General features: G+C 30.0%; 45 protein-coding genes, 3 tRNA genes and 2 pseudogenes (1 of these 50 running past the window's edge). 19 read left to right on the forward strand and 31 right to left on the reverse strand.

Going from position 1 to position 57,671, the window contains the following annotated elements:
- Positions 1–479 precede the first annotated feature (479 nt).
- The 3 genes from E4J94_RS00010 (at position 480) to E4J94_RS00020 (ending at position 4,411) form a co-directional block, all read left to right on the forward strand.
- Positions 480–1,706, forward strand: coding sequence for a serine hydrolase domain-containing protein (locus tag E4J94_RS00010; RefSeq protein WP_135833872.1), 1,227 nt, complete (start codon positions 480–482; stop codon positions 1,704–1,706).
- Positions 1,707–1,990: 284 nt separating this feature from the next.
- Positions 1,991–2,392 (forward strand): hypothetical protein, encoded by a 402-nt coding sequence (locus E4J94_RS00015; protein ID WP_135833873.1) that lies wholly within the window; start codon positions 1,991–1,993, stop codon positions 2,390–2,392.
- A gap of 258 nt (positions 2,393–2,650) precedes the next feature.
- Positions 2,651–4,411 (forward strand): hypothetical protein, encoded by a 1,761-nt coding sequence (locus E4J94_RS00020; protein WP_135833874.1) that lies wholly within the window; start codon positions 2,651–2,653, stop codon positions 4,409–4,411.
- Positions 4,412–4,857: 446 nt separating this feature from the next.
- On the opposite strand, the gene E4J94_RS00025 is transcribed toward E4J94_RS00020, so the two are convergent.
- The 9 genes and pseudogenes from E4J94_RS00025 to E4J94_RS00065 all read right to left on the reverse strand — a co-directional run bounded on the left by E4J94_RS00025 (position 4,858) and on the right by E4J94_RS00065 (position 18,957).
- Entirely contained in the window at positions 4,858–5,301 is a 444-nt protein-coding gene (locus E4J94_RS00025) for a hypothetical protein (RefSeq protein ID WP_135833875.1), read from the reverse strand.
- A complete protein-coding gene (locus E4J94_RS17945) occupies positions 5,298–6,209 on the reverse strand; it encodes an RHS repeat domain-containing protein (RefSeq protein ID WP_135833876.1) in 912 nt (303 codons plus the stop codon). Before E4J94_RS17945 ends, E4J94_RS00025 begins: the two co-directional genes overlap by 4 nt.
- A 753-nt stretch (positions 6,210–6,962) precedes the next feature.
- Complete coding sequence (locus E4J94_RS17765) at positions 6,963–7,958, reverse strand: RHS repeat-associated core domain-containing protein (protein WP_246034214.1); 996 nt, start codon at positions 7,956–7,958, stop codon at positions 6,963–6,965.
- A 169-nt stretch (positions 7,959–8,127) separates the two neighbouring features.
- A complete protein-coding gene (locus E4J94_RS00040) occupies positions 8,128–8,649 on the reverse strand; it encodes an STM3941 family protein (protein ID WP_135833877.1) in 522 nt (173 codons plus the stop codon).
- Positions 8,646–9,524, reverse strand: a pseudogene (locus E4J94_RS17705) (RHS repeat-associated core domain-containing protein); the annotation flags it as partial. The gene E4J94_RS00040 and the pseudogene E4J94_RS17705, both read right to left, overlap by 4 nt.
- Before the next feature lie 548 nt (positions 9,525–10,072).
- Positions 10,073–10,435: an immunity protein Imm33 domain-containing protein gene (locus E4J94_RS00050; protein WP_135833878.1), complete on the reverse strand. Its 363-nt coding sequence runs from the start codon at positions 10,433–10,435 to the stop codon at positions 10,073–10,075.
- A complete protein-coding gene (locus E4J94_RS00055; protein WP_135833879.1) occupies positions 10,425–13,904 on the reverse strand; it encodes a DUF6443 domain-containing protein in 3,480 nt (1,159 codons plus the stop codon). Before E4J94_RS00055 ends, E4J94_RS00050 begins: the two co-directional genes overlap by 11 nt.
- A gap of 10 nt (positions 13,905–13,914) precedes the next feature.
- Positions 13,915–17,439 carry a hypothetical protein gene (locus tag E4J94_RS00060; protein ID WP_135833880.1) on the reverse strand — a complete coding sequence of 1,175 codons (3,525 nt, stop codon included), beginning with the start codon at positions 17,437–17,439 and terminating at the stop codon, positions 13,915–13,917.
- A 3-nt stretch (positions 17,440–17,442) separates the two neighbouring features.
- The gene (locus tag E4J94_RS00065) at positions 17,443–18,957 is read right to left on the reverse strand and encodes a T9SS type A sorting domain-containing protein (RefSeq protein WP_246034215.1); all 1,515 of its coding nucleotides are present in this window, start codon (positions 18,955–18,957) and stop codon (positions 17,443–17,445) included.
- Positions 18,958–19,334: 377 nt separating this feature from the next.
- On the opposite strand from E4J94_RS00065, the pseudogene E4J94_RS00070 reads away from it, so the two are divergent.
- The 5 genes and pseudogenes from E4J94_RS00070 to E4J94_RS00090 all read left to right on the forward strand — a co-directional run.
- Positions 19,335–19,466, forward strand: a pseudogene (locus E4J94_RS00070) (ATP-dependent Clp protease proteolytic subunit); the annotation flags it as partial.
- Positions 19,467–19,697: 231 nt separating this feature from the next.
- Positions 19,698–20,846, forward strand: coding sequence for an ATP-dependent Clp protease ATP-binding subunit ClpX (gene clpX, locus E4J94_RS00075; RefSeq protein WP_135833881.1), 1,149 nt, complete (start codon positions 19,698–19,700; stop codon positions 20,844–20,846).
- Positions 20,847–20,935: 89 nt separating this feature from the next.
- Positions 20,936–23,116 carry a T9SS type A sorting domain-containing protein gene (locus E4J94_RS00080; RefSeq protein ID WP_135833882.1) on the forward strand — a complete coding sequence of 727 codons (2,181 nt, stop codon included), beginning with the start codon at positions 20,936–20,938 and terminating at the stop codon, positions 23,114–23,116.
- Positions 23,117–23,139: 23 nt separating this feature from the next.
- Positions 23,140–23,394: a hypothetical protein gene (locus tag E4J94_RS00085; RefSeq protein WP_135833883.1), complete on the forward strand. Its 255-nt coding sequence runs from the start codon at positions 23,140–23,142 to the stop codon at positions 23,392–23,394.
- 67 nt (positions 23,395–23,461) lie between these two features.
- Positions 23,462–24,757 carry a TlpA family protein disulfide reductase gene (locus tag E4J94_RS00090; RefSeq protein ID WP_135833884.1) on the forward strand — a complete coding sequence of 432 codons (1,296 nt, stop codon included), beginning with the start codon at positions 23,462–23,464 and terminating at the stop codon, positions 24,755–24,757.
- 49 nt (positions 24,758–24,806) lie between these two features.
- Here E4J94_RS00090 and rodA read toward each other — a convergent pair whose 3' ends face one another.
- The 6 genes from rodA to sppA form a co-directional block, all read right to left on the reverse strand.
- Positions 24,807–26,351 (reverse strand): rod shape-determining protein RodA, encoded by a 1,545-nt coding sequence (gene rodA / locus E4J94_RS00095; protein ID WP_135833885.1) that lies wholly within the window; start codon positions 26,349–26,351, stop codon positions 24,807–24,809.
- Positions 26,320–28,305 carry a penicillin-binding protein 2 gene (gene mrdA, locus E4J94_RS00100; protein WP_135833886.1) on the reverse strand — a complete coding sequence of 662 codons (1,986 nt, stop codon included), beginning with the start codon at positions 28,303–28,305 and terminating at the stop codon, positions 26,320–26,322. Before mrdA ends, rodA begins: the two co-directional genes overlap by 32 nt.
- Positions 28,302–28,817 (reverse strand): rod shape-determining protein MreD, encoded by a 516-nt coding sequence (gene mreD, locus E4J94_RS00105; RefSeq protein WP_135833887.1) that lies wholly within the window; start codon positions 28,815–28,817, stop codon positions 28,302–28,304. Before mreD ends, mrdA begins: the two co-directional genes overlap by 4 nt.
- Complete coding sequence (mreC, locus tag E4J94_RS00110) at positions 28,807–29,658, reverse strand: rod shape-determining protein MreC (protein WP_135833888.1); 852 nt, start codon at positions 29,656–29,658, stop codon at positions 28,807–28,809. The genes mreD and mreC overlap by 11 nt, the downstream gene beginning before the upstream one ends.
- A 14-nt stretch (positions 29,659–29,672) precedes the next feature.
- On the reverse strand, positions 29,673–30,698 hold the full coding sequence (locus E4J94_RS00115) for a rod shape-determining protein (RefSeq protein WP_038331974.1): 1,026 nt from the start codon (positions 30,696–30,698) through the stop codon (positions 29,673–29,675).
- 168 nt (positions 30,699–30,866) lie between these two features.
- Positions 30,867–32,636 (reverse strand): signal peptide peptidase SppA, encoded by a 1,770-nt coding sequence (gene sppA, locus E4J94_RS00120; RefSeq protein ID WP_135833889.1) that lies wholly within the window; start codon positions 32,634–32,636, stop codon positions 30,867–30,869.
- Between the two features lie 28 nt (positions 32,637–32,664).
- On the opposite strand from sppA, the gene folK reads away from it, so the two are divergent.
- The gene (gene folK, locus E4J94_RS00125) at positions 32,665–33,075 is read left to right on the forward strand and encodes a 2-amino-4-hydroxy-6-hydroxymethyldihydropteridine diphosphokinase (protein ID WP_168801802.1); all 411 of its coding nucleotides are present in this window, start codon (positions 32,665–32,667) and stop codon (positions 33,073–33,075) included.
- Between the two features lie 79 nt (positions 33,076–33,154).
- Positions 33,155–34,561 carry an OmpA family protein gene (locus tag E4J94_RS00130; RefSeq protein ID WP_135833891.1) on the forward strand — a complete coding sequence of 469 codons (1,407 nt, stop codon included), beginning with the start codon at positions 33,155–33,157 and terminating at the stop codon, positions 34,559–34,561.
- 85 nt (positions 34,562–34,646) lie between these two features.
- Here the strand turns inward: E4J94_RS00130 and E4J94_RS00135 are convergent, their stop codons facing one another.
- The 8 genes from E4J94_RS00135 to putP all read right to left on the reverse strand — a co-directional run bounded on the left by E4J94_RS00135 (position 34,647) and on the right by putP (position 44,358).
- Positions 34,647–36,014 (reverse strand): exonuclease domain-containing protein, encoded by a 1,368-nt coding sequence (locus tag E4J94_RS00135; protein ID WP_135833892.1) that lies wholly within the window; start codon positions 36,012–36,014, stop codon positions 34,647–34,649.
- A 4-nt stretch (positions 36,015–36,018) separates the two neighbouring features.
- The gene (locus E4J94_RS00140) at positions 36,019–37,548 is read right to left on the reverse strand and encodes a helicase HerA-like domain-containing protein (protein ID WP_135833893.1); all 1,530 of its coding nucleotides are present in this window, start codon (positions 37,546–37,548) and stop codon (positions 36,019–36,021) included.
- A 33-nt stretch (positions 37,549–37,581) separates the two neighbouring features.
- On the reverse strand, positions 37,582–38,622 hold the full coding sequence (locus E4J94_RS00145) for an endonuclease/exonuclease/phosphatase family protein (RefSeq protein WP_246034216.1): 1,041 nt from the start codon (positions 38,620–38,622) through the stop codon (positions 37,582–37,584).
- A gap of 1 nt (position 38,623) precedes the next feature.
- Positions 38,624–39,511 (reverse strand): rhomboid family protein, encoded by an 888-nt coding sequence (locus E4J94_RS00150; protein WP_135833894.1) that lies wholly within the window; start codon positions 39,509–39,511, stop codon positions 38,624–38,626.
- A 3-nt stretch (positions 39,512–39,514) separates the two neighbouring features.
- Positions 39,515–40,180 (reverse strand): rhomboid family intramembrane serine protease, encoded by a 666-nt coding sequence (locus tag E4J94_RS00155; RefSeq protein WP_246034217.1) that lies wholly within the window; start codon positions 40,178–40,180, stop codon positions 39,515–39,517.
- A gap of 81 nt (positions 40,181–40,261) precedes the next feature.
- Positions 40,262–42,046, reverse strand: a complete 1,785-nt coding sequence (gene mutL / locus E4J94_RS00160; RefSeq protein ID WP_135833896.1) for a DNA mismatch repair endonuclease MutL — start codon at positions 42,044–42,046, stop codon at positions 40,262–40,264.
- A gap of 430 nt (positions 42,047–42,476) precedes the next feature.
- Positions 42,477–42,857 (reverse strand): DUF2750 domain-containing protein, encoded by a 381-nt coding sequence (locus tag E4J94_RS00165; protein WP_135833897.1) that lies wholly within the window; start codon positions 42,855–42,857, stop codon positions 42,477–42,479.
- 1 nt (position 42,858) lies between these two features.
- Positions 42,859–44,358 carry a sodium/proline symporter PutP gene (gene putP, locus E4J94_RS00170; RefSeq protein WP_135833898.1) on the reverse strand — a complete coding sequence of 500 codons (1,500 nt, stop codon included), beginning with the start codon at positions 44,356–44,358 and terminating at the stop codon, positions 42,859–42,861.
- A 76-nt stretch (positions 44,359–44,434) separates the two neighbouring features.
- Here putP and E4J94_RS00175 point away from each other — a divergent pair, with 76 nt between their 5' ends.
- Genes E4J94_RS00175 through E4J94_RS00190 form a run of 4 tightly spaced genes read left to right on the forward strand, consistent with a single transcriptional unit; the run spans position 44,435 to position 48,752 of the window.
- Positions 44,435–46,438, forward strand: a complete 2,004-nt coding sequence (locus E4J94_RS00175) for a thioredoxin domain-containing protein (protein ID WP_135833899.1) — start codon at positions 44,435–44,437, stop codon at positions 46,436–46,438.
- Positions 46,439–46,440: 2 nt separating this feature from the next.
- The gene (locus tag E4J94_RS00180) at positions 46,441–47,253 is read left to right on the forward strand and encodes a DUF5724 domain-containing protein (protein ID WP_135833900.1); all 813 of its coding nucleotides are present in this window, start codon (positions 46,441–46,443) and stop codon (positions 47,251–47,253) included.
- A gap of 6 nt (positions 47,254–47,259) precedes the next feature.
- The gene (locus E4J94_RS00185; protein ID WP_135833901.1) at positions 47,260–47,814 is read left to right on the forward strand and encodes a DNA-3-methyladenine glycosylase I; all 555 of its coding nucleotides are present in this window, start codon (positions 47,260–47,262) and stop codon (positions 47,812–47,814) included.
- 50 nt (positions 47,815–47,864) lie between these two features.
- Positions 47,865–48,752: a DMT family transporter gene (locus tag E4J94_RS00190; RefSeq protein ID WP_135833902.1), complete on the forward strand. Its 888-nt coding sequence runs from the start codon at positions 47,865–47,867 to the stop codon at positions 48,750–48,752.
- A gap of 56 nt (positions 48,753–48,808) precedes the next feature.
- On the opposite strand, the gene E4J94_RS00195 is transcribed toward E4J94_RS00190, so the two are convergent.
- From E4J94_RS00195 to E4J94_RS00210, 4 genes are all read right to left on the reverse strand, one after another.
- Positions 48,809–49,384, reverse strand: a complete 576-nt coding sequence (locus E4J94_RS00195) for a hypothetical protein (protein WP_135833903.1) — start codon at positions 49,382–49,384, stop codon at positions 48,809–48,811.
- 72 nt (positions 49,385–49,456) lie between these two features.
- Positions 49,457–50,404, reverse strand: coding sequence for a hypothetical protein (locus tag E4J94_RS00200; RefSeq protein ID WP_135833904.1), 948 nt, complete (start codon positions 50,402–50,404; stop codon positions 49,457–49,459).
- The gene (locus E4J94_RS00205) at positions 50,401–50,853 is read right to left on the reverse strand and encodes a GNAT family N-acetyltransferase (protein WP_135833905.1); all 453 of its coding nucleotides are present in this window, start codon (positions 50,851–50,853) and stop codon (positions 50,401–50,403) included. The genes E4J94_RS00200 and E4J94_RS00205 overlap by 4 nt, the downstream gene beginning before the upstream one ends.
- Before the next feature lie 3 nt (positions 50,854–50,856).
- Positions 50,857–51,657 (reverse strand): SDR family NAD(P)-dependent oxidoreductase, encoded by an 801-nt coding sequence (locus tag E4J94_RS00210; RefSeq protein ID WP_135833906.1) that lies wholly within the window; start codon positions 51,655–51,657, stop codon positions 50,857–50,859.
- Between the two features lie 121 nt (positions 51,658–51,778).
- On the opposite strand from E4J94_RS00210, the gene E4J94_RS00215 reads away from it, so the two are divergent.
- The 5 genes from E4J94_RS00215 to E4J94_RS00235 all read left to right on the forward strand — a co-directional run bounded on the left by E4J94_RS00215 (position 51,779) and on the right by E4J94_RS00235 (position 53,720).
- Positions 51,779–52,672, forward strand: a complete 894-nt coding sequence (locus tag E4J94_RS00215; protein ID WP_135833907.1) for a lysylphosphatidylglycerol synthase transmembrane domain-containing protein — start codon at positions 51,779–51,781, stop codon at positions 52,670–52,672.
- A 126-nt stretch (positions 52,673–52,798) separates the two neighbouring features.
- Positions 52,799–52,873 (forward strand) — tRNA-Val (locus E4J94_RS00220).
- 42 nt (positions 52,874–52,915) lie between these two features.
- Positions 52,916–52,990, forward strand: a tRNA-Val gene (locus E4J94_RS00225).
- 42 nt (positions 52,991–53,032) lie between these two features.
- Positions 53,033–53,107: transfer RNA gene (locus E4J94_RS00230), tRNA-Val, on the forward strand.
- A 79-nt stretch (positions 53,108–53,186) separates the two neighbouring features.
- Positions 53,187–53,720 (forward strand): hypothetical protein, encoded by a 534-nt coding sequence (locus E4J94_RS00235; protein ID WP_135833908.1) that lies wholly within the window; start codon positions 53,187–53,189, stop codon positions 53,718–53,720.
- Between the two features lie 29 nt (positions 53,721–53,749).
- On the opposite strand, the gene E4J94_RS00240 is transcribed toward E4J94_RS00235, so the two are convergent.
- From E4J94_RS00240 to ileS, 4 genes are all read right to left on the reverse strand, one after another.
- A complete protein-coding gene (locus tag E4J94_RS00240) occupies positions 53,750–54,091 on the reverse strand; it encodes a hypothetical protein (RefSeq protein WP_135833909.1) in 342 nt (113 codons plus the stop codon).
- Positions 54,092–54,161: 70 nt separating this feature from the next.
- The gene (locus tag E4J94_RS00245) at positions 54,162–54,806 is read right to left on the reverse strand and encodes a lipoprotein signal peptidase (RefSeq protein WP_135833910.1); all 645 of its coding nucleotides are present in this window, start codon (positions 54,804–54,806) and stop codon (positions 54,162–54,164) included.
- A 9-nt stretch (positions 54,807–54,815) separates the two neighbouring features.
- The gene (locus E4J94_RS00250) at positions 54,816–55,202 is read right to left on the reverse strand and encodes a TraR/DksA family transcriptional regulator (protein WP_135833911.1); all 387 of its coding nucleotides are present in this window, start codon (positions 55,200–55,202) and stop codon (positions 54,816–54,818) included.
- A gap of 4 nt (positions 55,203–55,206) precedes the next feature.
- Positions 55,207–57,671, reverse strand: partial view of an isoleucine--tRNA ligase gene (gene ileS, locus E4J94_RS00255; RefSeq protein ID WP_135833912.1) — the 3' portion only. The gene runs 943 nt beyond the window's last position; the window shows 2,465 of its 3,408 coding nt (coding positions 944–3,408); its start codon lies beyond the right edge, outside the window; the stop codon is at positions 55,207–55,209.

Consider the following 57,671-nt stretch of genomic DNA (forward strand, 5'->3'; position numbering starts at 1 on the left):
GTAATTCCGTAGGAAGAATTCCAAAATGCAACGCCATTGCCGCCACATGCCGAGAATAATTCTCGAAAGTACGCTGGCTTCTGCCTAAAATGGAAATATTTCGCTGAAAACGTTGCAGAAGTTCAGAAAAACCCGTAATTTCACTACAAGCGCGATTAATGTATTTGTTCGCTCTTAATTCCTCCGGAGATTTTTTTTAGTTACCATAGTATCAATTGTTTAATATTAATATACTAAGGTACGAAATCATCGCAGCGAAAGCTACCGGAGGTTTAGTTCAACATCAGCTTGGCAAAATGGTGGATTAAGTGTAAAATTCAACATTTCTATTTCTTATCCGCCGAATGTGTTCCACATTCAGCTTATTTTTAATAATTTAGCCGATGTGTTTCCCGTTAGCTGTAATACTAGAAAAACTGTATCCGAATTACTTGAAGTAACAAAATTAGATTGTAAATTGTCATTATAATAAAAAATATATGAAAATATTATTTCACGTTTTAGTATCTTCAATTCTACTTGTATCATGTGGTTCTTCAAAACAATTAAATGAAAATAAGAACTCACTAACAAAAGAGATTAACAAAATCTATCAAGAAAATGTTTTTAATGGATTTGCGGTTTCTATAGTGGACGAAAAAGGAACTTTGTATCAGCAAGGTTACGGTTTTGCTGATATTTCTACCAAGAAAGAATATACTAACAATACAATTCAAAACATAGCTTCAGTCTCTAAAACATTAGTAGGAGTAGCTTTGCAAAAAGCCCAAGAGCTTGGGAAAATTAATTTGGATGATCCCATTGAAAAGTACTTAGATTTTAATGTGTCAAACCCAAATTTCCCAAACGAAAAAATCACTATCCGACAGTTATCAAATCATACTTCCTCAATTGTTGATAACGAATTTTACTTGAGTAAAAATTACTATCTAAAATCCAACCAAGATTTAACTAATGTTAAACTTAATTTTGACGAAGAACAAGTGTTCAATCCCTCTGATATGAAAATTTCTTTACAGAAATTCTTGAAAAACACACTAGAAAAAAATGGAAAATGGAACAAAGATAGTTTTTCTAAAAATGCACCCGGAACTATTTATGAATATTCAAACATTGGAACAACTTTGGCAGCATATATTGTTGAAAAAGCTACCGGCGAAACTTTTCAAAATTTCACAAAAAAAAATATTTTGCAACCTTTAAAAATGGACCAATCTGGTTGGACCTTCCAAGATGTTGATTTTTCTAAATTCTCAAAATTATACGAAAGCCCAACAACTTTGCTTCCTTTTTATGAAATGGTTACTTATCCTGATGGTGGCTTCATTACTTCTGTAAATGATTTAAGTAAGTTTTTATCAGAATTAATTAAAGGATACAACGGAAATGGAAAAATTCTCTCAAAAGAATCCTACAAAGAGTATTTTCATCCGCAACTTTCTGCCACAAATTTCATTGAAAGGAATACACAAAATCCCTATAATGAATCTTATAATGTCGGAAATTTTATTGGTTATGGTTATACAGGATTTATAGGACACACAGGCGGAGATCCAGGTGTTTTAAGTATGATGTTTTTTGATCCTAAAACTAATATTGGTAGAATTATGATTTTGAATACAAATTTTTCAAATAAAAAAGGAAATGATGCATTTTACGGAATATGGAATATATTGGAAAAATATCAAGATAAACTGATAAAATGATTCGTACATTGGTAACTGTTGCGTAACTCCAATTTTAGGTGCAAAAACAAAAAATAGTATAAATAACAACCTCTTTAAAAGTGATTTTAGAGAGGTTTTTAGTTTTGCGGGAAACCGTAAGTTTATAAAAAATGTAATTAGGATATTTTAGATTAACTATACAATAGAGTATTTTTATAAAGGTTTTGTATAATAGAATAATGTTAGTAGAAAGTTTATATATTTAAAACTTTAACTGTACTTATAAAGTCCTTCCAATATCAAAAATTACTTCAGCATAGAATATGAATACATACGATTACTTAAAGACTCTTGATTTAAATGATATTTATTCTCAAGATGATAATACACAAATATTAAATGAACTGATTTCTATTTCTGAAATTTTGAAACAGTATTTACTACTTGACTTTGAAAGATTAACAATCGAACCGAAAACGATAGAAATTTTAGGCGTAGAATATGATAATCCAGATTACAGACAATCTGCTACTGGAATTATATATAAAATTTATTTTTTTAATGAAGAAAACTTTAAAATTAATATTGAGGTTCTAGTTGACTTTCATAAAATTTTAATTAATACTAAAGGAAAAGCAAAAAGCATAGAATTGCATGATTTTGATTCAAAAATATTATCTAAACACAATTGCGAATTTAAAACTGATTTAAGAGAAATACTATAAACCTTATGCTAACAAAGGTAACTGTTACACAACTCCAATTTTAGGTACAAGAACACAAAATAGTATAAATAATAACCTCTTTAAAAGCAATTTTAAGGAGGTTTTTTGTTTTTGCGGGAAACCGTAATTTATTGTGAGATAGTTATTGTATGTTTGAGTGTAATTTAACGAAATACAGATATAGGTATTTTTTTTACGAAACGTAACTATATTAGTTTCGTAAAAAAACAATGTTATCTGTAATCATTTAACAACTGTATGTATTATAAAGAATTGAGTAATTGGGATGAAAAACCTGAATTAAATAATCTACTATTTTTCGCATCACGAATAAAGGAACTTACATTTGATTATACATTAGATAGTTTTAAATATCCGATGATGAATGCTTGTACAATTTGTTATGAAGGAATTGAATTAATTGAAGAGATTGAACAAAACAATTTTAATGAAAAATCAATAATTCCAATCCTTGAAGAATTATTATTTAAATTTCAAGAAGATTTTATTTCAAAAAAAATAATTGGCGAAAATTTAGAATATTACATTAATTTCGGTGACTATTCTAACTTAAAAGAAATAAAAGTAAAACTTCAATTATTAGCTCAAAAACTTAATCCTCTTAAATATAACGAAATAGTAATTTCAGAAATAAACGATATAGTTTTAAATTCAAAAAATGAAAATTCTAAATTATACAAACTTTCATCTTTGTTCGTAACCAACTTGGTAAACATTGGTTATTCTCAAAGTTATATTTATAAAAACGTTAACACAATTTTTTTTTCGAGACATAGAATAGAAAATTTTGAACCTTTAAAAGAATTTTTTAAAAATTTAGAGTATGATATTCAAAATTATCAAGTCATTTTCAAATGCTCGAAAATTTTAGAAGAAGTTAAAAGTACATCGGGTACTTTTAAATCAGAATTAGTATTTACTATTCCTGCTGAACTTGAGAAATTTGATAAAAACTTATTCTTTTCCTCAAAAAAAGAAAACCAAATATTTTTTATAGCAAAAAATATTGAAGCTCTAGATCCAGTCTCTGCAAAGGAAATTGCAGAAAAAAGAATTAATAAAATTTCCAATTTATTTTGTTTTTATCATCATAAAGAAAATCCTATTTGGGAAGATAATACTCTTGTAATTAACACAAAATCTGAATATTCATTTCTAATAAAAGAGAAAATTTCAGCAATGTCTAAGGGTAGAGATTTAAAACCAAAAAAAGCTGCTAGTAAACTTAATAGGTTAATTAACAATATTAGATTAGAAGATAATTCATTTTCAAAATATAACAGAGCTATAGATTTACACGGATTGTCTTTACAAAGTAAAAACATTGAAAATCAATTATTGCAAAATTGGATAGCATTTGAAACATTATTAGTTGGTTATTCAAAAGAATCAAAAATAGAACAAGTGCTTAAGCATTTAATTAATTTTCTTACTTATAAATATGTTGAAAATATTATCGAGGAAATTGCTAGGGATTTAAAGAAATTTAAATTTATGCTGTTTTTACGCCAAATTGAAAATGTCCCTTTTGGAAATACTTTCGCAGAAAAGCTTACTGCATTAATAATTCTTGATGAGCTTAAGACTGAACGACACAAATTATATAGTAATTTAGAGAGACACCCATTATTAAAATACCGAATTTTTGAATATCATAAAAAATTTTCAAAAGTCAAATCAGTAGAAGATCTAATACTAAGACATAAAAAATTAGTAGAATGGCAAATTAAAAGAATGTATAGGTCAAGAAATTTGATTGTTCACGCAGGAGTTGTTCCTTCATATACTGAAATACTAGTTGAACATTCTCACAATTTTTTAGATAAATTATTAAATACAATCAACAACTTTTCTATTGAGAATTTAAGTATTATTTCCATTGAGCAAGTAATTAAGGAAGTTGAAATATTACAAAATCATCAGTATAAAATTCTTTCTGCAAACAGAGACAAAACTGTTGACAAATTAATATATGAAAAAGTATTACTATTCAAATAATAACTACAGCTAATAACTAAGCTTTCGTCTTGCCCGGAGGGCATGAGAAGTATTGCAATAATATTGCAAGACAAAAAGAATAAATATACAACTTCGCTAAATGTTTTTAGCGAGGTTTTTTGTTTTTACACAACAAGGTATACTTTTTATTTTGTCGTCTATTTTTTTGAAGGACAAAATAGTCTATTTCTTCGGGGTTTGTTCGAGTGTCCTTCGACAATGGTTCGAGAAAAAGTATGTTTTGTCGAACAACAGTCGAACAACGGTCGAAGGATTGTCGAAGAAGATAAGTAAAAACACAGTTTTATTTAGATGTTATTTTTTTGCGTTAAACGATATAATTTGATGTTATTTTATAAAATAACAAAAGGCAAACCATAGTTCGCCTTTTATGTTATTGTGAATTATACGTTGTGTAGTGACAACACATCTGGTACAGTACCCTACTAAGAATAATATTCAAATTCTATATATTTAACCTCTTGTTCTTCATAAAAATCTAATAGTATTTTCTCTTTTAAATTTTTGCTTATAATGCTTATAATACCAGAAGGTTCATCAGTAAAATTAAAATTAAAATTAAAATTAATAATTGAATCCATTTCAATAGCACCGCAATCTTCAGATAAAGGAATAAATAAATATACAGTATCTTTAGACTTAAATTGTTTAAGTATAATATTTTTTAAATCTGATTTATTATTAAATAATAATTTGATGGAAAAAGAATTATTTAATTTATTTTGATTATTATTTATTCTATCAGTTTCAACAATAGATATAATTTTCGGATTTTTAATTATTGTTATTTTATGTATAATTTTCAAGTATTCTTCTAAATATTGTCTACCAAAAAGCCTTCTTTTCTTTTGTTCTATTGTTTCTATCATTTCTTGTAGTAATCAACTTTTGATTTTTTATTTATCAGTTTAGGTCTATTATAATTATTCATTCTTATATTATCATTGACTGTTTTTACTGTTCCTGCTTCCCAATGAGGTTGCTCTTTATGACTCCTGTCCATTGTTTGTTGTTGTACTGATTTTATTTCTTTTCCTCCTCCTTTTTTTGGAACTTCATAAGTATATTCTCTTCCTGATGAATTCTTGGATTGAGATTTAGGCTGTTGACTAGTAGGAATACCTTCTCGTCTCATAGTTTCTCTTCTAGCTTCTCTTGAAGTATTTGCAGTATTACTTTTCTTATTTGAATTATTATTACTGCCACCATATTTATTCGTTACCCCTGCAACTGTAGTAACAGTAGTTGAAGCGTTTCCTCCTCTTCCTGTAGCCGCAACAAACATCATATCTCTTTGGAAATCTTTAGCTGTTTGCACTTTTTGAGCATCTCCTGAGTTACCTGTAGGAGCAATAGCTACGCCTCCTCCAAATAATAAAAAGATACCAATACAAACAGGACATTTTCCATCAGGATCGTCATAAATTACAGGATTATTGTAACCATAAGAATAGGGATTAAGATTGTTTGGATTAAAAACACCATTACCGACTTCTGATTTGTTAGCAAAAGCTTCTAACATATCTATTTCGTCATCATCTTCATCTTCTTGGTCAAAGTCAATAGATGTTCGAAGGTCATTAAAAAGAGGGTCTGGAGTTAACCATCGACCTATTGAAGCATCATAATTTCTCCAACCATAGTCATGCCAACCAAGTCCTAATTCGTCTTGCAGTTCTTTACCGTTGTATTTGTACTTATAGTTCGCATTCGCAAGATTGGTATTGTTGTATCCACTATGTTTTAACCCAAATGGATAATAGTTGTTCTCTTCCAATACTTTTAGTGTTCCGTCTGTATTCTTTTGGTAACTAAGACGTACACTCGCTTCGCTCGGGTCATTTCATGAAAAACTTTATCAAAGCTTTTCACTCATGAATCAAAATGATCGGTGTAATTGTACACATAATTAATCTTACCTCCTACGAGACAATCTGGCTCGTTCGCTAAAAATGTTTACAAAACATTTTTTTAACGCTCCGCCCTCAAAGAACTTCTGTAGGTAAATTTAAAAAAAATTATACGTTAAAAACATAGCAACTTCATAAAATAACAAAAGGCAAACAAACGTTTACCTTTTGTATTATTAGAATGAATACGTTGTGTAATAACAATACATTTGGAACACTACCACCCTCTAATTTTACTTATTACCAATAACATTAATAACAAAATGAATGGAATAGATGACTCAACATATATAGAATTATCTATAATACCTTTGAATAAGTAGTAATTTTTACCCCATACTATTATCATTATACAAGATATAATAATTGTATATATGTTCTTTTTAAAAAAGACAGATGATAAAAGTAAAATTACACATAAAATAATTTCAAGATAAATTATAGAAAAATTATTAGGATAATTTTTAAAATCTAAATTAGAGATATTAAAGTCTTGTAATAAGAGCGAATATAAAGATATTGGCTCTGAATAATTATAAGATATTTTTATAAATAAATAAAAAAAGCATATAAATATAACTAGTAATACAGAGATTAAACTTTTAATATTTTTTCTTTTATTAAGAGCCTGAAGATCCTTTTTCATTTTCCTTATCTTTAGGTATATTTTTATTAAAATTACTCCAATCTGCATTCTTAAACCATATAAGAGGATTAACTCCTTGAGATGTTCTTTGTATTAAAGGTTTTAGATATGGAGTCATAGCATTATCAATACTACGATGAGTTGTTCCTGGCATTGTTGAATTTCCAAATCCTTGAGTATTATTAGATTTAATTCCCCCACCACCTGAGAACATATTTTTCTCAGCACTTAAGTTTATTATATTTTTAACATTATCTCCTAAGTTTGCCTTATATGGTGTACCTTCTAATGCTCTTCCTCCTTCAGCATTTACAGAAACTGGTTCCATAGTTAAAACAAGATTAATATTTTGTTTAGTTGAGGCAGCAGCGTTAAGAATATCTTTTCCTCCTAAACTATGACCAATCATAATTATATTACCATCTGGATTTACACTTCTATAATTATCTATTGTCTCTACCATATGTTCAGATGCTAGTCCACTATCAGTACCTGCATATGTAACAACAGCAGTAGAAGAACCTAAAATACCACGTAAAGTAGATAAACCTCCATCTGTTTGGAGATCGCTACTAAGATTTGAGTATAAAGTATTACTTCCATTCTTTACTCCATCTCCTGCAGCACCATTTGCTCTTCCTAGTCCTATTAAAACTAGTGTAGTATGACTAGTTTTAAAATTATCAGCTGGTACAGCTTCTAATCCTTCTAACTCCCTATGAGAAGTTACTTTATTTTCAGAAAAGTTATATGGAGATTGATATGAATAATCTTCTGCCAGCGGGTCAATATTGAAGAATCTTCCAATAGCTGGATCATAATTTCTCCATTTGAAGCTGTCCCAATTAAGACCTAATTCTTCCTGTCTCTCTTGCCCTTGGTATTTGTACTTATAGTTAGTATTCGCAAGGTTGGTATTGTTGTATCCACTATGTTTTAATCCAAATGGATAATAGTTGTTTTCTTCCAAAACAAACTCAAAGAACTTCTGTTGGTAAATTTAAGTAATTATATGTTAAAAATATAGCTACTTTATAAAATAACAAAAGGCAAACAAACGCTTGCCTCTTGTGTTATTGTAAATTATTTTACTTGTAATTAATTGTTGTAGTATAACAACACTTCTGATACACTACCCCTTATTTGTATTTTAGATAATTATCTAAAATAATTTTTTCTAATTCTTTAAAGTTGCATTCTAAGCCAGCTGATGTTATTGTTATAGGAGTATTATAAGTTTCGAAGTTTTTTCTTAAAAGTATTCTTTTTAAATAGGATACTCTACTTATATATTCTTCAGGGTTTTTAACTTTTAACAATAAAAAATCACTTGAAACAACTTTTTTAGATTCTATATTTAGAATATCTGACCAACTAATTAAGCCTACTGAACTAAAATTTGAATTATCTATAATACCATCTTTATTGATAATTAATCCAGGTTTTTTATCGAATAACTTAGTAAATAATAATATACAAGCCAATCCAAAAAATAGACTTCCGATATATCCAATATTTTTAATAAATCTTTCACTAAAAAATATAAAGGAAACAAATTTTTCTGGAAACAAAATAAAAAATATACTGAAAATTGTAAAACTTAGACTTGCAAAAAATAAAAGTATTATTTTTTTATTACTTAATTTTATTTCTTTCATCATTCATACGCTTTTTGAACAGCAGATTCTGCAAGTTCTGAGCCTCCCCAGCTACCTAACGCTCCGCCTATAATTCCGCCTATAAGTGCTCGAGGAGCAGCACCTACACCTCCAAACCAAACTCCGACAGCAGCACCAATTGCAGCACCTCCTTTAGCCCCAGCTATACCACCAGCTAAACCACCAGCAACACTAGCCGTAGCTACAGCTGTATTTTTACCATCGGTGTATCCGGTATTTTGATAATTTTGATAGTCTTGAGATACACCACTTCCTATTTCAATAGTTCCTAATACTGCAGTAGTAACAATAGTACCTCTTTTTAGTACTTTTGATATATTATACGTTTTTCTATACCTATTACCTTTCCAATTATTAGCGTAATAGGATGCTCTTATTTCTCCGTAATTAATACCGTCAAAAGCTCTATTATCGATTGTTTTAGTCCAGAAAGAAATAGATCCTCCTTTATTTTTTGTTGCAGAAAGAATATCAGCACTATCACCAATCCTATCATTCATAAGACCTATATTTTCTAAGGTATTGTCACTTTCTTTTGATATAGCTTTAACAGTTGCTTCTTGTAAATCTATCCCATAACCAGCATCTTGTAATGCTGTTTCAAAATTATTTACATTTCCTCCATTTTTCATATAATCATTATAGAAAGCTATCTCATTTTTATTTTTTAAGACTAAATTCCCATTACTATCATATTCGTATAATCCAGTAGGATCACTCCAAAATACAGGATTATTAAAAGCGAAACGATACGGGGTATGCATTGGAGCTTCTTCAGATAATTTATCAGGAGACATAAACCTTCCTATTGAAGCATCATAATTTCTGAAGTCCATTGCTGTCCAATTCAAGCCTAACTCGTCTTGTAGTTGAGCACTTCGTGCGGTATGTTCGTCAAAAGTTTACTCAAAACTTTTTTCTCCATAATCATTGTATTTGTACTTATAGTTCGCATTCGCAAGATTGGTATTGTTGTAGCCACTATGTTTTAACCCAAATGGATAATAGTTGTTTTCTTCCAATACTTTTAGAGTACCATTACTTTCTTTTTGGTAGCTTAAACGTACACTCGCTTTGCTCGGGTCATTTCACGAAAAGCTTTATCAAAGCTTTTCACTCATGAATCAAAATGATCGGTGTAATTGTACACATAATTAATCTTACCTACTACAAGACAATCTGGCTCGTTCGCTAAAAATGTTTTACAAAACATTTTTTAACGCTCCGCTCTCAAAGAACTTCTCTATAAAAATAAGAAAATAAAAATACTAACCACTAAAAAATTTAAGGATTTATTTAATAAAAATGTAGCTACTTTATAAAACAACAAAAGGCAAACCATAGTTTGCCTTTTGTGTTATTGTGAATAATATGTTGTGTAAAATCAATACGTCTGGAACACTATCTACTCTTTATTAAGTAAAAGATCTTCATCGAACCATACATCTTCATACCCTCTATTATCAATTAAAAAACGATAACCTACAGGTAACCCTAAATAAGGTAAGATAAAGGAAGAACTGTCTATTAAATGATAAACGTGCGAAGGTTTAAAAAAATCAAATTCATCAGTATTGAAATCATCTCCCGACCAAATATACCATCCATTTAAAGTATCTGTTACAGGATGTCTCAATCCATTTATTTGTACATTTGGATTAAAATTTTTTCCTAAAGCAATTAAAGAGTTTAATTCTACAAATTTTGGTATTTGTGAGTATTTTTCACAAATACATTTTTGTCTTTCTAAAAATAAATTATTGTCCATTATTAGTCCTGTTTTCTATTATTTTCTTCATGTCCTTAGAATATTTACTCATTTCTGCTCCTTGTTTATTGGAACAAGTTTTACATTGTGGTTGAATAGATGAATTTGATCTCATTTTAGTTTTATCAATCCCTCCTGTTTGATAATGTTCTTTTACTAAAGGAGTCTTATGATCAGCTATATATTTGTCAGCCTTTTTTCCACAAGTTGAACAACCTTGCTTTTCCCCTAATTCATTAGCATACTTACGCATACTAGGTGTAGTAGCATTAGAAGGTCTTTTATAAATTTCATTAGTAACTGGTTCTACTATAGATCCATTTGCCCCTTTAGTTCCACCAGCTTTATGAGCAATAACTGTTACCACTGCCAATGTAATAACTTCTCCTTGGGCTTCTGCGTTTCCATTAATAGCTCTTGCTCCTGTATCAATAAGTCCTTTAGCTCCGCTGGTTTCATACACAGATTGACCATACTGACTTAACGCAGAATTAACCCCTCCTGTATCATAAGCATCTTTAATTTTGCCAAATTCATTATAAGCTCTTATTGAAGTTGAAATAGGATTACTTTCTATTAGACCTTGAACTAATCCTTTAGCTCCGTTAACAACACCTTGACCAAAATCTGAAATAGACCAATTACTCCCTGCACTACTTTGTATATCTGGATTTGTAGTAGAAGCACCTTCTAAACCTTCAATTTCAATTTTCCATACAGGATTATTATGTGCAAATTGGTAAGTACTAATATTGTAGTAGTCTTCTGAAATAGGGTCAACACCAAAGAAACGTCCTATAGTAGGATCATAATTTCGGTATCTATAATTGTACCAATTTAAGCCAAGTTCATCTTGTAACTCTTGCCCATTGTATTTGTACTTATAGTTAGTATTCGCAAGATTAGTATTATTATATCCACTATGTTTTAATCCAAACGGATAATAGTTGTTTTCCTCCAATACTTTTAACGAGCCATTTGTTTCTTTCTGATAGCTCAATCGGACATTACCCAAATGATCAGTGTAATTGTAAACATAATTAAATGCTGTACCGTCTGTTACATTTACATAGCCTTCTGCTGTTGGAAAAAATTGTAATATTGGTTGATTCCCTTTTCCTGCTGCTAGAGAATACTGAAATCCATTTACATAATACGTTCCTTCTGCATTTGATAACAAATGATTCTGTACATATTTTGCTAATTTTACGCCATTCGCATCATATTCATAACTAATCTTATCTCCGTTTTCCCAAAGAACTTCTGTTGGTAAATTTAAGTAATTATACTTAATTTCTGTTATTCCTTTGTTTAAATCTTTGGTAAGATTTCCGTTAAGATCATACATGTAGTCATTTCGGGCATCGTTTGCAGTTATTCCACTATATTTATTCTTATCGTTGAAACCATCTTCAGTCTCGTCATCAGAAACATTTAAAAGCTTATTCGAATTTGATTGATAATCGTATGTTAACTCATCGATTGTAAATAGATTATTATTCAAACGGTTTCCATTGCGTGAAAATCCTTTTATATTTCCATTTTTGTCATAGCCTTTTACATATTCATTATAAGCACCAACATTGGTAGAGCCTCCTGTAATTCCTGTTTTCACAACAGCGAAATCAGCCTTTAACAATCGATTCAATCCATCATAATCAAAACGATAAGTTTTGTACGAATTAACATCTGTTGTTTTCCAAGAAACAGCAGATATATTTCCATTATAAAGAGAACCATAGTTGATGCTAAATGAAAATAAATTAGAATTAATATCAGTGTAAACATCATTAATATCTGTTAACCAACCTCTAATATTATACTTATAGTCTACTGTTTGCAAGGGATTAGACGCTACAGAGTTTCCAACTTTCTTACTCTTTAGTTGATTAATCTCGTTATAAGAGTTCTGAACAATATATTCTTTTGGATTATTGTTGACTTGATGTGTTTGATACTTCAGCAATTCATTCGGATAATAATCATACTCCTCTTTTATCGTAATCTCTGTTCCTGTATCAGTTGGTTTATGTTTGGTAACTGTATTTTTAACCTTTCCTCTGAAATCTAAAATAGAAGCGGTTGTTTGATAACCACCTAAATAATTATCCAAATGCGAAGCTATAGGACGTATATATTTAGCATCATAATATGTATAGGATTTATTCCATGTTGTTTCTCCCAAAACATTTATATAACTCGCTACAGCTAAACCTTTGGTTTTTGTATCATCAGCTCCAATTACATTTTGATTATCTATAGACGAAGGTGTAACTCCTAAATTTTGATAATGATCGTAATAATTAACAGATTGAACTGTTAAGCTTCCATTTGGAAATTGCGCATTGGTATAATAAATATTTTGTCCATTATTTGGAAATACAGATGATACTCTTTCTTCGTTATTAGGGGTTCTTTTATTATTCAGCGCAGTTTGCATTGAACCTCGTGAGGCTGTATTTTTAAAAAAACCTGTATAAACGATTCGCCCAAATTTATCGTATTTAAAGAACGTCCATCCTTTATTTGTGCTTGTCCGTTGATTGATATCTTGTTGTAAGGTTAAACGATCTTGGTTATCGTACACCATAAACTCTCTTCCTTTACCAGGAAGTTGTTTTTCAACTAGCCTGTTCTTTTCATCATAAAAATACTGGTAGCCTAATTCAGCAAGATTATTTCTATAAGAAATTATATTTCCATGATCAGTATCAATTAATTTAGGAGGAAGAACAAATGTTAAATTACCATAAATATCATACACATAATACGTATCATGATTGCCAGAAGAATTTCCACTAATTGCGGGAATATTAATTCTTTTCAGAACAACTCTCCCTTCTTTGTCTTTAAATTCCTGAATAGGTTGTCCATTCTCATCTGTCGTCACAGTTTTATACAATACACCTTTTTGATAGGTACTATTTAACGTTAAAGTTGGATTGGTAGTCGGATTGTCTACTCCAAATTTGTAAACTTCTCCCTCTGTATTTGTACCATATTGAAATTCAATCTCATTTCCTGATCCTTTCTTCCAATCTCTTCCTGGTGCTGATTGTGCCAATACTCTATTTAGAGGTGAATTCTCAAATGTTTTCTCTGAAAATGGAGTTGTATCACCTGTTAATGTAGAATAAAACGAATTTCCATTAGCTGAAGAACTGACAATAGTGTTAGCTGATGATGTTATTGGAAAAGGTAAATACTCTTTGGCTTGACGTCCAAAACCATCATATTCAAACGGGGTTACAATCGTTTTTCCAGTAGGAGAACCGCCTACTTGTAAGGCTTGTTTTTCGCGTCCTAATCCGTCAAAATAAACGACAGTTTCTTTTTTAGCTGTACAAGTAGCATCTAAGCATTCTTGCGTCTTTATAAAATTTTCTGTTGTTGATTGAGCTTTTAAAGCTGTAGTAACTCCTAAAGCTAAAAAAATACTCAACAAAAATTTTTCATAAAAGTGTTTCATAAACTAAGCTTTAGTTTTTATAATGATATTCAAAAGTTTTAAGCGTTTCTCCTTTGTCATTTTTAATTTCCATTAATCGTCCAAATTCATCATATTTATAAAATTCTGATATTCCATTTGGTTGGATTATTTGGGTTACACCTACAAGTGGTTGATAGATATAAGAAGAAATCATGGCTTGAGGTAATGCTGTTCGTAAATTAGTAAAAGAATCTTTCGTTAAAGTACCATTGTTGCTTGCTATTTCTAAATTTTGAATAAAACTACTAACCTCTGATAAAGAAGCTCCTTCTATTTTAGCGATAGGGTATTGCCCTCTATAACCCCAAATAATCGATATAGGAATTCCATTTTCTAAAGTATATTGTGTAAGATTACCTTGAGTGTCGTAACTGTTGTAAGTAATTTTGCGGTCTATAGTGTTTACTATTTCCCCCATAGCTCCCTTTTTTTGATAGACAACCTCTGGTAAAATTATGTCTCCACTTATTCCAGGAAAGTATTTATAGAAATTGCGTAGTTCAGATAAAACAGTTGAACCATTTTTTGTTTTTGTAATGATAGGTGTAGCAATTATATTACGATTCACCATTTCTTGCATAGTAGGACTTTGTTCATAGCCATATGTTAGATCTGATGGATATTGATATTCAGAAATAATATATTCTCCTTTAGAATTAGTAATGGTCTGTTTAGTTAATTGTGAATGATTTGAACTTGAGTAATCATATATTATTTCAGATTCGAGTTTATTATTGTTGAAAAATTCTGTTGTTTTAACATTATCAACAACAATTTTTTGATTTGAAACTAAACTATCAATTGAAAAAAAATACAATCCAGCATTATTTTTTAATTTAGGATTAAAAGAGTTATCAAGATATTCAAACCTATTTTTAAGGGGGTCTTTAGCTTCATAATAATGAGTATCTAAATATCCAAGTTTAAAATTTCTATTTATATCAGAATTTTTACTGATCAATTTATAATTGTAATTCTTTTCTATCAATTTTTCCCCAGAAGAAGAATAATGCTCTTCTTTTTCTAATTTTCCAATTTTTCTTGCATTGAAAGAAGAAAAACTACTTCTAGATGGAAACGGATAGATATCTTTACCCTTCTTTTCAACATATCCATAACCAACTTTTATGTAATCAGATATACTATTATTATAATATCCATTACAACACCATGGGCGTGTTAAGTCTGGATTTGCTTTAAAAACATTTTTTGACCCAGGAGTTAAATACGTAAAATCATCAGTAGGTCCACTAACAACATTTACTTCAGGTCTATTATCATCATAATAATTATAATACTTTATATATCCATTACTTTCTTCTGTAGGTAAAATATCTTTTTCTAATACATTTGTATAAATAATTTCTCTTCCAAAAATATCTTGTTGAGGCCCCATAGGAGTTGTAGAGAAATTTATCATTTTTTTCAATATTGTTTCAGGGTTATTAACTCCTCTTCTATTTAACTCCTCTTTTGTTATAGTATTAATATAATATTCCTTAACAAACAATTCATTTTCATTAAATTGCTTAGTCTGATTTATCTTCCTATCTAAATTATTATCAAAAGCATAGTTTGAAATGTAAGCAAAAGATGGTTTATGAATTAATACTCCACTAGATTGACTTGTATTGTTAAAATTTTTATATTCATATTGTTTAATTTTTTTTATACTATTATCAAAGTCTTTATAAATTAATTTATTAACTCTAACACCTGGACCATTTACATTATTTTGAGAAGATGATGGATTAAAAAATTGATTAATTTCATAATTTACTTCAAGTGTTCCTTTAGAAGGAAAAGTAACTTTACTTAAAGTTCCATAGTAAACAGAATTAGGATTAGGAATACGATCAACACCATTAATGGTTGAAGAAATCATTTTTCTAGGGTAATATTCTATTTTATTTCCATCCTCAGAGCCTACATCTATATATAAATTAGGAAAGTAAGGAAATGGATTATCTTGTGCTTTATTTAAAAAATAGCCATATAAATCTTCTTGACCCATAGCATTTTTATTAGGAAGTTTTTCAGTATTATTATAGTCAAAATTATGTGTAAATTCTTTATAAGTCCCTTCATTATATTCTGATCTTTGTTTTAATCCGACTAAATAAAATCGATATCGCGAAGGATCTCTATAATTATCTGATTTACCTACCGAAATTTGATTTAATTCAAAATTACTTATTTTCTTACCAAAACTATTCAAAAATATAATTGAAGATAGGTAACCCGCTCCATCTAAGTCCTTTCTATCAACATCGTCAAATGAGTTTACAAATAAAATTTTTTGAAAATTTGTTTTAATTTCAGATAAATACAACTTTTCTTTTTCTGATATGAGGTAATCAATGCCATAAGGAAGTTTTTGAGGTTTTAAATTGTATTCCTTATTTGTATATTCACCATAGTGTGTTCTAGAAACTGGATATTTTTGTGTGATTGCAGATTTCTTATACTTAAACTCAATAGTTTCTTTATTAGGAAATTCTATTTTTGAGATACTCCAATTATTTACTTGTGAATCCTGCATGATTAGCTGAATAGTTCGATAATTATCTAAAGCATCTTTTGAATGATCATATATAGAAGCTATATATTGAGAATCATCAAACGTATATTGATCAAAATAATATTTTATTCCTCGGTTGTCAGTTACTATGAAACTACTTATAAAATTTACAGGTAATGATCTACTTACAGGTTTACTCTGCCAGTATTTATAATAACCATTATTTCCATTAATAAACTCTACTTTAATTTCAGAATTATCTAAAACTATAGCTTCAAATTTATCTAATCCCTCTATACTCAATATTTTATCTGGATCATGGTACTCTTTTTTCAAATTTAGCATAAAGTGAAAATTTAAATCACCTATAGCTACATGAAATATATCTCTTTGACTCTCATAATTATATCGTACAGTTTGCATATGAAGAATTGAAGAAATTGTATAATCATTTAGATCAATATTTCCATAGGTTTTTCGAGGAATGGGAAAATTTTTACTATAGTAATCATAATAACCATTTGTAGCAGATCCGCTAAAATGCTTTGTATTAATAGGTTTTCTCCAAGTGAATGTATGATCAATATGCGGACTATTAGTAGGAACTCCTACACCTGTAAACAGACCATGATCTAGCGGTATGACACGTACATCATCAGGATTACCATTTGGAATTCTAGTAACTTGACCTCCTGCCATCAAATTCCATCCTAATCCTATTTCACTAGCTTCATCATTCACTTTAACTCCAGAAGTAGAATATTGAAGTTTTATAGGTAAAGAATAATTATTAATATCAATAGAACCTAAAGGAATTTCAAAATTAAATTTACCAGTCGCTTTATCTACATTTCCTTCACTTGAATAATCACCAAAAACCCATGAATTAGGATTAGTAGTTATAGATTTTATATTTTCTATTTCAATAGATTGACTTAAAGCAATATTATTTATTATTATAAAAAATAATATTGCTAATGAACTCTTTTTCATTTCTTATTTTTTAATAATTTTAATTGATTCGGTTTGGTTGTCGGTGTTGATTTTTAGGATATAAATACCTTCTGGATAATTTCCTAAAGAAATAGGTGTAGAACGATATTTCACCTCTTTAGTTTGTAAATGTTGACCAACTAAATTATACACCTCAATCGAGGATTTTTCAAAATCTTTGTTGATTAAAACATTCACAATATCACGTGTAGGATTTGGATAGGCTTCGATATAGGTACGTTTTTCTGTAGAAGATTTATCACCTAATTTTACCAAATAAAAATCGGATTGTCCATTACTCCCTTTACCTTCTTGTGTTGAGTTTCCAAATAGAATAATTGAACCGTCACGCGTTGTAATCGCTTTTTCAAGGTAATTAAATCCCTTCTCTCCAAACTTTTTGTTCCAAATTTCTGAACCATTTTCATCAAAAGTTTTAGCGATATAATAGCTTTCTATTGCATGATTGTTAGATTTTAACTGTTCTAACGTAGAGATTTTATTCGCTGTAAAAAGGTATTTATTGTCAATCAATTTGATTTCTGTAATAGACAAATCACTCTCTATTTCCAATTCGGTTATTTTCTGAGTTTGAAAGTTAAAATCGGTTTGAATAACCTTTGGTTTTAACTTATTTTCAACCTTTTCTAGAATTGAAAACAAATAACCATTCTTATTTTCTTGAAAAGAAATCAATTGATTGTCTGTATTCAAATTTAAATTCTGTTCAGAGATTATTTCTCCTTTTTGATTAATCTGAACAATCCAAGTTCCATTAGATGTTTGATCAATCGTTTTATTTCCACTTATAGGAGAATTCGAATTACCAATTAAAACAAAACCATCTTTAGTCTCAGTAACCGATTTGATTTGATCATCAAAAGAACCTCCAAATGTTTTTTCCCAAAGGATTTCTCCTTTTTCATTTAGCTTGATGATATAATAATCATTTCCTCCAAAATTCTCGCTCTTTTTGTAGGAAGAAGGTGTTGAATTAGAATTAGCAGCAATTAAATATCCTTTATCCTTTGTTCGAATAATAGCTACAGGAATATCATTCCCATTTCCGCCAAACGAATTTTGCCACTGTATTTTTCCTTGTGCATCTATTTTTATAACCCAAATATCTTCATTCCCTTGGTTTTCACTCACTTTATCGCCAGATTTAGAAGATGTAGAAGCTCCTGCTAAAACATAGCCACCATCAGAAGTGGATTGGGCGGCATATAAAAAATCTGAACCATTCCCGCCAAACGAGTTTTGCCATTCTTGTTTACCATTTTCATCCATTTTCCAGATAAAATAATCTAAACTTCCTTGATTTTTCTTTTGGATATCTCCTGTTGCATTAGATGCTGAACTGCCTAAAATCAAGAAACCATAATCGGGTGTAGAAATAGCATTGTAAAGATATTCTGCCTGTTCTCCTCCTATAGATTTTTCCCAGAACACATCTTGTTGTGCTAAAATAGTATGCATAGAAAATAAACAGAAAACTGAGAGTAGAGTTTTCTTCATATAAATTAAATTTTATTTTTTGTAAAATTAGTCCTTTTTAGTTTATTGATTTATATTATAAAAGAAGAATAATATTGATTTAATTCATAAAAGTTAAGTAATCTATTTTTCTAAGATTCCTATTAAGAAGGATAATGTTAGCATAAAAGTGCCATCACCTATATAACTCTTTTAGAAAAAACATACAAATAGTATAGACATTTAAAAACTATTAAGAGAATGTATTTATTATTTAATAGAACCAACGAATTGTCAAAATAAAAATCAGATACTTATGAAGAATTTAAGAAAATTAAAAGACAATAACTAAATCTAATATGTTTTGTTTAAAATCAATATACTAAATTAGTCGTGTTAACATTTTGTATATATGACAAGATATTCTTATAACTCATTCAGATCAGACTTTCGAGCAAATCGAAAAAGATGGTGAACGTGATTATTGGATGACTTCACAAGAAGCAAAAGAATATGGAATGATTGACGAAGTTTTATTACCTCGTAAATAATTTTAAATTCAATAACGATAAAAAAGGATACTCATTAATGAGTATCCTTTTTTTTATTTAAAAATAATTCTACATTTCTAAAGTTATAGAAATGAATTAAAAAGATGGTAGATGATATTTAGGACATAAAAGTCTTATTAAACATTTTATCCAACAATAATAAATTAACAAAGAAATATTTTCTATCTTAAAGAAAATAAGTACCTTTGCGCATTAATTAAGTATAAAAAATTGGAAGAAAATAAGTGCTCTTTTTGCGGGAAAAGCAGAAACGAAGTAAATATTTTAGTGTCTGGAATCGACGGTAATATTTGTGACAATTGCATTGAGCAAGCTCATGGTATAGTTTTAGAAGAGTCTAAATTTAATGAAAATAATGATTTAATAAAACCTTTAACATTAAAATCACCTAAAGAAATTAAAGAATTTTTGGATGATTATGTAATTGGTCAAGATCAAGCTAAAAAAATATTATCTGTTGCAGTTTATAATCACTACAAAAGAATATTACTAGATAAAGAAAATGATGTTGAGATTGATAAATCTAACGTTATTTTAGTAGGAGAAACAGGAAGTGGAAAAACTTTATTAGCAAAAACAATTGCTAAATTATTGAATGTTCCGTTTGCTATTGTTGATGCTACTGTACTTACAGAAGCTGGATATGTAGGAGAAGATGTCGAAAGTATTTTAACTCGTCTTTTACAAGCAGCTGATTATAATGTTGAACTTGCCGAAAAAGGCATTGTTTTTGTTGATGAAATAGATAAAATTGCTCGTAAAAGTGATAACCCTTCTATAACTAGAGATGTTTCTGGAGAGGGAGTTCAACAGGCTTTACTTAAAATTTTGGAAGGAACTATTGTAAATGTTCCACCAAAAGGAGGACGTAAACACCCTGATCAAAAATTTATAGAAGTCAATACAAAAGATATTTTATTTGTTGCTGGTGGTGCTTTTTCTGGAATTGAAAAACATATTGCTGATCGTTTGAAAAAACATGTAATTGGTTTTAAAAACGAAGACCACAAAGAAATAGAAAACCTTTTAGATGAAGTTAATGCACAAGATTTGAAAAACTTTGGTATCATTCCTGAATTAATTGGGCGTTTACCTATAATCACATATCTTAAAGCATTAGATAAAGAAGCTATGAGAGCTATTTTAACAGAACCTAAAAATTCTCTTATAAAACAATATACAAAGCTTTTTGAATTGGATGGAAAAGAGCTTGTAGTGACGGACGAAACCCTTAATAAAATTGTAGACCGTGCCAATGAACTAGGGTTGGGAGCTCGCGGATTGAGAGCAGTTACAGAAGAAATCTTTACTGATTTAATGTTTAACATTAAAGATTTACCTGAAAAAGTTATAATATAATTAATTGTATAGTAACTTTTTAATAAAAGTTTTTATATTTGTAATGAAATTATTCTTTAATTTTAAAAACCTACCAAAATAACATATTTATGAAAAAGAATCTACTTGCTTTATTCGCATTAGGTGCGATATATAGTGCATCAGCGCAAACTACATATATAAAAGACAAAGCTGTTGTAGTTGTTAAATCAAATACACTTTTGTATATGGGAAATGGATTAGAAGTTTCTTCTTCTACACCTAACACAATTGTAAATGAAGGGAATATATTAGTTAATTTATCTAGTCTTAAACCATTTGATTATAATTCTTCTGCAGCAGAGACTTCTCCTTATTATTTTAAAAATTTTAATACAGATGGAACAACATATAATGATGGTTCTAATTTTGTGAATAAATTTATTGACAATAATAGTTATGGCCAATTAATGTTTTATTCAGCAAACGGAGGAAATCTTAGTGCTTCACCAATTCCAGAATCTACTAATAGAATAAAAGGACGTGTAACAATAGAGAAAAAATATGTTAATCCGTCTAATTATAACTGGCTACCAATATCAATTCCATTTGATAAACGATCATTAGATAAAGGTTATAGTCAAATACTTCAAAATTCCTTTGGCATTAGCTCATCACAGTATATATACAATAATTCCAATTCAAATTCAAGATATTTATCTACATTAATGAACTGGGCAGAAGGGTATGAATATTATAATCCAATAGATGGTTCAGAAACAAATTTTTTAGAAACGACTGTAAACATTCTTAATTTATCTTCTGGAGCATTAAAGACAATTTTTGCAAATAATTATTCAAATCCAAATGCTAGAATTACCTATAAAGGTGTTCCATATGGTGGAGCTCGTAATATTGTTTACAGGAATACTGTAGCTGGTCAAAGTCCTTGGAGTAAGGTATATACTCCAACTGATAAATGGGGTGTTTGGAAAAACAAAATAAACCCTGCAAATGAAAAATACGGGACTTATATTGGTGAAAGTTTCGAAATTATGGATGATGAAAGTGTAACTTATGGTAAATATCAAATCAACTTTGCAAATCCTTTTACTCATAATTTAGACTTAGCTAATTTATTTAGTGGATCTCATTCATCAGGAATTGCTAGAACAAATATTAAAGCAGTAACTAAACCTGGTACAAGTGTTACTTGGAAAATAGGTGTAGGAAATACTACTCCTATAAATACAAATTACATGGCATCTGTACCTACTAATACAACAACAGGCTATAATCCTGCTTTAACAAATAGACAATGGACAGGAGATAAAGAAGCTTTATTATTAAGACCATTTGAAATAGCAACTTTCAAAACTAATGATGTAGCTGGTTCTTATCAATATTTTTCTGGAGAGTCAAGTAGTTATGCTACAAATAACCCAAAAACTTTCAATTATGCATCAGGAGCAACTATAACTAGTACAACACCAATACCAAGAGGCGTTGGTAATGTAACTGAAGATATAGAAGCTAGTAAAGAAAATTATAATGAAAATTCATTATATCAATTAGGTTTAGTAGTTTCTAATAATAATGATACACAAGGAAATCGCGTTTATTTTGTAGCTGTTGATTCTGATATTACAGGAAAACAAAATGAGTTTGAATTAGAATATGGTAGCTATGGCTCTAATTCTGGTCTTTGGTTAAATCAAGAGAATAAAGATGAGACTTTTGATGAAGGTTCGTTTTTATTTATAAATGGTTTTAATATGAATGATTATGTTGCAAAACCGCTACATATGACTTTTTATAAAAATCCAAAAGATACTAATACAAAATTTACTTTAACTGCTAATTTAGCTGAAGGTAGTACTCTTAATGATGGATTAGAGAAGTTTTCTAATGGGAATAAATTTTATTTTGTTGATACAAAAGAAAATAAAGCTATTGAGATTACTAAAGATTTTAGCTATACATTTACAGCTAATGAAAGCTCTAACAATCGTTTTATTGTTTATTGGAATGAATTACCTTCGAAATTAGGAACAGGAGAAATAGGAATAAATAAGAATAAAACTTTTATTTATAGAAATAATGTAGCATCAAATTCAATTCGCTTTGCGAAAAAGAATTTAACAGCAAATATTGTTGTATATAATATGACTGGTCAAAAAATCTATGAAAAAGATAACCTTTCAACAAGTCAAGATTTTAATTTCAATAATATTGAAAATGGAATGTATATTATCAATATTACATATTCTGATAATACTACAGAAACATTAAAATCTATTTTTAAAAAATAACCTAACCTATAAATAATATCATTATGTTTAAGATAATATTAAGTCTATTTGGGTTCTTGTCTTATGTTTCTGTATATGCAGAAGTCATAATACAAGGTCCTCAACAAACTCCACCAACTCCAAATGCAATTGGCCCTCCTGGAGGAAGCGGAGGTCCATGGACACCAGGATCGCAAGCATCACCAATAGATAATTACGCTATATATTTAATTGTATTAGCGATTATCGTAGCAATAGTATATTTTGCGATGAACAAATACAAAAAATCTTTGATTTAATCAATATTAATCATATTTTTAAACCTCAATCTTTTCGATTGAGGTTTTTTTATATCAAAATTAAATTATGAAAAATAAATTTATACTACCATTAGTTGTTTTAGGAAGTTCAGTATTCGGGCAATTTAATGTATCTGGACAATTGGAAAATTATGCAAATAAACCTGTTTTGGTTAAAATTTTTGAAAATGCTGAATTAAAATTAATCAAGAATACAAAAACAGATAATAATGGAAATTTTTCCACTAATATTCCAAAAGAATATAACGGCTTTGTTCGTATAGATCTTCCCAGTGGAGAAAACATTTCTTTATTAACTGATAACAAAAATTTAAAATTTAAAACTGGTATTGGCCAAGAAATGACTTCTAAACTACAAATTATAGAAGGTGATACTCAAAAAGAATATAATAAAGTATTAACTCTTCAACCATTAAATGAAGTACAAAACCAAGTTTTTCCTTATTTAATGCAAATCTATAAACCTACAGATGAGTTTTATATTGCAATGGTAAAAGAGGATAAAAGAATTAATGAACTAAAAAGAAACGAAAATTTTTCAGGACTAATTACTTATATTAATGAACTAAACGATTTAAAACAAAAAGCTCAAAACAATAGAGATACCGAAAATATTGAAGCTATTGTAAACCATTTTGTGAAAGATGATGAACGTTTAGAACAATCAGGAATATTCAATGATTTAGTTTTTGCATATATCAATGGGAAATTAGCTACAGCAGGAAATCAAGATGTTGAAGGTAATTTGATTAAAGCTACTGATGAAATTTTAGCTAAAACAGATATTCAAACAGCAAGAGGTCAAAATGTTTTAACCACTATACTAAACTTTGTTCCAGAAAAAGAGTATTCAAATTTCCACAAAAAATATGTGGATAAGGTAAATGGTTTAACATGTAAAATTACTGATCAATTGAAAAAAAGAGTAGGATTAAGCATTTCTACTCAAATAGGTAATAAAGTTCCTAATATTACTTTTGAAAAAGCAATTAATGGTAAAAAATCTTTATACGATATCAAAGCAAACCAAAAACTAATCGTATTTTGGGCTTCTTGGTGTCCTGCTTGTCAACAAGAAATTCCTTACATAAAAGAGTTTTATAAAGACTTTAAAGCTAAAGGAGGAGAAATAGTAGCAATCTCATTAGATTACGATGAAAAAGCGTTTAATAATGCCATAAAAGAATTACCTTGGTACAACTACTCAGATTTATTGAGATGGGATTCTCCTATAGCAGCAGAATTTGGTATTAACTCTACTCCTACTTTATTATTAATCGATAAAGACAATAAATTAATTAAGAAATTTAATCACATTTCAGAATTAGAAACTTCTAAATAAATTTTAATAAAAAAGCTACAAGTAATGTAGCTTTTTTTTATTTATATATCTAAATAAAACCTTGACTATTCTTGTAATGTATAATTAGAAAAATACCAATCAAAATAGTAAATCCCCATAAAGAACTTCCACCATAACTGAAAAAAGGAAGCGGTATTCCAACAGTCGGAAATAGTCCCATAACCATTGCTATGTTTATAAAAAAGTGAAAAAAGAGAATAGATGCTACAGAATAACCATAGAATCTAGCAAATTTACTTTTTTGATGTTCTGCTAAATAAAATAATCTTCCTACAAAAATAGCATAAACAATTACCAAAGCTGTGCTTCCTATAAACCCCCATTCTTCTCCTACTGTTGTAAAAATATAATCTGTTTGTTGTTCAGGTACAAATCGTCCTTTCTTGATTGTACCTTGATTATAACCTTTGCCTTTTAATTCTCCCGAACCAATCGCCGTTTTGGCATAAAGTAAATTATATCCTGATGTATCGCGATATTTAGCCTCTCCTTCATACAATACCATTACACGTTCTTTCTGATGCTTTGGTAGTTTTTCGAAAATAATAGGAGAAATAAAACTAACTGTACTAGCAAATAACAATAAAACAATAGAAATTATTATACTGAAGTTTAAAACATTCGCAGCTAAACCAGATTGTGTTTTAAACGGAGAATCATTAATTTCTTTTTGTTCTGTAAGTTTCAAAATAATTACTGGTATAATTGAAATAAAGAATCCTATTAATCCAAAAAAAACAGTGTTAAAAAATATTGGTTCAGAAAAAAATAAAGATCGCATTGGAAAAAGATGTCCAAATGATTCTCTTGTTTCTTCTGAAAGATCTTCTACAAAGTAGCAAATACCTATTAATAATAAAAAAAATATTGATAAACCTATTAAAATTCCATGCATAGCATCAATCACATTCTGATTATAATTAAATGCTAAAATTATTAATACTATAGATAGTATAATAAATCCTAAAATCAAAAGAACATAAAAAGGAATTTGTATTATCGAGATCAAAAATATAATCAGTAATATAATTGGCGCTATAATAATCCACGGATTTAATCCTTCTCTATATAATGCAATACTTAAAGAACAGAAGATAATTACTGATCCTAAATCTGGTTGAAGTAAAATCAAAGCGACTGGAATAGCTATAATTAGTAATATTTTACCAATAAAAGCTATATCTTTTAGGTTTGCATTAGAATGATTAATAAAATTAGCTATAAGTAAAGCCGTTCCTATCTTTGCAAATTCTGCAGGTTGTAAACTCAAAGGTCCAAAACGATACCAGGCTTTCGCTCCATTAATTTCCTTACCTACAATCAAGACTCCAACTAAGAGGAGTAAAGAAATAATATAAAAAACGGGACTATATATTTCGAAAAAATTACGATTATTTCCGCTCACAATAATCAAAACTAAAATCATCACCATCCCTAGTCCAAACCAAATTAGTTGTTTTACACCTAAATCTGGATTGACACTATAAACGTTCATAATTCCGAAGGCTGCAATTAAAAAGCCAAGAATTAAAACTGTCCAATCAATTCCTTTTAGTAATCTGTTTTGACTCATTTTTTAATTTTGTCGAATCTTTCTTTAATTTCAGCGAATCATTCTTAATACCTAATGTATCTTTCTTAATTGGTTCTACATACAACCCTTTTCTTTTTAAATAATCAATCCATTGCCTTCTATATTCGCCTTGCAGATTTCCACCTTTCATTCTTTCTAATAAGCCATGGCGCTTTATTGTATCTGTTACGTACAATTCCGCAACTAAGCTAGCCATTGGCCCTGCCCAAGTTGTTCCCCAAGATCCATTTTCTACTATTGCAGCAATTGCTATTTTAGGTTTGTCTGCAGGAGCAAATAATACAAATAAAGAGTGATCTTGCCCATGCGAATTTTGGGAAGTTCCTGTTTTTCCTAATTGAACAAAAGCACTTGTATCAAAGCTACGAGCTGTCCCCATCGTAAAAACATTACGCATTCCTCTATGTATAATATCAAAATGTTTTGAATCAACTAATGTTTTCTTTTTTACAATATAAGTAGAGTCTGTTAAAGGTTTTCCATCTATTCGACGTACAATATGTGGTGTATAATAATATCCCTTATTAGCAATTATAGATGTAAAATTTGCCATTTGCAATGGAGTTGTATTAATATCTCCTTGTCCCATTCCATTAAAAATGATTCGATAAGGATTCCACACTCCTTCTCCAAAACGTTTGTCATAAAATTCGGATGTTGGAATTAAACCTTTACTTCCAACGGGTAAATCTGTTCCCATAAATTTTCCTAACCCAAAACTATTCATAATTGCCGCCCATTCATTAATTCCAACACTATAATCGTTTGGATCTTTACGAACAATATCTCGATAAGCTTCTGAGAAAAAGTTATTACAAGATTTACCTATTGCACGTTCTAATCCTTGAGGAGCATAATATAGACCACAATGACAACCAATGTGCATTCTTCCATAGCGAAAACCATGCTTACAAACATAAGTTGTTTGTTCAGTCATTGTTCCCATTTGCAAACCAGCTAAAGCTGTTACCATTTTAAAAGTAGAACCAGGAGGATATGTTCCTTGTAAAGCTCTATCATATGTAGGTCTAGAAATTGAATCATTAATTAATGCATTTCTAGATCTTGAATTTAAAAAGTCACTTGGATTAATTGTTGGTCCTGAAGCCAAAGCTAATATTTCTCCATTCGTTGGATCAATTGCTACAATTGCACCACGTTTATTTTGAAGCATTTGCTCTGCTAATTCTTGTAATCGAAAATCAATTGTTAAATTAACTGTTTTTCCACTCTTCACAGGACGATCATAATCTCCGTTTTTGTAAGGTCCAACAACATTCATTGTTCTATCAACAATCCAGTTTTTCACACCTTTTATTCCTCGTAAATCTTTTTCATATGATTTTTCTACACCAGCAATACCAACCAAATCTCCTGGCTGATAATACGTAGAATCTGTTTTAATATAAGCTTGATTTGCCTCATTAATATATCCCAAAATATTTCCAGCTGAGCTTACCATATATTTACGTTCAGGACGTTTTATAATACTAAAAGCAGGATATAAATATAATTGCTCTTGCATACGAGCAAAACTTTCTCGGGAAATATTTTTTAAGAAAGGATATGGAGATAATTTTTTATAATCTTTAGCTGTAACAATTTTATCTAAAATAGAATCAAACTGATTTGTTGAGATTCCAACCATTTTAGAAAATTTAGCCTTATCAAAATCATTAATTACTTCTCCCGAATCATTAACAACTTTTGCAGGAATAACATCTAATTCGTATGAAAAAGTGTTACTTACCAATAGTTTTCCATTTCGATCTAAAATATCTCCACGATTAGGATAAATAATCTCTTGTTTTATTGAGGTATTAAATGCATTTAGCGTATAACGATCTGTAAATAATTGCAAGTAAGCTAAACGTCCTATAAATAGAAAGACTATAAACAGGATGAGTGCATAAACAACCATCAACTTTTTCATACTCCAACTTTATTTTTAAATAAAATTTTATAAATGAATACAAACACAAAAGTTATTCCTGAATTAATCAATGCTTTTAACATTAATGGACCAATTCCAGTTAATTTAAAATTCTCAAGAAGCAATAAAATAATATGATGTGCAAGAATTAGAATAATCAAATAAAATAGCCATTGCGCAAAACTAAAAGAATTGAAAGAGAAAAATTCCATTTCATAATCTTGTTTTCCTGCCAAAAGTTTAATAATTGGATTTCTAAGAAACGCGATAAGCGTTAAGGCGAAAGCATGAATTCCACCTGTATATTCGAAGATATCAATCATTAATCCCAACATAAATGATAAGATTAATAAGGCATATTTATTTTGATAAGGAGGATAAAACAATACAAATACAATATAGATATATGGTTGATAACTTCCTAAAAAGTTGATGTGATTGAACACAAAAACTTGTAACAAAGCTAAAATTACAATCTTGATAATATTGATTAAAAAATCTTTATTGAACATTCTGAGGTCTCGTTATTGTATCTGATTTTTCTACTTGTTGAATTTCAACTTTATTAAGGTTTGTGACCACATAAGCTTGTGCTAAATTGGCGAAATCTTGTTTCAATCTTACTTGAACCTTCATTTCACCTGTTTCATCAATTCCTTTGCTTACAACTTTACCTATAATAATTCCTTCTGGGAAAACTGGCGATTTACCATCCGTTTCGATGATATCACCTTTTTTCACTTCGATGTATTTCGGAATTTCATATAACTGAACAAAACGAGGATCCTTTCCGTCCCATTTCACTGTCCCGAAATATTGATTTCCTTTGATACGCGCATTGATATTGATATCCTTGTTTAACAACGAAATTGCTCGAGAATAATTTTTCCCAGCAAAAGTTACAATACCAATTACTCCATTATTTGTAATGATTCCGTCACCTTTTTCTATTCCGTCATTTGTTCCTTTATCAATCGTCAAAAGATTTTGCGTTTTGATAATCGAGTTATTTACAATCTCAGCAGGTACAAAAGAATACGTTTGATGATAACCTAAGGTATCTGATTTGTAAAACTTTTTAGTTTTCGCATCTTTAATTCCCAAATGCACCAATTGCTCACGTAAAAAGGCATTTTCGTCCATCAAATCTTTATTGGTACTCGGTAAATGAATAAAGTTTGTCACTTTTGCAATTTTATCATCTACATAACCTGTAAACGATGTGCTTGCAGAAGCAAGAATAGTTTCGTGATAAATATTTTTCTTAAAGACAAGAAACAACGCAATTAACTCTAAAAAGACAAAAATTAATAGCATTCCATTTCTTCTAATCGCATTCAGAATATATTGCATTGCTCTTTACTCTTCTATTTCATTAAGAAAGTGAATTTATCAATATTTTTAAGTGCAATCCCTGTTCCACGAACAACAGCGCGTAAGGGATCATCAGCTAAGAATACTGGTAAACCTGTTTTTTTAGAAATACGTTGATCTAAACCTCTCAACATAGCTCCACCACCAGCCATATAAATACCAGTGTTATAGATATCTGCCGCTAATTCTGGAGGTGTTTGAGATAATGTTTCCATTACACCATCTTCGATACGTAGAATTGATTTGTCTAATGCACGCGCAATTTCGCGATAGTTTACAGTAATTTCTTTTGGTTTTCCTGTAATCAAATCACGTCCTTGTACTGGCATATCGTCTGGTGCATGCTCTAATTCTTCTACAGCAGCTCCAACTTCAATTTTAACACGCTCGGCAGTTCTTTCTCCGATATATAAATTATGATGGGTTCTTAAGTAATATGCAATATCGTTTGTAAAAACATCTCCTGCAATTTTCACAGATTTGTCACAAACGATACCACCTAATGCAACAACGGCAATTTCTGTAGTACCTCCACCTATATCAATAATCATGTTACCTTTAGGTTGAGTAATATCAATTCCAACTCCTATTGCAGCAGCCATTGGTTCGTAAATAAGACGAACATCTTTTGCGTTAACGCGTGCACAAGAATCTTTTACAGCACGCTTTTCAACTTCTGTAATTCCAGAAGGAATACAAATCACCATTCGTAATGAAGGTGAAAATAATTTCCCTTGAATTCCAGGAATTTTCTTGATGAACTCTGTCAACATAAATTCTGAAGCTTCAAAATCTGCAATTACTCCGTCCTTTAAAGGACGAATTGTTTTTATATCATCATGCGTTTTACCTTGCATGTGTTTTGCTTGTTCTCCAACAGCAATAACTTTATTTGTTCTTCTATGTATAGCGACGATAGATGGACTATCTACTACAACTTTATTATTGTGAATAATTAAAGTGTTAGCAGTCCCCAAGTCAATCGCAATTTCTTGCGTGAAAAAATCAAATAATCCCATCGTTGATTATGTCTCAGTATTATTAAAAATGAATGTACAAAAGTATAATAAATTTAGATGATTATAAAAGAGAATTTAATTTTTTAATCATCTAAATATTTTTACTAAAATAGTAAGATTTTAACAATAAAAAAGGGTTAAAAATATTTTAACCCTTTTTTATGATTTTTATTGAATTTGAATATTGTAAGGTAGCCTAACTTGAACACCTTTTTGTTCATTCATCATCTTTATTTCTTTATAAATTCTAATTCCGTCCGAACCTAATTCTTTTGCAATTGCTGCTTCGGTATTTTTTCCTTGAAGATTATCCATAAATTCTTCAAAAGAATCTTTTCGTTTTGGGTAACTTTCTGTCGAATATTTTTCGATTTTAGCCAATTTAGCTGCTTCTTTTATTGCTGTATCTAAGCTTCCGAAATCATCTACTAAACCAATTTGTTTTGCACGAGTTCCAGACCAAACACGACCTTCTCCTATTTTATCAACTTGTTCATATGTTAATTTTCTATTTGTCGCAACGTGATTTACAAATTTTCCATAAATCAATACGATTGATTTTTGCATCGTATTTTTTGCTGTTGGTGATAATGGTGTCGTCAAAGATTTTAACTGATCTGCATTTGCATTCGTTTTTACTTCGTCAAAATCTAATCCGAAATTATTGAATAATTTTTGCGCATTTGGGATCATTCCAAAAACTCCAATCGAACCAGTAATTGTATTTGGTTGTGCATAAATTTTATCTGAAGCTTGTGCAATGTAATATCCACCAGATGCTGCAACATCACCAAAAGATACTACGATTGGCATTTTTGTTTTCAATTGCATCAATTCATATAAAATTTCTTCTGATGCATTTGCACTACCTCCAGGAGAATTTACACGTAAAACTAAAGCTTTAATTTTATCATTTTGACCGATTTTACGAATCGCATCCACATAAGTTTTCGATTGAATACCATCAAAACCATCTCCTTCTGTAATTGTTCCTGAAGCATACAAAACAGCAACTTTATCTTTTTCTGATTTCTCAGATAATGTTTCGAAATAATCTTCTACTTTTATAGTGTGTTTTTCAAGTACTTCAAAATCAGTTTTAGATTTATCTTCTTTCAGACCAAGTTTTGTGAATAACATTTTTTGATATTCATTTTCTTGAGCCAATACATCATATATTTTTTTCTCTTTACCTAATTCAGGAATAAATGCGTACAAACTATCTGTAACCAAATTGAATTGTTCTGGAGAAATTTTACGTGATGTCGTAATCGAATTAGAAACATTACTCCAAACATCATTCAACAATTCTGATAATTGTAAGCGATTTTCTTCAGACATGTTTGTTCTCATATAAGGCTCTACAGCACTCTTAAATTGTCCGTGACGAATCACCTGAAAATCTACACCATATTTATCTCCTGCATTTTTGAAGAACATAATATTAGAACTTAATCCTTGCAATAAAGTTCCTCCTAAAGGATTTTGGTAAATTTTGTCTGAAATACTACTTATATAATATGACAGTTGATTTCCTGAATTAGAATAAGAATACACAAATTTTCCTGATTTTTTGAAATCTTCTAACGCATTACGAATGTCAGTTGCTTGGGTCGCTCCTCCAGAAAATTTATCAAGTTTTAAACTAATTCCTTTAATCTTATCATCACTCTTTGCTTCTTCAATCGAATGAATAATATCTTGTAAAAAAACATTTGAATCTTCTGACATATTAAAAATAGAAACTGAACGATCCATGTCACTTTCCATAATAGGATCTTCGAGCGAAATTTCTAAAACAGAACCCTCTTTTACACTTTTTGTTGGAGCAGATAATGCTGAAACAAATATTAAAACGAAGAGTATGATTACAAACACACTAACCGTTAATAGATTTCCTATAATTGTTGAGAATACTCTCCCGAAAAAGTTTTTCATTTTTAAATTATTATTACTTTTGCACTATATGTCGCAAAATAAAGTCATTTTGTTACTAGGAACAAACTTAGGTGACAAAAAAAACAATCTAGAAATTGCTAAAAACCTTATAAATAAGGATATTGGAGAAATAAAAAAAGAATCAAATATCTTAGAAAATAAAGCTGAAGGTTTTACAACCAATCATTTATTTTTGAATCAAAAAATTGAAATATTATCTTCTCTATCTCCTTTTGATATATTACTAAAAGTAAAAGATATTGAGAAAAAAATGGGAAGAAATTATTTTCAACCAAAGGAAAATGAACTATATGTTGATAGATTAATAGACATTGATATATTGTTCTATAATAATATTTTAATTAATTGTAACCAATTAAAAATTCCACATCCTCAAAACTATTCGAGAGATTTTATTAAAAGTTTATCTTTTTTTTAAGATATTAATTATTAAATCATTAGTTTTGTAAAATATATTTAGTTATGCTTTATATTAGTTATAAAAATAATTCTAACCTATGAAAAAACTTTTATCTTTATTAATCTTGGGAGCAGCTGCTTGTGTGTCTGCCCAGACCAAGTTCGATGAAAAACCATTCAACAATAGTAAAAAAGAATTCAATGATTGGTCTGTCTCTTTATTTGGAGGAGGGAATTTATTCCAAGGATCTGATTTTCAATCTTGGATGGGAGGTGGACATTTTACACCTGGATATGATTTTCAATTTCAAGTGAATAAACAAATATCTCATGCTTTTGGTTTAAGTTTACAATACCAAATAGGACAAGTTAAAGGTGGAGCTACCATTGAAGATCAAATTTTAAGTAATTATGTTGGTTGGGCGAATTCAAAGACCAAATACCAAGCTGTTTCGGCTTTAATTGATATTAACGCTTCAAATCTTTTAAGACGTGTTGATAACAAAACTGAATTTAAATGGGCTATGCATTTATATGCAGGTGCTGGTTTTATAGGATATAAAGCATACAGAGATAATTACAAGGGTTCTGGTAATAATTATATGTTAATTACAGATCAACCTCTTGGTATTTATTCTTTCTTTGCTCAAGTTGGTACGGGTCTTCGTTATAAACTTAATGATAGATTCGATTTAGAAGCTCGTGCAATGTACGTATTAACTGGTGACGAAGAATTTGATGGCTCAGGTAAACCTATGCCTTATCATGATAATGGTGGTATGACTGCTGCTGATACTGAAGAAGGACGAGATGATAAAATGCTTACTTTCTCTTTAGGTTTGCATTATAAAATTGGAAAACATAAAGATGCTTTACAATGGGTTTCTCCTATACATCTAAAACCTGTTATTGAACAAACTCCTTTTGAATGTATAGATGAAGATAGAGATGGGGTATGTGATCAATGGGATAAATGTCCTGGAACTCCTGAAGGAATTCGTGTTGATGGTTCTGGATGTTCTTTAGATTCTGATGGAGATGGTGTTCCTGACAGTGAAGATAAATGTCCTACAATTCCTGGTCCACCAACAAATGGAGGTTGTCCAGAGAAAGTTGTAAGAATTTCGGGAGAAGATGTAGCTACAACAATTAATGCTTATTTAGAAGGTATTGAGTTTGATTACAATTCTGATCGTATTAGAGAGCAATCTTACGAAAAATTAAACCATGCTGCGGAAGTATTATTAGCTAACCCTGATTTCAAATTCGTAGTTGAAGGTCATACAGATGCTGCTGGAGGTGTAGATTACAACCAAAAATTATCTGAAAGACGTGCTGCTTCTGTTATTCGTTATTTAGCGAACAAAGGTGTAGATACTACTAAATTATCTTCTGTTGGAAAAGGAAAATCTGATTTAAAATGGCCAGAGTGTAACCCTGTTACTAATTGTCCTGCATGGAAAAACCTAGAAAATAGACGAGTAATTTTCAAAGAAATTAAATAGTCTTATTTTATCATACAAAAAAGCTCAGTTAAAATTAACTGAGCTTTTTTTATTGTTCTATTTTATTAAGTAATTTTAATCATAATTAATCAAGGACAACAATTTGAGTTGAGTTAGATGAAACCTTATAAAGAAAATACTTTAGCATATTCTTAATTTCTTCTGTTTCCTGGATTGGTATCAAAATATTGTGAATTTTATCTAATGATTTTATCTGATGATGAAATTCATAATAACCATACCCCTTAAACTCATCATTTTCTATTAAATAAAATGACTTCTCTATTCCTTTTCTTCCTTTATCAATTATTAAAAATGTAGTTGAAGGATATTCTGTTGTTTTAATAAAATTTTCAATCCTTTTATTATAAACCTCTCTTGGCTCTTCTTTTATACAAGCTCCATTACATTTATTAACTTTATATTGAAAGCAAGACTCGTCCGATTTTATTCCAGCATTTACTTGTTGACAAAGATTATAATCTTTGATAATTTTTCCCAAAACATCTTTTGCACGCTCTTTTGTTTTGAATTTTAAAACAGGTTGCACTTTTCTAACCTTACCAACTTCTAATCGAGAATAACCTCTCTTTGATTCCAAATAATACAAACCAAAAGGATAAGCTTTATTTTCAATCAACCTTGCATTATACATTGGTTGGTTATTCAATATCTCATTATTTTCTTTTATAGCAGCTAAAAAACCACTTCCCGTTTCTTCAAATTTTACAGAACGAGTGTATCTTTTAAGTTTATTAGATTTCAATGTTTTAGAAGTGAATATTTGATTTACAGACCTTGCTATATTATTACTTCTACTGATATAAATTAATTCTTTTCTACTATTATATAAATAAAAAACACCTATAGAATTAGGTAAATTATCCAATAGCTTCTGATATTTAGAATGTGCTTTCTTAGGCTGTTTTAGACCCGTTTTTTTAATAATAATTTTCTGAGAATCTTTATCAATTAGCATTTTAAAGAGTGCAATAGTTGCACGCGCATCTCCCGAAGCCCTATGCCTATCTGTTACAACAATTCCCAAAGATTGACAAAGCTTTCCTAATGAATAAGATGGTAATCCTGGAATAAGTTTTTCACTATACTCAAAAGTATCTATCCACTCCTTTTCATAATTATAACCAAGTCGATCAAACTCCTGTTTTAACATCCTGTAATCAAACATAACATTATGTCCTACTAAAATACAGTCATCAGTTATCTCAACGATTCGTTTTGCTATTTCATGAAATTTAGGCGCACTAAGCACCATTTTATCCGAAATATGGGTTAATTTTTGTACGTATTGATCAATTTTTTTTTCTGGATTAACTAATGATATAAACTGATCTACTATTTCTTTTCCATCATATTTATAAATTGCAATCTCTATAATTGATTCCTCTCCTACTTTACCGCCAGTCGCTTCTACATCTAAAATCGCGTACACTTGCTTATTTTTTTCCTTTTAAAAAATTATTTAACATTTTCATTCCTAAATCAATTAGCTTTCTAGTTGCAGTACGACTTACATCACGCACCACAGGATTATCTGTCCAATCTTTCTCTTTCGGAACTCTTTTGGTTGAAGTTGTTTTTGTAGTAGGTTTTTCTGTATTTTTTTGTTGTTCTAATTTCTGAGATAATATTTCATTTGCAGATTGTCTATTTATTTCTGAAGCATACCTATTTACTAAATCTGAACTAGAAACAATTGTATTAATTTCATCAAATGTCAGCACATCCATTCTCGAATTAGGTGCTCGCATATGTGTATAAGCTAAAGGCGTTGGAATCCCCTTTTCATCCAAAGCTGTAATAAACGCTTCTCCAATCCCTAGTTGGGTTATCACCTCGTTTGCTTTATAATAAGTTGTTGTTGGATAATTTTCAATTGCTTTTGTAATTTCTTTTCGATCTTTTGCTGTAAAACCTCTCAAAGCATGTTGAACTTTCAATCCCAATTGACTTAAAACCGCATCTGGAACATCTCCAGGAACTTGAGTAACAAAATATAATCCAACTCCTTTAGAACGAATTAGCTTAACCATTGTTTCAATTTGATTCAATAGAGCTTTAGTAGCCTCTTTAAAAATCAAATGTGCTTCATCAATAAAAATCACAAGTTTTGGTTTATCAGAATCTCCTGATTCAGGGAATTGAGAATAAATTTTATTCAGTAAACTCAACATAAAAGTTGAGAATAAATTTGGTTGATTTTGAATATCAATTAAACGAATAATATTAACAATTCCTTTACCATCCTTTGTTTTTAGTAAATCTTGAACATCAAAACTAGGTTCTCCAAAAAACTTAGTCGCTCCTTGTTGTTCTAATGCTACAATTTTACGTAATATAGCTCCTAATGAAGCTGGGGCAATTGTTCCATAATTAGAATTCAACTCCGATTTACCTTCATCAGAATCTGTTACATATTGCAAAACTCTTCTAATATCTTCTAAATCAATTAAAGGTAAATTACGATCTTCACAGTATTTAAAAATAATTGAGATTATACTTTCCTGAGTTTCATTTAACTCTAATATTTTACTAAATAAAACTGGACCAAAATCACTTACGGTTGCACGTAATCTTACACCAGGTTCATCAGAAATTGACAAAAATTCTATTGGAGAGCCTTGTGGATCAAAAGGTAAATTGAGCGATTGCATTCTTTCTTGCGCATTTTTATCTTCCGAATTTGCAGGAGCTCCTATCCCAGATAAATCTCCTTTTATATCCATCAACAATGTAGGAACACCTTTTAAAGAAAGTTGCTCAGCTATTATTTGCAAAGATTTTGTTTTACCTGTTCCTGTTGCTCCTCCTATTAATCCATGACGATTCATAGTTTTTAATGCAACAGAAATCTCGGCTTCTTCTACAATTTCTCCATCTAACTTAGCTTTGCCTAAAATTATTTTATCATTTTTATAAGAATAACGGCTTTGTATTTCTTGAATAAAACTTTCTTTCTGGTTCATTATGATTGATTATAGAATAAATATAAGAAAAATTTATTCTGAAAATTTATATTTTACAACGACAGGATAATGATCCGAGAATTTTTTTCGAATAATATACGCCTCTACTGTTTTAAATTCTTTTGAATGAAACAAATAGTCGATTCTAATAGGAAATTTAAAACCATGAAAAGTTGTCGCATCTCCTTTCCCAACTTCAATAAACGAGTCTGTCAAATACTTTTTCAACTTTTCATATTCATACGAAACTGGTGTTGAATTAAGATCAGTTCCTAAAATAACTGGATGTCTTGAAGATGTAATATATGGAATAATTGCTTCTAATTGTTTTTGATGCTTTTGCATTCCTTTTACCAATTTCAGTTCTACTTTTTTACTAGAAATTTCAGCCTTTTGAGAAGTATCTGATTGTATAATTTCTTTAACCATCTCTTTATCAATATACATTGGTTCAAGATATACATTGATTACACGAATAGTGTCCGTTCCTAAATCTATATCTGCATAAGCAGCAAGTCCATTTAATTCTTCGTTATTATCTGGTATAATTTTTTTTGTTTGAATAATTGGATATTTACTATAGATAGTTAACAAGCCATAAAATTCTGAGTAATAATCTTTGAATTCTTTATTCTTTAAGCTTTTTTGTTGCCCTTGATATGCTTCTTGAAGTAACATGATATCGGCTTTATTTTTAATTAAAAGCTCTTTTGTCCCTTCCTCTTTAAATCCATGAGTATTGTAGCTCAAAACAGACAAATCTGCTTTTATATCCTTTACTTTATTGAATTGGATAATTGGATAAGAAAGATAAATTGGATAGAATAGTCCTGCAGAGAGAATTAAAATAAGTAAAAAATGGCGCCAACTAAAAATTAACCAATACAACAGAAACATTGTACCAAACGTAAATAAGATTGGAAAACCAATTGAAATAAAATTAAAATAAGGAATCTCTGTAGGAGTGAAAATTTTATTCAAGTAAACACAATAAGCCACCAACAAAAAAACAATATTAATTGTTAGTATCAAACGATTAAAATAATTTAGTTTAAACTTATTGATTATACTCATTTTATCTACCTTCTCTAAATAGAAAATCTTTTTCTTCCTTTGATAAACTCTCATAACCTGAACGAGAAATCTTATCTAAAATTACATCTATTTTTTTCTGTTTTTCAACTTTTTGATGATTAAAATCGTAATCATCTTTCGGAACATTTGTTCGAGACGAGTTTGAAGAAGTGTTTTTATATGTTTTAAAAGTTGACCTCTCTTTCTTCTTAAAAATTCCTTCTATTCTCGAAATAAAGTTACCTAAAAAATCATTCCCTTTCTCAAATTGTTTCATATAAAGATAACCAAAAATAGCACCTCCTAGATGAGATATACTACCTCCTGCGTTTTGACTCGCTATAATATTATACACATCAAATGCAATAAATACATAACCAATATACAACAAAGGAAATGAAGTTGGAATTAACAACAAACGAACTGGCATCTTTGGATTGTACGAGATCAAACCAAAAAACACAGCATATATTGCTGCTGAAGCACCAACTAACAGATGTGAATAATTGAAAACATTTTGAAACAATAAAAAGAAAATTCCACCAGTAATTCCACCAAAAATATAGAACGTAAATAGATTGCTATTTTGAAATTGTTGTAAAAACATTTGGCCTACAAAATATAACAAAACCATATTCATTATTAAATGAAAAAGATTTCCATGCAACCAAGAATATGTAAGAATTTGCCAAGGCTTCAATAACAAATCATCGAAAGATGACAATGCAAACAAATCTGTTGTAGTGATAATTGTATTTGCTGCTGTTCGCAAAACAAAATCAATAATTAACAATGTAAAAAAAACTACAACATTAATATAAATTAATTTTGTTGCACTACTTCCTGATGAATATTTAAGTTTTAGTTCTTCTAAGATATTAGTTGCCATTTTTTAATTCCATCTATATAAATTCTTCTTCCAATGTCTTGCCAACAAGAAACCTATTAATCCTCCTCCTAAATGCGCAAAGTGAGCTACATTTCCTATGTTTTGGTATCCCATATAAAACTCAATTAATACCATAACTGGAATAAAATATTTCGCTTTTACAGGAACAGGAAAAAAGATTAACATTAATTTTTCGTCTGGATACAACACTGCGAAAGCCAATAATAGACCATAAATTGCACCAGAAGCACCAACCATATTACTCAAGTAATAACCCTGTAATTCTTTAGCATTAATATTACTATCAATTAAACCATTACTAAAATAAGATCCGTCTAAATTTCTAACAGAATATTGAAGTACTTTTGATATAGGAAACGATTGTGAATTTAACATATCTTTTAACTGCTCTATCTGAAAATAATTTACAGCATTAAATAATATAAAACCACCTAAACCAGCTAATAAATATAACGTCAAAAATTTCTTTGGCCCAAAGGTTTGCTCTACAACAGAGCCAAACATCCACAACGCAAACATATTAAACAATATATGTGTAAAATCTGCATGCATAAACATATGCGTCAAAATTTGCCAAAATTTGAAATTGGGGGACTCAGGATAAAAAGCACCTAAAATCACTCTCAAATCGATTTGCCTAGTCTGCATAAAAACAAATGTTGCAAAAAAGAACAAACCATTAATAATAAGTAAATTCTTTGTAATCGGTGGTATAGTTTGTCTCATCTCTTATTGTAATGTTTTTTTGATATCTGCCGTATTCATTTGAACAAAAATTGAACGTCCATACGGCGTATAATTTGGATTTGGTAACCTTAGCAATTCTTCTACCAAAGTTTGCATTTGCTCAGATTTTAACGAAATTCCTTTCTTAACAGCTGCATTTTTTGCTAATATTTTTGCAAAAGTATTTTCTAATTCAATTGATTCTTGATATTCTAATTCTTCTATAAAATCCATAAAGATAGAGACAACATCTTCTTGTTGTACATCTACAGGAATTGCATTTATCTGAATTATTTCTTCATCTAACGAAATATCAAAACCAAAACTTAGCAATTGATGCTCTACGTTAATTAATTTTTGACGATCATTCGGAGAAAGTTCTAATTCTATTGGGAAAAGCATTTGTTGCACCAAAGCACTTCCATTATTTGAATGTATAAATTTTTCGAATAATATTTTTTGATGAGCTCTATGCTGATCAATAATTAACAATTCGCCACGATACTCAACTACCAAATATTGATTCATCCATTGAATAACTTCAAAACTATCTTGAAAATCTTCAGATTCAAATAATTGATGTGCATGATTATTTTCAATTTCTAACTCAACAGCATCTTTATAAAAATCCATATTCGCACGAATATCAGATGGTTTTGGTGCTCTTGTCTGTTGATGCTCAAAAGGATTAAAACTAGAATCTACCGTAATTTCAGGCATTTTAATTTCTGTATCTTCTGTCGCAGACGGAATAAAAGCCCAGTTCGGATCTTGTTCAAAATCTAACGAAGGTATCACATTAAATTGTCCTAAAGCGTGTTTTATAGCAGCTCTAAGGATCGTAAAAATCAATGCTTCATCTTCAAACTTTATTTCAGTTTTAGTTGGATGAATATTAATATCTATTTTAGATGGCTCTATCTCTAAATACAGAAAATAAGACGGATTATAACCAGCTGGTAACAAACTTTCAAAAGCATCAACAATTGCATTATGTAAATATCCACTTCTAATAAATCTATTATTCACAAAGAAAAATTGTTCTCCACGAGATTTCTTTGCTGCATCTGGTTTACCTACAAACCCTTTCACTTTTACAATTTCTGTATCTTCTTCAACGGAAATAATTTGTGAACTTAATTTCTTCCCAAAAATTTGCGCAATACGTTGCTTCAAATTTCCCGCTTTCAGATGATATACCTCCGCATCATTGTGGTGTAAAAAGAAACTAATATTTTCGTGTGCCATCGAAACACGTTGAAATTCATCTTGAATATGACGAAATTCAACTTGATTTGATTTTAAAAAATTACGACGAGCAGGCACATTATAAAACAAATTTTTAACCGAAATAGACGTTCCCACTGGACAAACAATAGGATCTTGATTACGAACTTCTCCTCCTTCTATCACCAATTGCGAACCTACCTCATCATCTTCTCTACGCGTTTTTGTTTCTACTTGTGCTACTGCAGCTATAGAAGCTAAGGCTTCTCCACGAAAACCTTTTGTGTGAATATTGTAAATATCCTCTGTCTTTCTAATTTTAGACGTCGCATGGCGTTCAAAAGCCATTCGAACATCTGTCACACTCATTCCCGAACCATTATCAATCACTTGAATCAAACTTCTTCCAGCATCTTTTACAATAACTTGAATAGAAGTTGCACCAGAATCCACCGCATTTTCAATTAACTCTTTTATCACTGAAGCTGGTCTTTGTACAACTTCTCCTGCAGCAATTTGATTTGCTACATGATCTGGCAGTAATTGGATAATATCGTTCATCTTTTCGTATAAATTGATTTAATTTTGACTATTTTTTTAATCAAACTTTACAAATATACAAACAAATCTCTCTAACAGAGATATTGCAAAACCTATATATTATCAACATTCTATTGGATTGTTGATAAGTTTCATTTATTACATTGTTATAGTAAGTGCGCAATAAAATTTGATTATTTCAAAATAATTATAAATTTATCTCAATAAATAAACTCTTTAACAAACATGCGCTTCCGTTAACTCACCGATAGGCATCCCTCAACTCACCGATGGGCATCCGTTAACTCTCCGATAGGCATCCCTCAACTCTCCGATAGGCATCCGTTAACTCTCCGAAGCGTATGTATTAGAACACTGATAAGCAGCGGTTTTAAAGATTAGTTACAATCATAAAAAAAGGCAGACAAATGTCTACCTAATTTTTAATAATTTATTGATATTGTTCTAATTCATCTTTCAAATCTCTAGCAAATTCCTCTAAACTGACGACAAAACCAGTTTTATCTGTAGGGAAAACATTTAGTAACAAATTATTTTCATCAATATAATCAAAAAGAGTTTCTTCGAAATCATCAAAGGTCAATTCAATAATAATGCAATTTTCCCAGCCATCTGTTTTAGATAATTCAGCAAATTCTTTTGCAGACCAAATTGGAAGTAATTTTTTATCATCAATTGTAGAAATAGCATAATCTCCGTTAGAAAAAATAAACGTATAAGCAATTTCCCTGTCAGCAATTTTTCGAATAAAATATTGATAACGTTCAAAAGGAGTTAACTTTAATATATTTTCTATTTCTTTTGGATGCATGTTAAATATCTTTCAAAACTGATTTCATTTCATCAAACTCTTTATCAATCTCTTGATTAGGTTTTTGTGTCAATAATGAAACTACATAAATTGCAACAACCGAAGAAATAAACCCAGGAATCATTTCATACCAATCTTTAAAACCATGATCTGCATAAACCCAGGTTAAAACAACAATTCCTCCTGTTAACATTCCTGCTAAAGCTCCTTGCCAAGAAGTTTTTTTCCAGAAAAGTGAGAAAACGATTACTGGTCCAAAAGCAGATCCGAAACCAGCCCAAGCATTTCCTACTAAATTTAAAATAGAATCCTTTGGAGTTAGGGATAATAACACTGCTATAACTGCAACAATTAAAACTGATAAACGGCTTGCTGTTAATAACTGCTTTGGTGTCGCTTTTTTATTTAAAAATGCTTTATAAATATCTTCTGTTAATGAACTTGATGTTACTAATAATTGTGAAGAAATTGTACTCATTACAGCTGCTAAAATTGCTGATAATAAGAAACCTCCTACTAATGGATGAAACAATACACGAGAAAAATAAATAAATATTGTTTCTGCTTCTGTTTTAGAATTGTCAAATGTAAGCATTGTTGTTTGATCAAATTTCATCATATATGCAATTCCTACTAATCCTACTAATAACGCTCCTCCAACTGTAAAGATCATCCAAGTAATCCCAATGTTTCTTGCTTTTGCTAAATCTTTCGGATTACCAATTGCCATAAATCGAACTAAAATATGTGGTTGTCCACAATACCCTAATCCCCATGCCATCAAAGATAAAATACTGATTGTTGTTGTACCTTTAAATAAATCTAAATATTTATCCCCTTTATCATTAATTAAAGAAAATGTTTCTCCTATTCCCCCAATTTCAGAAATAGCTACAATCGGAACAATTACCAATGCCAAAACCATAATTGTTCCTTGTACAAAATCTGTTAAACTTACCGCTAAGAAACCTCCTAAGAAAGTATATAAAACAACTACTAAACTTGTCATCCAAAGTCCAGTCATATAATCTAATCCAAAAGCAGATTCAAATAATTTACCTCCCGAAACCATTCCAGCAGAAGTGTATAATGTAAAAAACACCAAGATTAATATTGATGAAACAATTCTTAATAAACGAGATTTATCTTTAAAACGGTTTTCGAAAAAGACAGGTAATGTAATCGAATTTTGAGCAATTTCTGTATAAATTCGTAATCTTGGTGCTACAAAAATATAGTTTAAGAAACATCCCGTCGTTAATCCTATTGCAATCCATGCACTAGATAAACCTGTGAAATACATTGCACCAGGAACTCCCATTAATAACCAACCACTCATATCCGCAGCTCCTGCTGAAAGAGCTGTTACGGCTGCCCCCATTTTTCTTCCTCCAATTAAGAAATCTTCAGAATTACTTGCTGATTTTCTGTAAGAATAAATTCCAATTCCAATCATCAAAGCCATATAAGCACCAATAGAAATATATTCGTAAACGTTCATTTTATTTAATTTTTCTCGAAAATATAATTTTTCATCCACAAAATTTGTACGAACTTTAAATTATTAAAGAAGAATCATGAATTTTCAACAAAATAATCTAAAATCTGCAACAAGTCCATATCTAAAACAACATGAAAATAATCCTGTTTGGTGGCAAAGTTGGAGTGATGAGGTATTAAATCACGCAAAAGAAGTCAACAAACCTTTGCTTATTTCGATTGGATATTCTGCCTGTCACTGGTGCCATGTCATGGAACATCAATCTTTTGAAGATAAAGAAGTTGCAAAAGTGATGAATGAAAATTTTGTTTGCATTAAAATTGATCGTGAAGAACGTCCTGATTTAGACGCTTTGTATATGAATGTCTCACAATTAATTCATCAATCTGGTGGTTGGCCACTGAATGTTTTTGCCTTGCCTGATGGTCGTCCTTTTTATGGCGGAACATATTTCCCGAAAGTTCAATGGATCGAATTGTTAGAAAACATCAATCATTTATACCATCAAAATCAACCAAAAACAATGGAATATGTCAACTCTATTGCGGATGGTTTGAATAAAATGGAAACGATCGAATTAAAATCTGACAAAACATTTTCGACTTCTAAAATTGATGAAACATTTGAATTTTGGCTACAACAATTTGATGATGAATGGGGTGGATTTAATCGTGCACCAAAATTTATGTTGTCAAATGCTTGGGAAACTATTTTACGTTATGGCACACAAACAAAGAATGAAAATTGTTTGATTCAAACTAAAATCACGTTGGACAGAATGGCCTTTGGTGGAATTTACGATCAACTAAAAGGTGGTTTTTCTCGCTACTCTGTCGATCCGTATTGGAAAGTTCCACATTTCGAAAAAATGCTTTACGATAACGGACAATTACTTTCACTTTATTCGAATGCGTATAAAGTTTATGAAGAAAATGAATATAAAAAAGTGGTCGAAGAAACAATCAATTGGTTGAAAGATGAAATGCTTTCTCCTGAAAATGTTTTTTATTCTGCTATTGATGCCGATTCTGAAGGTGAAGAAGGAAAATATTATGTTTGGAAATCGGATGAATTGAAAGCAGTTTTGAAAGATGATTTTGATTTATTTCAAAAATATTATAATGTTGATGAATTTGGAGAATGGGAACATGGTAATAATATTTTGATGCGATTGACAGATGACGAAGATTTCGCAAATCAACAAAACATTTCGTACGAAGCACTTCAAGCTAAAGTTTCTGAATGGAAAAAAATCCTTAATCCAATTCGTGCACAACGCATAAAACCTCATCGCGACGAAAAAGTTTTAACTTCTTGGAATGCTTTAACCATAAAAGGTTTGTGCGATGCATTTATCACTTTTGAAAATGATGAATATCTTGATTTAGCAAAAAATGCAACCAATTTTATTTTAGAAAATCAATGGAATGGAGAAATTTTATTCAGGAATTACAAAGATAATCAAACAACAATTCCAGGATTTTTGGATGATTATGCCTTGCTGATTGAAGCGTTAATCAAGATTTATGAAGTCACTTCGGAAATGCATTATTTAGAAACTGCTCAAACTTTAACAGAAGAAGTTTTCAATCAATTTTATAATCATAAGAATAAAATGTTTGCGTACAAATCGCATTACGACACGCCTTTGGTTAATGAAACATTTGAGATTTATGACAATGTTATTTCCTCTTCAAATTCGGTAATGGCAAATAATTTATTCAAATTAGGGAAGATTCTCAATCAAGAAAAATACATTGAGCAAGCAAAACAAATGTTAACCAATATCGAAGAAAAAATTCACGATTATCCAACTGGTTTTGCAAATTGGATTCAATTATATCTAAATTTCGCTTATCCATTCAAAGAAATTGTAATTGTTGGCGAAAATGCCTTAGAATTCTCAAAGCAAATTCAACAATGTTATGTTCCGAATGCAATTTTTGTTGCTTCAAAAACTGAAAATTTAGAAATCACTCAAAATCGATTCATCGAAAATAAAACTTCAATTCATATTTGCGAAAATTATACGTGTCAATTACCTGTTTATTCGGTTGAAGAGGCTTATAAAAATTTATAATTATGAGTAAACTAAATTGGAGCGACGAAAAACTTATTTCTCGTTTAATAAATTATAAAACTGATAAATCTCGCTGGCAAACAATTCGAATTTTAAGAAGTCGACCAAGTCAAGATTTATTTGAAAAATGTGTAGAACTTATTAATTCCAACGACAAAAAAAAGAAAATTATTGGAATAGACATTTTAGCCCAATTAGGAAAGGATAAAAAACCATTCAGAAAGGAAACTCTAAAAATTTATTTTGAATTATTAAATTCTGAGACAAATGAAAATGTTCTATTTTCTATACTTTCAGGAATCAGTTTTAATGAGAAAGAATTAAACAAAAAACAAATTAATAAAATCTGTTCTTTTCAAAATTCAAATAGTGATTTAATCAAACAAGGAATTGTAAACGCTCTTGGATTTATTGAAAATGAAAAAGCTATTGATGTATTAATTAAATTTTCTAAAGATAAAGCAAACCACATAAGAAGTTGGGCAACTTTTTATATTGGTCAAGTTGATTTTGATAACGAATATATTAGAGAAGCATTATGGAATCGTGTAAATGACAAACACCAAGAAACAAGAATGGAAGCTATCATTGGATTAGCAAAAAGAAAAGATAATCGAGTTCTTGAAATTATTAATCAAGAATTAACAAAAGATGATTTTGGTTCTATGTTATTTGAAGCTATTTTAGAAACTGAAAACAAAGATTTCATTCCTATTTTACAAAAAGAACTCAATGAATCAAAAAATATCGAAACCATAAACCCTGATTGGGTAAAAGGGCTTGAAGAATGTATTAATGATTTACAAAAATTATAAAAAACCATGGAAAAAACACGTTGCGCTTGGGTAAACAAAGACCAAGATTATATCGATTATCACGATAACGAATGGGGAAAACCTGTAAAAGATGATAAAATTTTGTTTGAATTTTTGATTCTCGAATCTTTTCAAGCTGGATTAAGTTGGTTTACAATTCTTAAAAAGCGAGAAAATTTTAGAAAAGCTTTTGCTGATTTTGATGTAGAAAAAGTAGCCAAATTTGATGAAGCTAAAATTGACGAATTGGTCCAAAATGAAGGAATTATTCGTCATCGAGGAAAAATTTCGGCAGCTATTAATAATGCAAAATTGTTTATTGAAATTCAAAAAGAATTTGGTTCTTTTTCCGATTTCATCTGGAAATACGTTGATCATGAACCAATTATCAACAATTGGAATTCGATAAAAGAAGTTCCTGCAACAACCGAAATTTCGGATCAAATTGCAAAAGATTTGAAAAAACGTGGCTTCAAATTCTTTGGCTCAACCACTATTTATGCGCATATGCAGGCGACCGGAATGGTAAATGACCATACAATAGATTGTTTTTGTAAATAACAGCTCAATAAAATCATCTGAAATGTGCATCTTTGCGCAAACTTAGAAAAATGAAAATCGAACTAAAACATTGGATCATCCTTGGCGTTTTAGCGCTAACTTGGGGAAGCTCGTTTATTCTCATCAAACAAGGATTGGTTGCATACACACCATATCAAGTTGGAGCATTACGACTAACAATTGCTGGAGGGATTTTGGCAATTTGGGGAATACCAAGTCTATTTAAAATTCCGAAAAATAAATTAAAATATGTCGCATTGGCTGGTTTCTGCGGAAATTTCATTCCAATGTTTTTATTCCCAATGGCACAAACACACGTTTCGAGTTCAATGGCTGGGATTTTAGATTCTTTAGTCCCATTATTTATTTTACTTTTTGGTGCTTTATTTTTCAATATTAAAGGAACTAAAAATCAAGTTTTAGGAGCTATAATCGGATTTATTGGAGCTGTTTTATTAATTGGCGGCGATGGTTTTTCTGGGGAAAATAGTCTTTTACATTGTTTATTAATTGTATTAGCAACTGCTCTTTATGGATTAAATAGTTTAATCTTAACACGCTATTTAAACGACGTTCCTTCATTTCAATTATCATCAGCTTTGTTTACAATTTGGTTATTACCTTCAGTTCTAATTTTAATTATTTCAGGATTTTTTGATGTATTTGAAGGAACAGAACAACAGTTAAAAAGTTTAGGTTTTGTCGCTATTTTAGGACTTTTAGGAACAGCCTTAGCGATGATATTATTCTACAGATTAATACAATCTACAGGTTCGATGTTTGCCTCAATGGTGACTTATTTAATGCCCGTAATTTCTGTTTTTTGGGGATTTTTAGTCGGTGAAAAAATCTCGTGGATCCATTTATTTGGATTCGGAATGATTTTATCAGGCGTTTATTTAACACAGAAAAAAGAAAAAGAAGTTGAAGTAATTTAGATAATATATTTCACAATAAAAATGCCTTGCAAAGCTAGCTTTGTAAGGCATTTTTATTAATTTAAGACTTCTTTTGGAATTATTTTCCCTAAAATTGATTTCAAATTAGGATCAATCACAAGAAATTTCCATGTCATTTTATTATCTATAGAGCTTCCAATAACTTCTGAATTATCTATTATTTTAAAAAATTGAGTTTCTTTATCAAAAACTACATTTCCATCACCATATTCTTCTTCTAACGCAGTTAAAACATATCTAACAGTTTCTTCATCTGCATTATCAAAATCTATTTCAGCTATCTTCATTTCATAAAAAGAAACTACATTCATTTTTATATAATCAATCTTATCTATATTTTTAATCTCACCAATTTTAAACGAACTTGGTAAAGTCAGCTTCAACTCTAAACCTTCTGCTGCAAAAATAGCTTCCATTGAAGATTTAAACTGTTCTCTTGAATAAAATTCAAAAATTCTTGGATCTGTATATTCCAGAGCTTGATCAAACTTTTTTTCTATAACAAATTGAGTATAGGCTATATAATCACGTTTTATATTTTGTTGAAAAGATTGCGCATTCATCGTTACGAATGACAATAAAAGAAAACAAAAGGATAGTATTTTTTTCATTATTAAGCTATTAAAAGGTTATTTTAGTTTCTTGAATTTAACTATTTTAATAAAAAAATATTTAAAATCCTTTTATGATTTAGATTTTATATATTTTTTCAAATCTTTTGCTAATTCTTTTGTAAAAGCATCCGCACCTTTATAATTCATATGTGTTGTGTTATAAAAGTATTTTTGATCAAAACTAATCGAATCGCTCGAATAATCTAATAACGGAAGATGATGCTTTTGTAATGTTGTTTGATAACGATTAATCACTTCTTCTCGATTCAACATATAATCTTGACCTTTATAAAATTCAGGTGCAATTGTAAAAATAAGCTGAATATTTTCTTGTTCACATTTTGCAATTAATTCTTCTAACAAAGTATAATCTGAAAAGTCAAAATCAGAGTTTTTCTTTTTCATTTTTTCCCAATCAACATCCCATTTTCGGTTATACGATTTGAAACCATCATCACGAAAAAGTCCGTCTTTATACAATTTTTCCTTCTTCGCCCTTGCAATTTGATCTTTCCAATACGTTTGATCTCTGTAACGATAAAGCGGTACAATAAAATTAACCAACTTAGTGTCTTTATACTCTTTTAAGGCATCATAAAGTTTAAAATTCCACAACATAAATGGCGCATATTGATTTGGCTGAAAAACTTCGTCAATGTGTGAAAACGAAAAAGTATCTAAATTCCAAACAACTATTTTCGGTTTTGGATTATGTTTTAAATACAAATTGAAACGATATAATTGCATTTTGAATTTACTTCCGTTCAATCCAAAATTATGTGTAGTCAGTTTTAAATCTTGTTCTAAAATATTCGGATTAATTTGAATAAACGCTCGAGAAGAACCAAAGACAGCCAATTCAACGTTCGTTTTTCCTTTTTTTATTTGATTCCACTCTTGCACTTCTCCGCTAAATAACGCCATTTTTTTAAGTTGATTCGAATAATAGACATCAACCAAAACCAATGCAATGAAAGCCGAAAATAGCGTAATGAAAAAGTATTTTAAGAATTTCATTTTCTCAACATTTCGATATGCGGGATATCGTCTTCTAAATATTCTTCCGAAACTTGCTCAAAACCAAATGAAGAATAAAACTCTTTCAAATAAGATTGAGCAGAAATTCTGATTTCAGATGTTTTAAATTGATTTTCGATGACTTGAACCGAATTTTTCATCAATTGCTTTCCTAATCCATAACGACGAAACTTTTGATTCGAAATTACACGACCAATTGAAGGTTCATTTTCATACGAAATTCCTTTTGGAACAATTCGAGAATATGCCGCAACCTCATCGCCAATCGTTGCCCAAAGATGTCCACAAGCAAAATCCTTATTATCACAATCTTGATAAATACAATCTTGCTCTATCACAAAAACTTCGTTGCGCAATTGTACTATTTTATATAGCTCTTTCGATGTTAAATCATTAAAAGATTTGTAATGCCAAATTATTTCTTCCATGGATTAATCTAATTTTGAGTATTTTGCAATAATATTTTCGAACATTTTTTGAGGTAAAATATTTTTCAAGGTTACAGAAAATTTCTGCATCGATTTTCCAATATAATAATGTGGTTTCAAATTCTTCTGAGCCAAAATATTTTCGATAATCGGAATCAAATCTTCTGTTGGTGTACCATCTTGCACTTCGTGATCGATATCAGCAACCATTGCATCGTATCTTTTTTGATAAAATTTTGAAACAAAAGTTTTCACGCGACCTTCTGCAATATTGGTTTTGATATCACCAAAATTCAACGTAGCAATTTCTACTCCTGTATGACGATTTTCCAAACGAGCCGATTCAATCAAACGATCAATCATCGCTTTCGAAGCCGAATAATAACCTCTAAACGGCAAACCATTGTTACTCGCAATCGACGAAACATTCAGGATATAACCGCTTTTTTGAGAACGCATTGTAGGCAAAACCTCTTGTATTGTATAAATTGGACCATAGACATTAACGTCCAATAATTTCTCGATATCAGCTTTCGAAGCATCTTCCACAGCGCCTAACATTCCAATTCCGGCATTGTTGATCAACACATCAATTTGATTGTTCGTTTCTGAAAAAATCTGCTGAAAACTACGTTTTACATTTTCTTTATCCGAAACATCTGTCGCAATATGTTTAAATTTTTCTTGACCTTTAGCTGTTCTTGATAAACCATAAACTAGATGTCCTTTATCGTGAAAATAATTTGCCAAAGTCAATCCTACACCCGAAGAAGAGCCTGTAATTACAATAACTTTTGATTGCATGATTCGATTAATTTAAACGCAAAACTACATAATATCAGTTAAATATTGGTAGATAAATAATTTTTTGAATGGTTATCAGAAGATTCTATAAATTTGTGCGTTAATTATCAAAAGATTTCAATTGAATCCAAAAACTAAAAAATATATTATAACAGGAATTAAATTAACGATTAGTATTGCGTTAATCTATTATATCTTCTTTGTTAAACTACATATTTTTGATATTTTCAGTCATTACAAAAACGCGAATTGGGCGTATATTTTTATTGCTGTTATTCTTTATGTTCTTTCGCAAGCATTGTCTGTTTTTCGATTAGATTATTATTTTCGGGATATCAATCTTGATTTATCGTACAAATCAAATGCACGTTTGTATTTTTTAGGAATGTTTTATAATACGTTTGTTCCAGGTGGAATTGGTGGAGATGCATACAAAGTTTATGTGTTGAATAAAAACTATAAAATCAGTCTAAAAGAAATTTCGCAGGCGGTTTTTCTTGACAAAATTATTGGTCTTTGTGCAATGTTACTCATCATTATCTTCCTAATATTTTTCTCAGATCTGACTGATTATCCTTGGGTACAATATGGTTCATTAATCCTTTCTTTGGTTGGTTTTATAGCTGTTCCATTTATTTTAGGAATGATTTTCCCTATTCATAAAAAAACTTTTTACAACTCGATGATTTATTCTATCGTTTTACAATTGATACAAGTTGGTATGTTGTATTTCGTTTTAGAAGGATTAAATATACATCCAGATAATTTCAGTATATATTTATTGATCTTTTTAGTTTCAGGAATTTTATCGATTATCTCTTTTAGCGGATTTGGTATTAGAGAAGCTGTATTTATGTATGCTGCACATCGGTTCAATTTTGATGAAACCTTAGCAACAAGTGCGGCATTTATTTTCTCTATCATCACCATTTCGATCTCATTTATTGGGATTATTTACCTGTTTAAAGGGGTTAAAATTGAAGAGAAAAAGAAAAAGACGAATATTTCTTTTTAAAATCTGAAAAATTATTTCTTTGAAATGAAAAGAGTTAAGTCCTAACATTAAATTTTATTTATTTTTTTTCATTTTAACTATTTGGATTATTCAAAAACAGCCCTATATTTGCAATCCAATTACGAAGGTCTCTTAGCTCAGTTGGTTCAGAGCACCTGCCTTACAAGCAGGGGGTCACTGGTTCGAATCCAGTAGGGACCACATAAAGACAATAGAAAGTCTTTTAAATAAAATTCTAAATAAGGTCTCTTAGCTCAGTTGGTTCAGAGCACCTGCCTTACAAGCAGGGGGTCACTGGTTCGAATCCAGTAGGGACCACATAAAGACAATAGAAAGTCTTTTAAATAAAATTCTAAATAAGGTCTCTTAGCTCAGTTGGTTCAGAGCACCTGCCTTACAAGCAGGGGGTCACTGGTTCGAATCCAGTAGGGACCACAACAAAAAACTCCTTATCAGAATTGATAAGGAGTTTTTTATTTATTATTTTTTTGTAATTTTATATAAATCAATTCTTATGAAAATTACAAAACTAGTATTACCATTATTTCTTTTACTTTCATGTTTCACTTTCTCCCAACAAAAAAAGAAAACAACTTTACCACCACCTAAAATAAAGAAAGTTCCACCTTTACCAGCTCCTCCAAAGGCTAAATTATACGAGCCAACTTTTAACAACGAATACTTTATTTGGAAACTAGAAAAAGACAGTTTATTAACTGCAGAATCTCCTTATGAAATAGTTTTACAAGTCAATGATTACTCAGCTTTTATGAGAATAAATAGTTACCCAGAAGAAACTGAATATAAATCAAAAGTATCTGATAAAAATGGTGATATTATCGCTAGAACAATATTAATGCAGGCTAATAATTATGACGTTGAAATAAAAAATAATATTCTCGAACTGAAAAATCGGAAAACGAATGAAGTTACAAAATTTAAAATTATAAAAAAGAGTGGAAAAATTATACAGTTACAAGGTCTTAACTCTAAATTAATCTTTACAAAAGACGACAAATACGAATATTACGCTCCGCCTTCTTTGTAACTATAAAAAAATCCGATAACAAAATTCCTTCATTTGACTTGTTCTGAATTGATTAATAGTTGATTTTTCATTTCTTCATTAATATTAAAGATTGTTTTGTAGACATAGGAATTCTCTAATAGTTCAAAAGGATTATATATTACGATTAAATCACTCTTATTATTTTGTTTTATTACTACGAATATTTCTAAAATATCATTTTGAATATCAATAGAATCTTTATTAATGATTGAAATTATATCGTCTAAAGAAATACTTTTATCTATAAAACTCTCATCATAAGAACAGCTTTTAACATGATAGATTTCAACATATTTAGATAAATCATTCATATCACAACTTTCAGTAAAAAGATTAAACCAACTATTCATAAAAAATCAACTCTTGTTCAAATAAATATAATAAAAAATCCCTCAGCACTTGAACTGAGGGATTATCTTTTTAAAATCTTAATCTTACACCATTTTCGGTTGTAAAAGCTTTTTTACGAAAAAGGAACAATGTAAGTCCTCCTATAAAAATAGCCGAATCTGCGATATTAAATACAGGCTGAAAGAACTTATAATGTTGTCCTCCTATAATTGGAATCCAAGTAGGCCAATTAAACTCTACAATCGGGAAATAAAGCATATCTACAACACATCCCGTAAACCAGCTCGAATAACCAGCAAAGTTTGCTTCTGCGATACCTTGATATCCCACCCAATCCTGAAACATTTCATTATAAGTAGTTCCTTTATCGAAAATAACTCCATAAAAAATTCCATCAATTACATTGCCTATTGCACCTGCTAAAACAAGTGCAATTGGAATGATGAAGAAATTATTTTTAAGTTTTTTCGACCATGCATTAATATAGTAGATAATCATTCCGATTAAAACAATTCGTAGAAGTGATAAAACAATTTTACCTGTTTCCCCTCCGAAATGCATACCATATGCCATTCCCGGATTTTCTACAAATGCTATTTTAAACCAACCCAAAACGTCTACGTCTTCACCTAAAAAAAAGTGTGTTTTAACGTAAAATTTTGAGATTTGATCAATGATTAAAACCAAAATGGTAATGAGTGCTACTTTTTTCAAAATACTTTATTAACGTTGCATATTTTTAGCTTCGATACTTAATGTAGCATGCGGAACCAATTTTAATCGATCTTTGTTAATTAATTTTCCTGTTACACGGCAAATACCGTATGTTTTATTTTCGATACGAATTAATGCATTTTTTAGATCACGAATAAATTTATCTTGACGTGCTGCTAATTGTGCATTTTGTTCTTTCGACATTGTTTCAGAACCTTCCTCAAACGCTTTGAACGTTGGAGACGTATCGTCAGTACCATTATTACTGTCGTTTGTGTAAGCTTCTTTCAATAATTCGTAATCTTTTATTGCCTGATCTAATTTCTCTTGAATTATTGCTCTAAACTCTTCCAATTCTGCGTCAGAGTACCTTACTTTTTCATCTGTTGTTGCCATACGCTTACAATTTAGTAATCGCAATTTGCGTCATCAATCCATTAATTTCAACCTCTGCCCCATTTGTAACTTCATCTTGTAAAACAAGATCTTCAGCTAATGTCTCAGAACAAATGTAATCTTTGTTTTGCTCGACTGCATTTACGATTGATTCATCATTTTTTAAGTTAAGTATAATTTTGTCGGTTACTTCTAGACCGGTTTCTTTTCGTAAATTTTGAATTCTATTTATCAATTCACGTGCAACACCTTCATTAATTAACTCTTCAGTTAATTGTAAATCAAGTGCTACTGTCAATATAGAATTAGAAGCTACAGTCCATCCTGGAATGTCTTTCGTAGCGATTTCAAAATCTTCCAAATCTAAAGTTAATGTTTTGTTGTCAATTAACAAATCTATTTTACCTGATTGCTCTAATTTAACAATTTCTTCATTCGTCAATTCTGCTGTAGCAGCCGAAATAGCTTTCATTTCTTTACCATATTTCGGACCTAAAGTCTTGAAATTAGGTTTAATAGATTTAACTAAAAGATTTGACGCTTCTTCATTTGTTAATAACTGAATTTCTTTAACGTTAACTTCTTGTTTCAATAATTCTGATACAGCTTCCAAATTAGCTTTCATCGTATCATTCAACACAGGAATCATTACTTTCTGTAATGGTTGACGTACTTTATTATCACTCAATTTACGAAGTGATAAAATCATACTTGTAGCCGTTTGTGCTAAATGTGTTTGTTCTTCTAATTCTGCTTTAATTAATGATTCGTCTACAACTGGAAAATCTGCTAAATGAACTGATTCTGCTACATTTTTACCTGTAGCAGCGTTTAAATCTTTGTACAAACGATCCATGAAGAATGGCGCAATTGGCGAACCTAAAATTGAAACTGTTTCTAAAACTTTGTACAATGTTTGGTAAGCTGCAATTTTATCTTTCGAATAATCACCTCTCCAGAAACGTCTTCTTGATAAACGAACGTGCCAGTTTGATAAATTATCAATCACAAATTCTTGAATTGCACGAGCCGCTTTTGTTGGTTCATAATCTGATAAGAACGCATCAACTTTTTTCGTTAATGTATTCAATTCAGAAATAATCCATTGGTCTAATTCTGCTCTTTCATTTACAGGAATTTCCTCTTCAGTAAATGTAAATCCATCCACATTCGCATATAAAGTGAAGAATGAATACGTATTGTATAATGTTCCGAAGAATTTACGACGAACTTCGTCAACTCCAGCAATATCAAATTTCAAGTTTTCCCAAGGTTGAGCGTTTGCAATCATATACCAACGTGTTACATCAGGACCATAAGTTGCCAATGTTTCAAATGGATCCACAGCATTTCCCCAGCGTTTTGACATTTTCTGACCATTTTTGTCTAATACCAATCCGTTTGACATTACATTCTTATATGCTTTCGAATCAAAAACTAATGTTCCAATTGCATGTAAAGTATAAAACCAACCACGTGTTTGATCGACACCTTCTGCAATAAAATCAGCTGGATACATTGTTCCATTATCTATCAATTCTTTATTTTCGAATGGATAGTGAATTTGCGCATAAGGCATTGCACCAGAATCAAACCAAACGTCAATCAAATCTGCTTCACGTTTCATTGGTTTTCCAGATGCAGAAACTAATGTAATTTCATCTACTACATTTTTGTGTAAGTCGATTAAATCATAGTTTTCTTCTGTCATATTTCCAACTTCGAAATTTTGGAAAGGATTAGAAGTCATTACTCCTGCCGCAATTGATTTTTCAATTTCTGCAACTAATTCTTCTACAGAGCCAATTACAGTTACTTCGTCACCTTCTTCTGTTCTCCAAATTGGCAATGGAATTCCCCAATAACGTGAACGAGATAAGTTCCAATCATTCGCGTTTTCTAACCAGTTTCCGAAACGTCCTTCTCCAGTCGCTTTAGGTTTCCAATTGATTTCTTTGTTCAATTCAACCATACGATCTTTCACATCCGTTACTTTGATGAACCAAGAATCTAATGGATAGTATAAAATCGGTTTATCCGTTCTCCAACAATGTGGGTAACTGTGTTTATATTTCTCTACTTTGAAAGCTTTGTTTTGCTCTTTCAATAAAATCGCGATCTCTACATCAACCGATTTTTCTGGAGCAGTTCCATCATCGTAATATTCATTTTTTACATATTTACCTCCGTAACCTTCTGGTAAATCAGCCACAAAACGACCTTGTAAATCTACTAAAGGAACAGCATTTCCATGCGTATCTAATACCAACATTGGTGGAACACCAGCTTCTTTTGCAACACGCGCATCATCCGCACCAAAAGTAGGCGCAGTATGTACGATACCTGTACCATCTTCTGTTGTTACGAAATCTCCAGGAATTACTTGGAAAGCATTCTCTGCATTTTCGTAAGGCAACGCCCAAGGTAATAGTTGCTCATAACGAGTTCCAACAAAATCAGCACCTTTGT

The organism is Empedobacter tilapiae, from assembly GCF_004785645.1.
Classification (GTDB): domain Bacteria; phylum Bacteroidota; class Bacteroidia; order Flavobacteriales; family Weeksellaceae; genus Empedobacter; species Empedobacter tilapiae.

Excerpts from the sequence above, each read along its gene's own strand:
- E4J94_RS00010 (WP_135833872.1), top strand. The coding sequence starts at position 480 with ATGAAAATATTATTTCACGTTTTAGTATCTTCAATTCTACTTGTATCA.
- E4J94_RS00015 (WP_135833873.1), top strand. The coding sequence starts at position 1,991 with ATGAATACATACGATTACTTAAAGACTCTTGATTTAAATGATATTTAT.
- E4J94_RS00020 (WP_135833874.1), top strand. The coding sequence starts at position 2,651 with ATGTATTATAAAGAATTGAGTAATTGGGATGAAAAACCTGAATTAAAT.
- E4J94_RS00025 (WP_135833875.1), bottom strand. The coding sequence starts at position 5,301 with ATGATAGAAACAATAGAACAAAAGAAAAGAAGGCTTTTTGGTAGACAA.
- E4J94_RS00040 (WP_135833877.1), bottom strand. The coding sequence starts at position 8,649 with ATGATGAAAGAAATAAAATTAAGTAATAAAAAAATAATACTTTTATTT.
- E4J94_RS00050 (WP_135833878.1), bottom strand. The coding sequence starts at position 10,435 with ATGGACAATAATTTATTTTTAGAAAGACAAAAATGTATTTGTGAAAAA.
- E4J94_RS00055 (WP_135833879.1), bottom strand. The coding sequence starts at position 13,904 with ATGAAACACTTTTATGAAAAATTTTTGTTGAGTATTTTTTTAGCTTTA.
- E4J94_RS00060 (WP_135833880.1), bottom strand. The coding sequence starts at position 17,439 with ATGAAAAAGAGTTCATTAGCAATATTATTTTTTATAATAATAAATAAT.
- E4J94_RS00065 (WP_246034215.1), bottom strand. The coding sequence starts at position 18,957 with ATGAAGAAAACTCTACTCTCAGTTTTCTGTTTATTTTCTATGCATACT.
- E4J94_RS00080 (WP_135833882.1), top strand. The coding sequence starts at position 20,936 with ATGAAAAAGAATCTACTTGCTTTATTCGCATTAGGTGCGATATATAGT.
- E4J94_RS00085 (WP_135833883.1), top strand. The coding sequence starts at position 23,140 with ATGTTTAAGATAATATTAAGTCTATTTGGGTTCTTGTCTTATGTTTCT.
- E4J94_RS00090 (WP_135833884.1), top strand. The coding sequence starts at position 23,462 with ATGAAAAATAAATTTATACTACCATTAGTTGTTTTAGGAAGTTCAGTA.
- rodA (WP_135833885.1), bottom strand. The coding sequence starts at position 26,351 with ATGAGTCAAAACAGATTACTAAAAGGAATTGATTGGACAGTTTTAATT.
- mrdA (WP_135833886.1), bottom strand. The coding sequence starts at position 28,305 with ATGAAAAAGTTGATGGTTGTTTATGCACTCATCCTGTTTATAGTCTTT.
- mreD (WP_135833887.1), bottom strand. The coding sequence starts at position 28,817 with ATGTTCAATAAAGATTTTTTAATCAATATTATCAAGATTGTAATTTTA.
- mreC (WP_135833888.1), bottom strand. The coding sequence starts at position 29,658 with ATGCAATATATTCTGAATGCGATTAGAAGAAATGGAATGCTATTAATT.
- E4J94_RS00115 (WP_038331974.1), bottom strand. The coding sequence starts at position 30,698 with ATGGGATTATTTGATTTTTTCACGCAAGAAATTGCGATTGACTTGGGG.
- sppA (WP_135833889.1), bottom strand. The coding sequence starts at position 32,636 with ATGAAAAACTTTTTCGGGAGAGTATTCTCAACAATTATAGGAAATCTA.
- folK (WP_168801802.1), top strand. The coding sequence starts at position 32,665 with ATGTCGCAAAATAAAGTCATTTTGTTACTAGGAACAAACTTAGGTGAC.
- E4J94_RS00130 (WP_135833891.1), top strand. The coding sequence starts at position 33,155 with ATGAAAAAACTTTTATCTTTATTAATCTTGGGAGCAGCTGCTTGTGTG.
- E4J94_RS00140 (WP_135833893.1), bottom strand. The coding sequence starts at position 37,548 with ATGAACCAGAAAGAAAGTTTTATTCAAGAAATACAAAGCCGTTATTCT.
- E4J94_RS00145 (WP_246034216.1), bottom strand. The coding sequence starts at position 38,622 with ATGAGTATAATCAATAAGTTTAAACTAAATTATTTTAATCGTTTGATA.
- E4J94_RS00150 (WP_135833894.1), bottom strand. The coding sequence starts at position 39,511 with ATGGCAACTAATATCTTAGAAGAACTAAAACTTAAATATTCATCAGGA.
- E4J94_RS00155 (WP_246034217.1), bottom strand. The coding sequence starts at position 40,180 with ATGCAGACTAGGCAAATCGATTTGAGAGTGATTTTAGGTGCTTTTTAT.
- mutL (WP_135833896.1), bottom strand. The coding sequence starts at position 42,046 with ATGAACGATATTATCCAATTACTGCCAGATCATGTAGCAAATCAAATT.
- E4J94_RS00165 (WP_135833897.1), bottom strand. The coding sequence starts at position 42,857 with ATGCATCCAAAAGAAATAGAAAATATATTAAAGTTAACTCCTTTTGAA.
- putP (WP_135833898.1), bottom strand. The coding sequence starts at position 44,358 with ATGAACGTTTACGAATATATTTCTATTGGTGCTTATATGGCTTTGATG.
- E4J94_RS00175 (WP_135833899.1), top strand. The coding sequence starts at position 44,435 with ATGAATTTTCAACAAAATAATCTAAAATCTGCAACAAGTCCATATCTA.
- E4J94_RS00180 (WP_135833900.1), top strand. The coding sequence starts at position 46,441 with ATGAGTAAACTAAATTGGAGCGACGAAAAACTTATTTCTCGTTTAATA.
- E4J94_RS00185 (WP_135833901.1), top strand. The coding sequence starts at position 47,260 with ATGGAAAAAACACGTTGCGCTTGGGTAAACAAAGACCAAGATTATATC.
- E4J94_RS00190 (WP_135833902.1), top strand. The coding sequence starts at position 47,865 with ATGAAAATCGAACTAAAACATTGGATCATCCTTGGCGTTTTAGCGCTA.
- E4J94_RS00195 (WP_135833903.1), bottom strand. The coding sequence starts at position 49,384 with ATGAAAAAAATACTATCCTTTTGTTTTCTTTTATTGTCATTCGTAACG.
- E4J94_RS00200 (WP_135833904.1), bottom strand. The coding sequence starts at position 50,404 with ATGAAATTCTTAAAATACTTTTTCATTACGCTATTTTCGGCTTTCATT.
- E4J94_RS00205 (WP_135833905.1), bottom strand. The coding sequence starts at position 50,853 with ATGGAAGAAATAATTTGGCATTACAAATCTTTTAATGATTTAACATCG.
- E4J94_RS00210 (WP_135833906.1), bottom strand. The coding sequence starts at position 51,657 with ATGCAATCAAAAGTTATTGTAATTACAGGCTCTTCTTCGGGTGTAGGA.
- E4J94_RS00235 (WP_135833908.1), top strand. The coding sequence starts at position 53,187 with ATGAAAATTACAAAACTAGTATTACCATTATTTCTTTTACTTTCATGT.
- E4J94_RS00240 (WP_135833909.1), bottom strand. The coding sequence starts at position 54,091 with ATGAATAGTTGGTTTAATCTTTTTACTGAAAGTTGTGATATGAATGAT.
- E4J94_RS00250 (WP_135833911.1), bottom strand. The coding sequence starts at position 55,202 with ATGGCAACAACAGATGAAAAAGTAAGGTACTCTGACGCAGAATTGGAA.